The organism is Thalassotalea sp. ND16A, from assembly GCF_000764205.1.
In the GTDB taxonomy this organism is placed as follows: Bacteria; Pseudomonadota; Gammaproteobacteria; order Enterobacterales; family Alteromonadaceae; genus Thalassotalea_A.
In genome coordinates this window covers 57672-115342 of sequence record NZ_JQDZ01000085.1, presented here as the reverse complement: position 1 = coordinate 115342, position 57671 = coordinate 57672, and the positions used below count along the sequence as shown (strand labels likewise).

Annotated in this window: 50 protein-coding genes (2 of these 50 cut by a window edge); 37 read left to right on the top strand and 13 right to left on the bottom strand. The window is 42.9% G+C overall.

What is annotated here, in order from left to right; genetic code table 11:
• Positions 1 to 757 carry the 5' portion of a universal stress protein gene (locus ND16A_RS06270; RefSeq protein ID WP_033078221.1) on the bottom strand. It extends 104 nt beyond the left edge of the window, so 757 of the gene's 861 nt are visible here — the first part of the coding sequence; its start codon is at positions 755 to 757; the stop codon falls past the left edge of the window.
• A gap of 170 nt (positions 758 to 927) precedes the next feature.
• Positions 928 to 2472 (bottom strand): MBL fold metallo-hydrolase RNA specificity domain-containing protein, encoded by a 1545-nt coding sequence (locus ND16A_RS06275; RefSeq protein ID WP_033078220.1) that lies wholly within the window; start codon positions 2470 to 2472, stop codon positions 928 to 930.
• 253 nt (positions 2473 to 2725) lie between these two features.
• Here ND16A_RS06275 and galU point away from each other — a divergent pair, with 253 nt between their 5' ends.
• Entirely contained in the window at positions 2726 to 3637 is a 912-nt protein-coding gene (galU, locus tag ND16A_RS06280) for a UTP--glucose-1-phosphate uridylyltransferase GalU (protein ID WP_268746318.1), read from the top strand.
• Here galU and ND16A_RS06285 read toward each other — a convergent pair whose 3' ends face one another.
• Positions 3638 to 4366 (bottom strand): transposase, encoded by a 729-nt coding sequence (locus ND16A_RS06285; RefSeq protein WP_033078244.1) that lies wholly within the window; start codon positions 4364 to 4366, stop codon positions 3638 to 3640. It lies immediately after the preceding gene.
• A 1887-nt stretch (positions 4367 to 6253) separates the two neighbouring features.
• Here ND16A_RS06285 and ND16A_RS21360 point away from each other — a divergent pair.
• From ND16A_RS21360 to ND16A_RS06300, 5 genes are all read left to right on the top strand, one after another.
• Entirely contained in the window at positions 6254 to 6397 is a 144-nt protein-coding gene (locus ND16A_RS21360; RefSeq protein ID WP_160173527.1) for a hypothetical protein, read from the top strand.
• 89 nt (positions 6398 to 6486) lie between these two features.
• Positions 6487 to 6663: a hypothetical protein gene (locus ND16A_RS21355; RefSeq protein WP_160173526.1), complete on the top strand. Its 177-nt coding sequence runs from the start codon at positions 6487 to 6489 to the stop codon at positions 6661 to 6663.
• A 234-nt stretch (positions 6664 to 6897) separates the two neighbouring features.
• Positions 6898 to 8247 carry an HlyD family secretion protein gene (locus ND16A_RS06290; protein WP_033078219.1) on the top strand — a complete coding sequence of 450 codons (1350 nt, stop codon included), beginning with the start codon at positions 6898 to 6900 and terminating at the stop codon, positions 8245 to 8247.
• Positions 8247 to 10478 carry a peptidase domain-containing ABC transporter gene (locus tag ND16A_RS06295; RefSeq protein ID WP_081945611.1) on the top strand — a complete coding sequence of 744 codons (2232 nt, stop codon included), beginning with the start codon at positions 8247 to 8249 and terminating at the stop codon, positions 10476 to 10478. Before ND16A_RS06290 ends, ND16A_RS06295 begins: the two co-directional genes overlap by 1 nt.
• 371 nt (positions 10479 to 10849) lie before the next feature.
• A complete protein-coding gene (locus ND16A_RS06300) occupies positions 10850 to 11374 on the top strand; it encodes an HvfA family oxazolone/thioamide-modified RiPP metallophore (RefSeq protein ID WP_052073170.1) in 525 nt (174 codons plus the stop codon).
• A gap of 203 nt (positions 11375 to 11577) precedes the next feature.
• On the opposite strand, the gene ND16A_RS21350 is transcribed toward ND16A_RS06300, so the two are convergent.
• On the bottom strand, positions 11578 to 11754 hold the full coding sequence (locus ND16A_RS21350) for a hypothetical protein (RefSeq protein WP_160173525.1): 177 nt from the start codon (positions 11752 to 11754) through the stop codon (positions 11578 to 11580).
• A 533-nt stretch (positions 11755 to 12287) separates the two neighbouring features.
• On the bottom strand, positions 12288 to 13259 hold the full coding sequence (locus ND16A_RS06305) for a PstS family phosphate ABC transporter substrate-binding protein (RefSeq protein WP_033078218.1): 972 nt from the start codon (positions 13257 to 13259) through the stop codon (positions 12288 to 12290).
• A gap of 264 nt (positions 13260 to 13523) precedes the next feature.
• Here ND16A_RS06305 and ND16A_RS06310 point away from each other — a divergent pair, with 264 nt between their 5' ends.
• The 3 genes from ND16A_RS06310 (at position 13524) to phoR (ending at position 16913) form a co-directional block, all read left to right on the top strand.
• The gene (locus tag ND16A_RS06310; RefSeq protein ID WP_033078217.1) at positions 13524 to 14483 is read left to right on the top strand and encodes a porin; all 960 of its coding nucleotides are present in this window, start codon (positions 13524 to 13526) and stop codon (positions 14481 to 14483) included.
• A gap of 326 nt (positions 14484 to 14809) precedes the next feature.
• On the top strand, positions 14810 to 15505 hold the full coding sequence (gene phoB / locus ND16A_RS06315; RefSeq protein ID WP_033078216.1) for a phosphate regulon transcriptional regulator PhoB: 696 nt from the start codon (positions 14810 to 14812) through the stop codon (positions 15503 to 15505).
• A 106-nt stretch (positions 15506 to 15611) separates the two neighbouring features.
• A complete protein-coding gene (phoR, locus tag ND16A_RS06320; RefSeq protein WP_033078215.1) occupies positions 15612 to 16913 on the top strand; it encodes a phosphate regulon sensor histidine kinase PhoR in 1302 nt (433 codons plus the stop codon).
• 8 nt (positions 16914 to 16921) lie between these two features.
• Here phoR and ND16A_RS06325 read toward each other — a convergent pair whose 3' ends face one another.
• Entirely contained in the window at positions 16922 to 17251 is a 330-nt protein-coding gene (locus ND16A_RS06325) for a phage holin family protein (RefSeq protein ID WP_033078214.1), read from the bottom strand.
• A 71-nt stretch (positions 17252 to 17322) separates the two neighbouring features.
• Between ND16A_RS06325 and rdgC the strand changes: the two genes are divergently transcribed.
• The 12 genes from rdgC to ND16A_RS06385 all read left to right on the top strand — a co-directional run bounded on the left by rdgC (position 17323) and on the right by ND16A_RS06385 (position 32073).
• Positions 17323 to 18240 carry a recombination-associated protein RdgC gene (rdgC, locus tag ND16A_RS06330; protein ID WP_033078213.1) on the top strand — a complete coding sequence of 306 codons (918 nt, stop codon included), beginning with the start codon at positions 17323 to 17325 and terminating at the stop codon, positions 18238 to 18240.
• Between the two features lie 169 nt (positions 18241 to 18409).
• Positions 18410 to 19852, top strand: a complete 1443-nt coding sequence (trhP, locus tag ND16A_RS06335; RefSeq protein ID WP_033078212.1) for a prephenate-dependent tRNA uridine(34) hydroxylase TrhP — start codon at positions 18410 to 18412, stop codon at positions 19850 to 19852.
• 32 nt (positions 19853 to 19884) lie between these two features.
• On the top strand, positions 19885 to 20139 hold the full coding sequence (locus ND16A_RS06340; RefSeq protein WP_033078211.1) for a YfhL family 4Fe-4S dicluster ferredoxin: 255 nt from the start codon (positions 19885 to 19887) through the stop codon (positions 20137 to 20139).
• 161 nt (positions 20140 to 20300) lie between these two features.
• Positions 20301 to 20672 carry a ribosome recycling factor family protein gene (locus tag ND16A_RS06345; RefSeq protein ID WP_033078210.1) on the top strand — a complete coding sequence of 124 codons (372 nt, stop codon included), beginning with the start codon at positions 20301 to 20303 and terminating at the stop codon, positions 20670 to 20672.
• A 183-nt stretch (positions 20673 to 20855) separates the two neighbouring features.
• Positions 20856 to 23657 carry a hypothetical protein gene (locus ND16A_RS06350; RefSeq protein WP_052073168.1) on the top strand — a complete coding sequence of 934 codons (2802 nt, stop codon included), beginning with the start codon at positions 20856 to 20858 and terminating at the stop codon, positions 23655 to 23657.
• Between the two features lie 175 nt (positions 23658 to 23832).
• Positions 23833 to 26511, top strand: coding sequence for a TonB-dependent receptor domain-containing protein (locus ND16A_RS06355; protein ID WP_033078209.1), 2679 nt, complete (start codon positions 23833 to 23835; stop codon positions 26509 to 26511).
• A 337-nt stretch (positions 26512 to 26848) separates the two neighbouring features.
• Complete coding sequence (locus ND16A_RS06360; RefSeq protein ID WP_033078208.1) at positions 26849 to 27613, top strand: DUF3450 domain-containing protein; 765 nt, start codon at positions 26849 to 26851, stop codon at positions 27611 to 27613.
• Between the two features lie 16 nt (positions 27614 to 27629).
• On the top strand, positions 27630 to 29060 hold the full coding sequence (locus ND16A_RS06365; RefSeq protein WP_443080364.1) for a MotA/TolQ/ExbB proton channel family protein: 1431 nt from the start codon (positions 27630 to 27632) through the stop codon (positions 29058 to 29060).
• Between the two features lie 3 nt (positions 29061 to 29063).
• Entirely contained in the window at positions 29064 to 29633 is a 570-nt protein-coding gene (locus ND16A_RS06370) for a MotA/TolQ/ExbB proton channel family protein (protein WP_033078207.1), read from the top strand.
• Between the two features lie 18 nt (positions 29634 to 29651).
• Entirely contained in the window at positions 29652 to 30065 is a 414-nt protein-coding gene (locus tag ND16A_RS06375) for an ExbD/TolR family protein (protein WP_033078206.1), read from the top strand.
• 16 nt (positions 30066 to 30081) lie between these two features.
• Entirely contained in the window at positions 30082 to 30687 is a 606-nt protein-coding gene (locus ND16A_RS06380) for an energy transducer TonB (protein ID WP_033078205.1), read from the top strand.
• A gap of 9 nt (positions 30688 to 30696) precedes the next feature.
• The gene (locus tag ND16A_RS06385) at positions 30697 to 32073 is read left to right on the top strand and encodes a tetratricopeptide repeat protein (protein ID WP_052073167.1); all 1377 of its coding nucleotides are present in this window, start codon (positions 30697 to 30699) and stop codon (positions 32071 to 32073) included.
• A 121-nt stretch (positions 32074 to 32194) separates the two neighbouring features.
• Here ND16A_RS06385 and ND16A_RS06390 read toward each other — a convergent pair whose 3' ends face one another.
• Positions 32195 to 34255 (bottom strand): M13 family metallopeptidase, encoded by a 2061-nt coding sequence (locus ND16A_RS06390; RefSeq protein ID WP_033078204.1) that lies wholly within the window; start codon positions 34253 to 34255, stop codon positions 32195 to 32197.
• Positions 34256 to 34401: 146 nt separating this feature from the next.
• Between ND16A_RS06390 and ND16A_RS06395 the strand changes: the two genes are divergently transcribed.
• Positions 34402 to 35226, top strand: a complete 825-nt coding sequence (locus ND16A_RS06395; protein WP_235282142.1) for an enoyl-CoA hydratase-related protein — start codon at positions 34402 to 34404, stop codon at positions 35224 to 35226.
• 165 nt (positions 35227 to 35391) lie between these two features.
• Here the strand turns inward: ND16A_RS06395 and ettA are convergent, their stop codons facing one another.
• From ettA to ND16A_RS06415, 4 genes are all read right to left on the bottom strand, one after another.
• Positions 35392 to 37068: an energy-dependent translational throttle protein EttA gene (gene ettA / locus ND16A_RS06400; protein ID WP_033078203.1), complete on the bottom strand. Its 1677-nt coding sequence runs from the start codon at positions 37066 to 37068 to the stop codon at positions 35392 to 35394.
• Positions 37069 to 37152: 84 nt separating this feature from the next.
• Positions 37153 to 37497 (bottom strand): type II toxin-antitoxin system RelE/ParE family toxin, encoded by a 345-nt coding sequence (locus ND16A_RS06405; RefSeq protein ID WP_033078202.1) that lies wholly within the window; start codon positions 37495 to 37497, stop codon positions 37153 to 37155.
• Positions 37497 to 37745 (bottom strand): type II toxin-antitoxin system prevent-host-death family antitoxin, encoded by a 249-nt coding sequence (locus ND16A_RS06410; RefSeq protein ID WP_033078201.1) that lies wholly within the window; start codon positions 37743 to 37745, stop codon positions 37497 to 37499. The genes ND16A_RS06405 and ND16A_RS06410 overlap by 1 nt, the downstream gene beginning before the upstream one ends.
• Positions 37746 to 37884: 139 nt before the next feature.
• A complete protein-coding gene (locus tag ND16A_RS06415) occupies positions 37885 to 38529 on the bottom strand; it encodes a glutathione S-transferase (protein ID WP_052073166.1) in 645 nt (214 codons plus the stop codon).
• A gap of 241 nt (positions 38530 to 38770) precedes the next feature.
• Between ND16A_RS06415 and ND16A_RS06420 the strand changes: the two genes are divergently transcribed.
• Both ND16A_RS06420 and ND16A_RS21345 read left to right on the top strand, forming a co-directional pair.
• Complete coding sequence (locus ND16A_RS06420; protein WP_033078199.1) at positions 38771 to 41122, top strand: peptidase U32 family protein; 2352 nt, start codon at positions 38771 to 38773, stop codon at positions 41120 to 41122.
• 129 nt (positions 41123 to 41251) lie between these two features.
• Complete coding sequence (locus ND16A_RS21345) at positions 41252 to 41416, top strand: hypothetical protein (RefSeq protein ID WP_160173524.1); 165 nt, start codon at positions 41252 to 41254, stop codon at positions 41414 to 41416.
• Here ND16A_RS21345 and ND16A_RS06425 read toward each other — a convergent pair.
• Positions 41397 to 42419, bottom strand: coding sequence for a LacI family DNA-binding transcriptional regulator (locus tag ND16A_RS06425; protein WP_033078198.1), 1023 nt, complete (start codon positions 42417 to 42419; stop codon positions 41397 to 41399). The genes ND16A_RS21345 and ND16A_RS06425 overlap by 20 nt on opposite strands.
• A gap of 164 nt (positions 42420 to 42583) precedes the next feature.
• Between ND16A_RS06425 and ND16A_RS06430 the strand changes: the two genes are divergently transcribed.
• The 11 genes from ND16A_RS06430 (at position 42584) to ND16A_RS06480 (ending at position 55859) form a co-directional block, all read left to right on the top strand.
• Entirely contained in the window at positions 42584 to 43660 is a 1077-nt protein-coding gene (locus tag ND16A_RS06430; RefSeq protein ID WP_033078197.1) for a UDP-glucose--hexose-1-phosphate uridylyltransferase, read from the top strand.
• Positions 43660 to 44862: a galactokinase gene (gene galK / locus ND16A_RS06435; RefSeq protein ID WP_081945610.1), complete on the top strand. Its 1203-nt coding sequence runs from the start codon at positions 43660 to 43662 to the stop codon at positions 44860 to 44862. Before ND16A_RS06430 ends, galK begins: the two co-directional genes overlap by 1 nt.
• Positions 44863 to 44959: 97 nt before the next feature.
• Positions 44960 to 46534, top strand: a complete 1575-nt coding sequence (locus tag ND16A_RS06440) for a sodium/sugar symporter (RefSeq protein ID WP_033078196.1) — start codon at positions 44960 to 44962, stop codon at positions 46532 to 46534.
• 113 nt (positions 46535 to 46647) lie between these two features.
• Positions 46648 to 47673, top strand: coding sequence for a UDP-glucose 4-epimerase GalE (gene galE / locus ND16A_RS06445; protein WP_033078195.1), 1026 nt, complete (start codon positions 46648 to 46650; stop codon positions 47671 to 47673).
• Positions 47673 to 48686, top strand: a complete 1014-nt coding sequence (locus ND16A_RS06450; RefSeq protein ID WP_052073165.1) for an aldose epimerase family protein — start codon at positions 47673 to 47675, stop codon at positions 48684 to 48686. The genes galE and ND16A_RS06450 overlap by 1 nt, the downstream gene beginning before the upstream one ends.
• A 165-nt stretch (positions 48687 to 48851) precedes the next feature.
• Positions 48852 to 50027 (top strand): serine hydrolase domain-containing protein, encoded by a 1176-nt coding sequence (locus ND16A_RS06455; protein ID WP_033078194.1) that lies wholly within the window; start codon positions 48852 to 48854, stop codon positions 50025 to 50027.
• 416 nt (positions 50028 to 50443) lie between these two features.
• Entirely contained in the window at positions 50444 to 51328 is an 885-nt protein-coding gene (locus tag ND16A_RS06460) for a MipA/OmpV family protein (protein WP_033078193.1), read from the top strand.
• 12 nt (positions 51329 to 51340) lie between these two features.
• Positions 51341 to 51775 carry a DUF3019 domain-containing protein gene (locus ND16A_RS06465; protein WP_052073164.1) on the top strand — a complete coding sequence of 145 codons (435 nt, stop codon included), beginning with the start codon at positions 51341 to 51343 and terminating at the stop codon, positions 51773 to 51775.
• 8 nt (positions 51776 to 51783) lie between these two features.
• A complete protein-coding gene (locus ND16A_RS06470; protein ID WP_152593887.1) occupies positions 51784 to 52509 on the top strand; it encodes a response regulator transcription factor in 726 nt (241 codons plus the stop codon).
• A gap of 64 nt (positions 52510 to 52573) precedes the next feature.
• Positions 52574 to 53860 (top strand): sensor histidine kinase, encoded by a 1287-nt coding sequence (locus ND16A_RS06475; RefSeq protein ID WP_033078191.1) that lies wholly within the window; start codon positions 52574 to 52576, stop codon positions 53858 to 53860.
• A gap of 202 nt (positions 53861 to 54062) precedes the next feature.
• Positions 54063 to 55859, top strand: coding sequence for a thiamine pyrophosphate-dependent enzyme (locus ND16A_RS06480; protein ID WP_033078190.1), 1797 nt, complete (start codon positions 54063 to 54065; stop codon positions 55857 to 55859).
• 281 nt (positions 55860 to 56140) lie between these two features.
• On the opposite strand, the gene ND16A_RS06485 is transcribed toward ND16A_RS06480, so the two are convergent.
• A complete protein-coding gene (locus ND16A_RS06485) occupies positions 56141 to 56734 on the bottom strand; it encodes a LysE family translocator (RefSeq protein WP_033078189.1) in 594 nt (197 codons plus the stop codon).
• 107 nt (positions 56735 to 56841) lie between these two features.
• On the opposite strand from ND16A_RS06485, the gene ND16A_RS06490 reads away from it, so the two are divergent.
• Together ND16A_RS06490 and ND16A_RS06495 are read left to right on the top strand one after the other, a co-directional pair.
• Positions 56842 to 57291: an Lrp/AsnC family transcriptional regulator gene (locus ND16A_RS06490; RefSeq protein ID WP_033078234.1), complete on the top strand. Its 450-nt coding sequence runs from the start codon at positions 56842 to 56844 to the stop codon at positions 57289 to 57291.
• Positions 57292 to 57492: 201 nt separating this feature from the next.
• Positions 57493 to 57671 carry the start of an ATP-binding protein gene (locus ND16A_RS06495; protein WP_033078188.1) on the top strand. The gene runs 2650 nt beyond the window's last position, so only the first 179 of its 2829 coding nucleotides appear in the window; the start codon lies at positions 57493 to 57495; its stop codon lies off the right edge, out of view.

Genomic DNA, 57671 nt, shown 5'->3' with positions numbered 1-57671 from the left:
TAACCACAACCCCGGCATGATATTTCGCAGCCATTGATGGGATCACTTGCTCTGGTTTACCGGCATGGATATGGAAATTTTGCGGATCTATATCGTATTGCAGCGCCAGTTTACTGATCACCGCCGCCAGGTTTTTTTCTGCCTGAAGTTCTATTTCGTCTTTGAATTGTACGCCCAGATCACGCAACAGTTTTGAAAATAGCGGGGTGTAACAAACGTGAACTTTGGCATTGAGTTTGTTGGCTATCGATGTCGCTTGCGCCAGGATTTTGTGGTTTAACGCTTGTTTATCGGCAAGTTCGGTTTGTAAATCGACTGCGGCTAGAATGTTTGGGGTTTTATGCCACTTATCTTCGGCAACAATTAACACGGGGGTTGGGCATTCGCGAATAAGGTGCCAGTCGGTAGGCGTATAAAACATGGTTTCGCTGCGATTACCGGTTTTAATGACCATTAACGGTTGCTCTTTGTCGGCGTAGTCACATATCCAATTTTGAATGTTTTTCTGCCAAACAACTTCATAGGTGCAATTATTATTGGAACACACCTCGGCGAGTTGATCGTTTGCTTTCTCTTCCATTTTATCGAGAATTGTTTGCTTAAAAGCCGTACCTTTTTCTCCTAAGCCACGTAAGTCTTCATAATAAAAATAGACAACATGTAACGTGGCGTCGTAGGCTTTAGCCAATTTATCGGCTTGTTTTATGGCGACTGATTTGTCAAAGTCAGCATCGGCGATTACTAGAATTTTATCCATGTGAGTACCTTATAATTATTCGATTAATTTGCCCTGTTATTACCTTAATCGCTTTTTATTTGCGCGGTTTGATCTGAATCAGGGAAGTAGCCTAATAATGTTGTTTTAACTAAAACCGGAGTGCGTTTAGACTTGGCACTAGGAACATTCAGCAAGGTTTAAGTAAGGATTTAGTGTGGTATTAGTACTTTAATATGTGGGTATAATTGCTTTATTTTAAGTTGTAATGCCATTTTAGCCTCACTGTCACCATGAACAATACGGATATTATTGGGCTTTTTGCGCATGCCTTTGATAAAACCAAGCAGATCGCTTTGATCGGCATGGGCGCTATAACCACTTAGGGTGTGGATACCGGCATTGATGGCGACTTTGATGTGGTTGATAAACACATAAGGGCTGTTATAGCGCGACTTGTTCTGCTGTATTTGCCGACCTAAGGTGCCTTTCGCTTGATAGCCGACAAATAGCACGTCTGTTGTTTTATCGGATAAAAAGCTTTGTAAGTAATTTACCATTCTGCCCCCCGTGCACATACCGCTTGCGGCAATGATGATTGCCGGTTTTTGTTTTTGTTTTAAATAGGAGATGACACTTTGGTGTTCTTGGTGACTCCCTACGGTGTAAAGCTGTTCAAACGATAATGGGTGGCGATTATTGGCTAATTTACAGCGCGCCTCGGCGTCCCAGTGTTGCTTTAACTCTCGATAGTGTTCGGTAAATTCACTGGCCAGTGGCGAGTCTACGATAACATCAATGTTGTTAAGCATTTGTTCGCTGTCAATGGTGTTTGTCGAGTTGTGTTTTTTATGCAAGCGATGCAAGATCTCTTCAATTTCATAGAGCAACTCCTGAGTACGGCCAATACTGAACGCCGGAATTAATACTACGCCATTATCATCGACACAACGTTTTAGCACTTGCTCAAGATTTTTCCGACGCTGCTTTCTGCCATGATGGTTTTTATCACCATAGGTGGATTCTATGATTAAAGTATCACATGAATAGGGCGATTTCGGTTTTGGCAATAGCGGTGTATAACTTGCTCCTAAATCGCCGGAAAATACCACCTTGTGTTTGCACTTAGTGATTTTGCTGGCAATAGCCAGCTCAATATAGGCAGAGCCTAATATATGGCCCGCGGCTTTAAATTTCACCTTAACTTCAACGCCCTGTTTACTTTGTTCTTGGCTAACCGGCAGCATTTGCCAGTGATTATAGTTAACGGCTACCAATTGTTGCTTTAACCGTTTAACTACGGCATTAATGATTTGTTTATTTCTGCTGACGCCAACTTTTACCGCATCGGATATTACCAGAGGCAATAACTTTGCTGTTGCCGCACTGCAGTAGATTGGCCCGGTAAATCCGGCTGCCAACAAATAGGGGATCCGACCAACGTGATCGATATGACAATGAGTCACTAATAACGCACAAATATTGTCTAAGGGAAAGTTAATACTGTGCTGATTGTTTGCACTATTGTTTATCTTGCCGTTTGCTTTGTGGTGTTGTTGAGCGGAGCCATCATTATTATCGGTTGCGGCAGTCATTTCTGCGCCTTGAAACAGTCCACAATCGATTAAATAGCTCGTTGTTGGCCAATTTTCGGCATTGTCACTGGTTTTGTGGTTTTTATTTAACTTAATGTTTATTTGATGACAAGACCCGGTTACGCCATTTACTGCACCGTGGTGGTTAAAACTGATATCCATATCAACAGGCCTTAAGTATTTATTATCATGAACATTTTTCTCTGTAATAAGTTTATATCAATTTCACAATGTTGCAGGGTTAAATGAATTCAAACAAAGTTGCCATCTTTTTCAAATTGATTGCCGGGTATTTAAATTTACTTAATTTGGCTAAATCAATTAATGCCACTTAATTTCAATTTTTTATTCGCGTATACTACGGCCAATAACGGTATAGATTTACCGCAATAATTATTTAAAGGACCTACTTGTTTTGACTTCAACAAAAATAAACTCAATCATCAAAAAAGCGGTTATCCCGGTTGCTGGCTTAGGTACTCGGATGTTACCCGCAACCAAAGCCATTCCAAAAGAAATGTTGCCGGTGGTGGATAAGCCACTGATCCAGTACATAGTCAATGAATGTATATTGGCGGGCATTAACGAGATTGTGCTGGTAACCCACTCTTCCAAAAACGCCATCGAAAATCATTTTGATAAATCGTTTGAGTTGGAAACTACGTTAGAGAAGCGAGTAAAACGCCAGATATTAGATGAAATTCAAGCCATTTGCCCAAAACATGTCACTATTATGCACGTACGCCAGGGCGAAGCGAAAGGCTTAGGGCATGCCGTATTAAAAGCCAAGCCTATTGTTGGTGATGAACCTTTTGTCGTGGTATTACCGGATGTACTCATTGACGATGCCGCGTCGGATTTAAAAACTGAAAACCTGGCCGCCATGATCACCCGCTTTGGTGAAACCCAAGCGAGCCAAATTATGGTTGAACCGGTGCCAATGGATTTAGTAAGCAGTTACGGGGTTGTTGATTGTGGCGGCACGGCCGTGTCACCGGGTGAATCTTGTGCAATGACGGCAATTGTGGAAAAACCAGAGTTGGAAGACGCACCCTCTAATCTGGCCGTTGTTGGCCGTTACGTATTGGCAAAAGAAATTTGGCCATTATTAGAAATGACGCCTCCAGGGGCCGGTGATGAAATTCAATTAACCGATGCGATTGCCATGTTAATGAATGAGCAAACTGTGGAAGCCTTTAATATGACCGGTAAATCACACGATTGTGGTTCGAAACTTGGCTATATGAAGGCGAATATTGAATACGGTTTGCGTCATCCAGATCTTAATGGTGAATTTTCAGCGTATTTAAAAAGCTTATCATTGTAATTAACAAAAAATGATCGGCAAAGTTACTTGCAATGGTTTTGCCGGGCGACCCGGTTTCATGTGTTTTAAAATTAAATGATGATTGTTTTCCAGCTCAGCAATAAACAGTTTATTACCAATGGGATAATTATGTTGCAGCCGTTCGCTAATTAACTGGCTGGCGGCGTTATTGCCGGCATTGCTAAAAAGCTTTTGATAATTACTTTTTCTGCTGATCAAATTATCGCCCAGCGTTAAGTATTGCATAGGCTTGCACAGTTCTATTGGATAGGTTGCCGACGTTTGGTGTTGGCCATTTTGTTTGTTGCTTGAATAGGGATATTCACACGGGTGAGAGACAACACCTGCTCTTACGGGCTCAAACTCTATGTGTCGCATGCAGGCGAGTAAGTAATTGTTGGCATCGACAACACTGGCTTTGTGCCGGCCCTGAAATAATGAACCACTACGCTGATACCTTTTATTTATATACCTTACATAACTGCTGCAAAGGTATTGCATTAATCGGGAAATTCCGTGTTTGCTGCTGGGGGTGAGCAATAACTGAATGTGTTTATCCATTAAGACATAAGCGTGCAGAGCAATGTTGTATTTATTGGCCGCTTTGGCAAGTAAGCGCAAAAAATATTGATAGTCAGCGTCACAATAAAAACAATGTTGTTGATTATTGCCACATAGATAGATAAGACACGGCATATCGGGAATATAAATTCTAGGTTTTCTAGCCATTTGCAACTCCTTTGCAACGGTATAATTTGCCGGTAAATATAAGGCTAAGGCGAAAAGCCAATGCACCCTGCCTGATATATCTTATATTTACAGCAAAACAAATGATTAATACCAAGTTGATTAAATATCTGCTCATTTTTAATGGTTAAAACGAATAACTACGGCTTTATAAAATTGATAAGTACGAATAACTACTTACTAAATTTTATGCATTGTATTTATCCGTTTTACCTCATGAAAAAGTAGACCACATACTTATTCAAATTGGTATCAGGAATAAGCAGGAACAACATAAAAATATCGAAAAGCCGAGTTACTCCTGTAAAACTGCCAATGTAATTTAAATGTTGTACAGCTCCTTTTTATCCTTTTTACCAGCCTTGTTCCTTCAAAGCTGTTGTCTCCCTGACAAAACTATTGCTGTTCAGTGCGATTTTACCAACACTTTGCAATAGCCTATTGGGTAAGGACTCTGCTCATCCTAAGCGGTAGCCCTGCGGTCATCCTTGACCTACTTCTTCCATATTGCTTCCTGCAAAAACCAATCCATTGGTTCGCCATCCTGGCAATACATGTTAATCCATCAACATGTAATATTTACACACAGGTAAATAATCTGGTTGTGAGTGAAATGTAGCCTATCAACAAATAAAGTATTTGCATTAAACAAAAGTTATCTGTGATGTTGTGGGCCGGAGTTAATGTTTATTGCAAAAGAGCACCGGAGTGGTTTTGCTGTGCATTATTGACTCAACGGCTTAGCCAGGCTGTCGGAAGATAAAGGGATAAGGTGTTAGGGCTTGCCAGTGCTTTACGTTCTGCAAAATAATGCGATAAGCTGGTGCAAGTTCAACTGAGGACCTTGTTGTCATTAAAATAACATTCATTAAACTTTTCATGTTGCCATCCTTAACTGAAAAATTATTATGTCATTGAGTAAAAAGGTAAAACTCAACAAATTTTGTTTGTAATCACCTGTGGTTAAAAGAACCACAAATATCGGGTTATCGTAACTGTGTTATTTAAATTTCCATGTTTTTGATAGCCATTTGCTGCTAGTGCAATGTAACCGTACTTCAATGAAATAAATACGATAAATATTAAACTAACGATCTACAGAATAGGCAGAATTTTTACATCATGCAAATTAAAAATTCATTTAATAAATAACGAAAAACAAACAGATTTCGCCGCAAAAAAAGCTATTTTTATCATAAATGATTGACTATTAATAATTTTTTAAAGTGACCAGAGAAAATTAGCATTTACTTGAAATATCCGGAGCAAATTTTAATACAAAATAAATTTCTTTCTAATTCAAATGATTGTGTTTTGTAAGCGCTTTATTTGATTTTTTTTCATTTTTATTGTTTGACCAAACATTAATCTCAACCTAAATTTAATGGTGTGATGAAAGGAAATTACAACACAAATCTCAGATAAATGGAATTTAGGGGATGCCTGTTTTCTCTGTTTTTCTCTGTTAATATCTAAGATATTCAGTTGGTTAATAAAATACCCTAGAAAGCTTTAGCTATTTTAGGCCGATGAATAATCGGCAATGCTTAGATAGTAACAACACTCTTGCTAATTATTTTTAATGGCAAAAATCGGTATCGCTATTGATAACTTGGCTAATCTGGCTACTTGCTAGATTTGTACAACCAGAGAGAATAGCGAATCATACCAATTTGATTAAGTATGTGATCTACTTTTTCATGAGGGAAAATGGATAAATACAATTTATAAAATTTAGTAAGTAGTTATTCTACTTTTCAATTTTATAAAGCCGTAGTTATTCGTTTTAACCATTTAAAATGAGCAGATATTTAATCAACTTGGTATCAATTATCTTCAGGATGAATAATGAATAATGAATAATGAATAATGAATATCGCAAGCTACAACAAGGCCGTAAAAGGAAAGTACAGAAGCAAGTTTTTACTCAGAATTGCAGCGAAAGGGTTTGTTGCCGGCTTAACGGTTGGTTTGTTGGTGTATGGCGCCTTGTTTTATGTTGTTGCTAGCTGATATGACCCTTAATGCTCAACTATAAACAGGTAAATTTAGAAACAATAAACGGGACTAGCCATGCGCAGCCTATTTAGGAAGATTATGTTATGCAAATATCTAAACTCGCTCAGAAAAAACTGCAATACAGTTTGGCAATCGGCTTTTTAATTATTTTGGCGATAAGTGTTTTTTTATCGGTTGATGAAACCACTTTGGTTAACCTGTTAATGATGACATTAAGCGCCGTACTGTTTTTAACTGCGGTCTTGTTTCATCGAGATTAGCAGCACAACAGTATGTTTTATTGCAAGATAAAGACACCATTAAGATTAAAGCTAAAGGATTGGCTTTGTTTGACCGGACATACCAGGTTGACTAAATATCTGCTCATTTTTAATGGTTAAAACGAATAACTGCTTACTAAATTTTATGCATTGTATTTATCCATTTGTCCTCGTGAAAAAGTAGAGCAGATAGTTAATTAACTTGCTAAGAGAAATGCACATTGGAGGTGCTTTATGTCGAAACTAACTATATCTGGAGAGACCTCTTCAGCAACGTCTAAACCTAGTGGTACTAAAGCGACGGCAAGCTCTCAACCGGCCGAACAATCCAGGCCCAATGGGGCTGGCTTATTTCGGCAAGAGGCCTTAGTCCACAAATCGAATAAACTCACCGGTGTTGTTACTCTTGCCCAGCCTGTTGCCTTTAGTTTGTTGATAAGTTTCATTATTTTAATTGTTGCCATTGCAATATTTTATCTCACTCATCATGACTATACTCGCAAAGAGTCGGTAAAAGGCTATTTGCAACCGACCAGAGGTTTGGTGAAAGCTGTTATTCAAAGCCCTGGGGTTCTGGCCAATTTGCTGGTGCAAGAAGGTGATGAGGTAGTTAAAGGCGAGGTAATTGCGCAAATTGAAATTGCCAGCGAGTTGGTCAATGGTGAAGATATTAATCAACAAATGCTCAATGATCTCAGTTTGCAACAATATCGATTGTCTGAAGAAATAAACGATGAACGAATACTGAGTGAGTTAGGCACCGATAAACTGAATGCCAAGCTTGAGCATTTAAAGGCAATGCGCAACCAGAAACAGCATCAGCAGGGCACCTTAAGTAAACATTTAACCCTTAGCCAAAAACAGCTAAGCAATGGCAAAAAACTATATGTTGATGGCCATTTATCTGAACAACAAGTAAGCCAGCTAGAAGAGCAGTATTTAACCTTAAGCCAACAACATGATGAATTCAGCCAAAACCTGCTTAGTGTTGACTCTGAGTTAAAACAAACGCGTTTTGAAATTGTGCAAAAGCCGCTATTGCTGGCGAAAAAACAAGCCAGCCTGAAAGATCGTATTGTGGCGGTTAAACAACGCATTTATCAACTGCAATTTAAGCAAAGTTATCAAATAAAAGCGTCACGCAGTGGTCGTGTTACCAACGTATTGGCAAAAATAGGGCAAACGGTGCAAGCCCATAAATCTTTGCTTACCATCTTGCCCAGACAAGCCAAGCTGCAGGCCATTTTATTAGTGCCAACCCATTCTTTTGGCTTTGTTAATGAAGGCCAGCAAGCGTTAATGCGTTATCAGGCATTTCCCTATCAACGTTTCGGGCTATTCGCCGGAAAAATTAGCCAGGTATCGAAAGCGGTGTTAATGCCGGAAGATTTATCTTTGCCGATAGGAGTAAGCGAGCCGGTTTATAAGGTTACCGTAGATTTGGAACAGCAGCATGTTTTCGCTTATGGTAATAATTTGGCCTTGCATCCGGGGATGTTGTTAGAAGCCGATATCGTGATTGATAAACGCAGTTTATGGCAGTGGTTGTTAGAGCCTTTATATAGCTTGCGGGGGAGAATTTAATGGATAGCTCAGCCCTGATATCTAACCCGGTTTCCTTATTACGCTTTAAGGGATTCAGCCGTTTGCCGTTGATATTACAAACCGAAGCGGCAGAATGTGGCTTGGCAGCGATTGCCATGGTTGCTAATTTTTATGGGTTAAAAACCGATCTTAACTGGCTTAGGCAACATTTTTCAATTTCGTTAAAAGGGGCAAGCTTACAGCAGTTGATGAACATTTGTGCCGCGTTAAACTTTTCATCACGGGCACTGCGGCTTGAACTTAATGATTTAAAGAAATTAACCACTCCTTGCGTGTTGCATTGGGATTTAAATCATTTTGTCGTACTGAAAAAGGTAACTGGCAGTTATATTGTCATCCATGATCCTGCCTTTGGTGAGAAAAAACTGAAATTAACTCAAGTGAGCAAACATTTCACTGGCGTGGCACTGGAAATGAGCCCGAACAAAGATTTTAAAAAATCGAAGCAAACGGTGCGGATGAAATTAAGCGATTTTTATTCAAAAATGACCGGCTTAATTCCATCCTTACTGAAAGTGTTTTTATTATCGGTGTTGCTGCAAATGTTTGCCCTGACGAGTCCATACTATATGCAGCTAGTGGTAGACGAGGTGATTCTGAGTCAGGACAGCAATTTGTTGCTGGTACTGGCGCTGGGCTTTGCCCTGCTGGGCATCATTGAACTTGCGACTAAGGCATTGAGATCTACTGTCATTTTACATTTTTCCAATGTGTTAAATATTCAAATGGCGGCGAATTTATTTCAGCATTTGTTGCGTTTGCCTTTAAGTTTTTTTGAGAAACGCCATATTGGCGATGTGGTGGCCCGGTTTTCATCATTACAACAAGTAAAAGATATGCTAACCACTGGCATTATTGAAGCCGTAGTGGATGGCTTAATGGCCATAGCGACCTTAGTGATGATCTTTTTATATAGTCCAACGCTGGCGGCTATTGTATGTATTGCCATTGGCAGCTACGCCATAGTACGTGCCATGCTATTTAAACCGCTTAAACAGTTAAGTGAAGAAACCATAGTCGCGCGAGCCAAAGAGCAAAGTAATTTTATGGAAAGTGTGCGCGGCATACAAAGTATTAAACTGTTTGGTGGTGAATCTCAGCGACAAAACTTGTGGCATAACGCCTATGCCGAGCAGGTAAATTGCAGCATTCAACTGGGAAAATTTCAGATCCACTTTGGCTGGCTTAACGATGGCATCTTTGTGGTTGAAAACGTATTGGTCGTGTATTTTGCTGCTACTTTGGTGATTTCAGGAGAGTTAACCGTTGGCATGCTGTTTGCGTTTATGAGTTATAAACGGCAGTTTATTGCCAAGATGGTCAATTTAATTGAAAAGTTGATCGAATTTAACATGTTATCGCTGCATTTAAACCGGCTTGCCGATATTGCTCAGTGTAAACAAGAAGCAAACTTGCGTACCACGGCAGGGGTAAAGACCGGCGATAACCATACTGATGCCGTTGCGGTAACGGTAAATAACAGCCATTTTACTGCGCCAGCCAATGCACAGCTTAGCGGCGAAATTTCACTCGTTAATGTCGGTTTTCAGTATTGTGCGCATGAGCCGTTATTGTTTCAACAGATAAACCTTAACATTGCCCAAGGTGAGTCGGTGGCCATTATTGGACCTTCGGGTTGTGGCAAAACTACGTTGTTAAAACTGATGCTGGGGTTATTCACCCCAAGTTATGGAAAAGTGTGTGTGTCTGATGTAGATATTAAACATTTGGGTTTAAGCCATTATCGCAGTCAAATATCTGCGGTAATGCAGGACGATCAGCTTTTGAGTGGCTCTATTGTTGATAATATTTGTTTTTTTGCCGAACAGGTCGACTTTGCCAGAGTGACTTTTGTGGCGCAACTTGCTGCTATAGATAAGGATATTGCTGCCATGCCGATGGGCTATAACAGCCTGGTAGGCGATATGGGAAATACTTTGTCGGGTGGCCAAAAGCAACGCTTGCTGCTGGCGCGGGCGTTATATAAACAGCCTAAAATTTTATTTTTGGATGAAGCGACTTCGCATTTAGATAGTGAGGTAGAGTCGCTGGTAAACCATGCGGTAAAGCAGCTTAATATTACTCGTATCATTATCGCTCATCGTCTTGATACCATTTTATCGGCAGACAAAATATACAGCTTTCAACAGGGCCAGTTAATTGAAGTCACCGAAAAAATTCGTGCACAGCAGCAACAAGCAACTGGCTAACGGCAGACAAAACCGCGGCTGGCTATAGGTCGTTAACCGATACCATTAACAGCCCACTTGCTCCGCAGGCTGTTATTAAACGCGTTGATTTTATTGCTAAAAAAATTACAGTCTGCGGACGCCGAGTGTAATTTCAATTCCTGCACATAAGCCGTCAGGCCCGCCACCGGATTATTTGATTGAATTTTACACAAGTGTACTGATTAATTTCACAAATAAAAATTATTAGTTATTGTTTTTTAATAAAAACTTGCTAAATTTTAGAACAAGTGAAATTATTTAAATACTCCCTTGGTCTGTATCTGTAGCCTTAGACTTGGGTGTTTTAGGTAACTCTAATAAAATTATGACATAAACGTAGGAAGAAAATTATGAAAATCTTTAAGAACTATTTATTAACAGCAGCCTTAAGTGCCCTGATGCTAACGTTATTTGCTAGCTTACCGGCAAAAGCAGAAGCCAACCCTTTTGAAGCACAGAGTGTCGTTTCCTCTGCCGATTTTGGTGATGAAAAAGCCAAAGAAAAAGGCAAGTGCGGCGAAGGAAAATGTGGCGAAGGCAAATGCGGCGAAGGAAAAAAAGCTAAGAAAGGCAAGTGCGGCGAAGGTAAATGTGGCGAAGGCAAAAAAGCGATGAAAGGCAAGTGCGGCGAAGGCAAAGCTAAAGGTAAATGTGGTGAAGGCAAATGTGGCGAAGGTAAATGCGGTGAAGGCAAAAAAGCGATGAAGGGCAAATGCGGTGAAGGCAAATGCGGCGAAGGCAAATGCGGCGAAGGCAAAAAAGCGATGAAAGGCAAATGCGGCGAAGGCAAAGCTAAAGCTAAAGGTAAATGTGGTGAAGGCAAATGTGGCGAAGGTAAAAAAGATAAAAAAAGTAAGTGTGGCGAAAATAAATAGATAATATCTTTTATACCCTGAACAAAAAAGCCGACGAAAGTCGGCTTTTTTGTATCTGAATGCTTATAATCCCGAGCCATAGCAGGTGGACAGGGAATGTTTACTTCATGGATGAGGGAATGCAAACCACCAGGGGGGTATTAGGTTTGTACCAGGAAATAAAACTGCGGTCAGATCCGTCTGACCACTCAGGGAAGGCTGAATTAGTTATAACCAAGGACATAATTTTCAGTCACATCATCTAAAAGCGCATAATGCTTAGATGTCGTACGGTTCTGCTCAGTTCTAAGGGTATCATTGGCGCCGTGTTTTTTCGGGGAGTAATATTTATTCAATAACTCTAAAATTGAATAGTTTTCTTCGTTTTTAACTTCACTCATGACATCACCTTAATTGAACAAATTCATAGCTAGTGGTTAACTTAACTTACACATTCAGAATAAAGGAACTTTTAACAATTGAAAATTGATAAAGTTTTTGCAGCCTATAAAGAAAGGTTATGGCGAAAAGCGAAAAGCTACGGGCAAAAAGAAGCTAGGGGCTACGAGCAGAGAGTGTTGGCTTTGAGTTAAAAGGTACAGGGTACAAGGTACAGGGTACAGGGTACAAGGTACAAGGTACAAGCAGATTGTGTTGGCTGTGAGCGATATTGGAATGAATGCAATCTGCCTGAAGCTCGTGGCTAAAAGCATGGCAGCCGGCTACGAGCGATTGGCATATCGTGTTAGTTTCATAGGATATTTAAATCAACACAATCTGATTGAAGCTCATTGCTGCGCCTGCGGCAATTACGCGAGGTTGAAACCCCGCCAACCAAGCTGCTCGTAGCTCGTAGCCAATCGCTCGTAGCCTTCTCTACCAAAAAAAACGGCCAATTAAGGCCGCTTGTTAAATGAATCGTTGGGCGATTTGTTTATAAATTAATGCCTAGTTTTTTCAATTCTTTCATTACAACTTTTGCTGGCAGTGGAATGTAACCATCTTTTTCAACAATCTTTTGGCCAGACTTAGAAAGTATCATTTTTAAGAACTCAGCTTCTTTAGGTGCAAGCGCCTTGTTCGGGTGCTTATTCACATACACATATAAGTAGCGAGATAATGGATAAGTGCCCGAAATGGCGTTGTCCATATTGGCTTCTACGTAGTTTTCACCTTTTTTGCTCAACGGTAATGCGCGAACACCTGAGGTTTTATAACCAATACCTGAGTAGCCAATACCGTTTAATGAGGCTGAAACTGACTGGACCACAGAAGCAGAACCTGGTTGCTCATTTACCGTATTTTTAAAGTCGCCTTTACAAAGAGCTTTCTTTTTAAAGTAACCATAAGTGCCTGATACTGAGTTTCGGCCGTAAAGTTGAATGTCTTTACCGGTCCAATCGCCTTGTAAGCCTAATGCACCCCAACGGTCAACATCGGCTTCGCCACGACACTTGCGGTTGCTAGAGAAAATCGCATCCACTTGCTGAATGCTCATGCCTTTAATCGGGTTATCTTTATGAACAAATACGGCTAAAGCATCAATGGCAACACGAACCGCCGTTGGTTTGTAACCGAATTTTTTTTCAAACGACTGAATTTCTTTTGATTTCATTTTACGGCTCATTGGCCCTAAGTTTGAAGTTGATTCGGTTAACGCCGGAGGAGCCGTTGAAGAGCCAGCTGCTTGAATTTGAATGTTTACGCTTGGGTAAGTGCGTTTAAATTCTTCTGCCCAAAAGGTCATCATGTTGGCTAGTGTATCGGAGCCAACTGAAGATAAGTTACCAGAAATACCACTTGCTTTGGTATAGGCCGGTAAATTGCTATCGATTGCTAAGGCGTTTTGGCTGGTTAGTGTTACAACCGCTAGGCCAATCCCGGTTAATAGGCTTTTCAGTTTCATCGTGTTCTCCTAAGAGTGTATTTAATGTTAAAAAATAAATGTTTGTAAAGTTGATGATGCTATCTTAGAAAAAATATATTACGGTTTTATGACAATGATAAAAAAATCTTTTATGTAGCTTGTCATTGACATTTCATTAACATTTCATCTTAATGTCAAAAAAAATACACATTGTCACAAAAGTGTAATATACGCATGGCAAACTAGCGTCAATTTAAAAACTTAATATATCCACTTATTTAAAATTACTCACAGGGTAACCTTATGAACTTAGTAAAAACTTCAACGGCATTGGCACTAGTCGCAGCATTAGCAGCACCAGCAATGGCCGCAGACGAAATTAACTTTTACGGAAAAGCGAACCTTGGTTTGCAAGTATCTGATGAAGGTGGTGAATCAGAAACCGAAGTAAAATCAAATGCTTCACGTGTTGGTGTAACCGGAAATTTAAAGGTAAGTGATAGCTTATCTGTTGTTTATAAGGCTGAAGTTCAAGTTGAAATGACTGATGATGATAAAGATAACATTAAGGGTCGTAACCAATACATTGGCTTAAAAGGTAACTTTGGTACTGTTCTAGTGGGTCGCAACGATACTATGCTTAAGCAGTCACAAGGTAAAATTGATTTATTCAGCGATTACGAAGCGGATATTAAAAACCTTTGGAAAGGTGAAAACCGTATGGGCGAAGCGGTAACATACGTATCACCTAAGTTTGCTAACTTCTCTGCAGGCTTAACCTATGTTGCTGAAGGTGATAAGGATCAAAACGCTAAAAACGATGGCGATGCCGGGGTTTCTGCCGCGGTATTTTACGGCGACAAAAAACTTAAAAAATCTCAATGGTATGCTTCTGTAGCGATGGATAGCGAAGTAGAAGGTATTGATGCCATGCGTTTTAATGTAGCGACTAAGTTAGGCGGATTCAAACTAGGTGCAATTGTACATTCACAAGAAGTTGTAGCATCAGGTGAAGAAACCACCGGCTTTCTATTTTCTGCCGCATATAAAGTGAACGATTTTACTTTAAAAGGTCAGCTGCAAACCTCAGAAGAAGATTACGGCGATAAAGCTGAGAAATCTGCATTTACTGCTGGTGTAGATTACGCATTAGCGAAAAATGCTAAAATCTTCGCCTTCTACACGGCATTTGATTTAGATGAAGATGTCAGCGGTGATGAAGATGCGAGTTATCTAGCAACAGGTTTTGAATACAAATTCTAAACAATTTGTTGTCTTCGTGAAAGCCGCTATATGCGGCTTTTTTGTTCTAAGCTGCGAGCAACGAGCTACTGGCGACGGGCTGTGCATTTGATGAATTCACCTATCGTGTAACAAAATCAACTACTGCCAGTAGCCAGTAGCCAGAAGCGATTAATATTTTGTGCATTAATTGAAAAAATTATGATATTTTTCATAAAAGTGTCATATTTACAAGGCAAAATAACTACTTACTAAATTTTATGCCTTGTATTTATCCGTTTTACCGCATAAAAAAGTAGAACACTTAATTAATCAAATTGGTATAATGTGTAATCAATGGAACAAATATGAACAGACAAATACTCGTGGTAGAAGACGAAAAGCCAATCAGAGAAATGATCACTTTCGTATTGGAACAAAATGGATTTAACGCACTTGCAGCTGAAGATTATGAGCAAGCAAAGTTGTTGCTAAACGATCCTTTGCCTGATCTGGTATTATTAGACTGGATGCTACCCGGAGGCAGTGGAATTCAAATAGCCAAAGAAATTAAGCAAAACGATTATACCGCTAAAATTCCTATCATCATGCTCACCGCTCGCTCCGATGAGGATGATAAAGTAAAAGGCTTTGAAGTGGGGGTTGATGATTATGTGACCAAACCCTTTTCACCAAAAGAGTTAATTGCCCGCATCAAAGCGGTTATTCGCCGTGTCGCACCTACCGCCTTAGAAGAGGTGATCAATTTCAAAGGCATGGCTCTTGACCCGGTTTCTCATCGGGTAAACATTGACGAACAGCCGGTTGAACTTGGGCCTACTGAATTCAAAATGCTACATTTTTTTATGACCCATCCAGAAAGAGTATATTCTCGAGAACAATTATTAGATAATGTTTGGGGTACCAATGTTTATGTTGAAGATAGAACCGTGGATGTCCATATAAGGCGCTTACGCAAGTCTATTTCCGGTAAAGGTCATGAAGAGTTCATACAAACCGTACGTGGTGCTGGTTATCGCTTCTCTTCTAACGTTGGCTTATAAATAACTGTTATACCGCGTTGATTAAATATCTGCTCTTTGTTAATGATTAATCAAATTGGTATGATTCACCACAGCTTGAATGATCAATACTGAGTTATAACCTTATATGATATTTCGCTTTTCTTTGCAGCAATTTCTGTTACAACAATGCTTTGTCTTCGCGGTAATTGCCTTGCTAGGTTACTGGTTCAGCAACCTTGGTTTATTTATACTGGCGGCGGTGATAGTGTCATTGGCATGGAATTATCGGCACTTAACCCGTTTAATTGACTGGCTTTGGCAAAAAAACTTGTTGCATCCTCCTGAATCCAATGGCATTTGGGGCCATGTTTACGATGGCATTTATCGACGCATCAGAAATTATCGTAATAAGCAAAAAGAGTTAAACTTTCGCATTCGACAATTTCGCGATGGTGCCGAAGCGCTGCCTGATGCGGCCATAGTGTTAGGTTTAGACTATTCTATTCGTTGGTCAAACAAAAAAGCCAACCGACTATTAGGCATACGTTGGCCGCTTGATGCCGGACAAGTAATTACCAACCTGGTACGTTCACCACAATTGACAAAATACTTAAAATCCGGCGATTTCAGCGAGCCGTGTTCCATTACTTCGCCAAGAGATTCGGCCAAACAAATAGAGTTTCGTTTTATGACCTACGGCGATCAGCAATATTTATTATTAGCTCGCGATGTCAGCCAGCTGATCTTACTCGAAAAAATGCGCCGAGATTTTGTTGCCAATGTCTCGCATGAATTGAAAACGCCGTTAACTGTGATGCGTGGCTACGTCGAAATAATCCAGGATGATGATAGCTTACCGGCGCATTGGAGCAAATCGTTTGATACCATCGAGCAACAAGTGACCCGCATGGACCGGCTAGTGCAACAACTGTTGGTGTTATCGAAAGTTGAAGTGCATCAAGATGATGACATTCGCATGCAAGTGCAAATGCCAAAACTCATCGAACAGGTAATTGAAGATATTAGCTGGCTCAATAAAACCAAGCAGCACCAGATCAGTTTTGAAATCGATCCGCGGTTGGGTATTTTAGGGGTTGAATCTGAGCTGAAAAGTGCCTGTTCTAACTTAATTGTCAATGCGATGAATTACACCGCCAAAAGTGGCAAGATTAATATTTGCTGGAAGAAACAAGAGGGTTATTGCCTGTTCAAAGTTACAGACAATGGCTGTGGCATCATGCCCGATGATTTAGGGCGCTTAAGTGAACGCTTTTACCGGGTGGATAAATCACGTTCGCGTGACACCGGCGGTACGGGTTTAGGCTTATCTATCGTTAAGCATGTCGCTAATCATCATAAAGGCCAGTTAATCATTGAAAGTGAATTTGGCCAGGGCAGCAGCTTCAGCATTAAATTCCCGGTCGATGAAAGCTATCAGATTCGTTAGCAAGCAAACTAATAAAAAATCACGGTTAACACTAAATTTATCGCCGAAATAATTAATGAGGCGATGAAGGTGGTTTGCAGATCTTTGATCTCAAAATCGTCAACGATTTGATCGGTGAGCCACAACAAAATGGCGTTGAGTACAAACACAAATAAACCAAAAGTTAATATAATTAACGGCATAGTGAAGAATACCATCAACCACCACAAAAATAAGTCGGCAACCGAGTACACCACGGCAACAACCACTGCCGTAAAAAAGCCCTTCAAGCGTATCCCGTCCATCAATCTCGAAACTAAAAAAATAGATATACTTAACAGTAATAGTTTGGTTATCATGCTTGTCCTAGAAAAAATTATTATCAGATTATTAAGACCCCACTTTAATATGTTGGGCAAGGAATTTCACCATGTGGTTTAAAAATTTATACATTTTCGCCTTCACTAAACCGTTTACCCATAGCGAAGAAGACTTAGAAAAGGCGTTGCATGAGCATGTATTTGCTCGTTGTGGCGCAACGGAATTATCCCGTTTTGGTTGGTCCAATGCCTTAGGCAAACATGGTGAGCGTTTATTGCATCACACCAATGGCTGTTTTTTATTGAACGCCCGTAAAGAAGAAAAAATGCTACCGGCATCGGTGGTTAAAGAAAGACTCGATGAAAAGGTCGAGCAACTGCAACACGAACACAGCCGCAAAGCGACGAAAAAAGAAAAAGAACAGTTTAAAGAAGATATCACCTTTGAATTACTGCCGCGTGCGTTTTCCCGCATCAGCGATACTCAAGGCTATGTTTGCCCAGAAAAAAATATCATCGTCATTAATACCAGTTCCCGCGCGAAAGCCGAAGATTTCTTAGCATTGTTACGTAAATGTTTAGGCTCATTGCCGGTCACCAGTTTTGTACCCGATGCTGGCGCGGAAATCACCATGACCAGCTGGTTGTTAGAGCAAACACTGCCAGAGCGTTTCACCATAGGTTTTGAAGGGGAACTGAAAGCCATGGGCGACGATGCCGCGGTATTAAAATGTAAAAACCAGGACTTGTTATCGGATGAGATTCTCGCCCATTTAGGCGAAAAACAAGTGGTTAAAATTGCCTTCGACTGGGATCAAACCCTATCTTGCATGTTGTGCGATGATTTAAGTGTAAAGCGGGTGAAGTTTCATGACAGTTTATATGAGCAAAACGAAGACATTCCAAGCGATGACATGATGGTAAAAATTGATGCCGACTTTACCTTGATGACCGGCGAAGTGAACCGCTTTATTGAGGATATGTTAGCGCAATTTGAATTAGCGACGAATTCATATCTGGAAAACTAGAAATTCTACTTTCCTAACATCAACATAATGCTCAGATTATATTGATATAACGCAAGGGGATGACAATTAATTACAGTTGTTCGCTGTATGTGTATTGAACCTTGCGCCATAGCCCTTTAAAATACCGCTCTTTTTAATATCCTTACTATTAATAGGGTTGGTATCATTTATGTTTACCCCAGAATTATTATCCCCAGCTGGTAGCCTTAAGAACATGCGTTATGCATTCGCCTACGGGGCTGATGCCGTTTACGCTGGCCAACCTCGTTATAGCCTGCGCGTACGAAACAACGAATTTAATTTAGCCAACCTGGAAATTGGTATCAATGAAGCGCACGCCTTAGGCAAAAAACTGTATGTGGTCAGTAATATTGCCCCCCATAACTCAAAACTTAAGACCTATTTAAAAGATATTGAACCGGTGATTGCGATGCAGCCGGATGCGCTGATCATGAGTGATCCGGGTCTTATCATGATGATCCGTGAAGCCTATCCCGATATGCCAATCCACTTGTCAGTACAAGCCAATGCGGTAAATTGGGCAACGGTGAAATTCTGGCATCAACAAGGGGTTGAACGAGTGATTTTGTCACGTGAGTTATCGCTCGATGAAATTGAAGAAATTCGTCTGCGGGTGCCGGAAATGGAAATTGAAGTGTTCGTCCATGGCGCCTTGTGTATGGCTTACTCGGGCCGCTGTTTACTGTCGGGCTATATCAACAAACGTGATCCGAACCAGGGCACCTGTACTAACTCATGTCGCTGGTCGTATAACGCCCACGATGCCAAAGAAAATGAGCATGGCGATATTATTGCCGTGGCGCCTCAAACCCCGATAGCAGAACAGCAGCAAGCAATTGTTGGCAGCGAAGCGCCTGAAGTTTGGCTGCCAGAGCATGCTGCTAATGTTACCAGTGCGGAGCAAAAACCTACCGATGAAGTGTTCTTATTACAAGAACAGGGGCGCCCAGGGGAATACATGCCGGCGTTTGAAGATGAGCACGGTACCTACATCATGAATTCAAAAGATTTACGCGCCATTGAACACGTAGAACGTTTAGTGAAAATGGGTGTACATTCGTTGAAAATTGAAGGTCGAACGAAATCCTTCTATTACTGTGCCCGTACCGCGCAAATATATAAGCAGGCAATGAATGACGCGGTCGCCGGCAAAAGCTTTAACGAAGGGTTAAAAGATAATCTCGAACACCTTGCCAGTCGCGGTTATACCGAAGGCTTCCTCGCTCGTCACCGTCATGATCAATTACAAAATTATGAATATGGCTATTCCAAATCTGACAGCCAACAATTTGTCGGGGAAGTACTCGGCCGAACCGAAGATGGTTTGATTGAAATTGAGGTGAAAAATAAGTTCTTAACCGGCGATTCCATCGAATTGATGACGCCACAGGGCAATGTCAGTTTTGTGCTTGAGTATATGCAAAATCGCAAAGGTGAAGAAGTCAGCGATGCCAAAGGCTCAGGCCATTTTGTCCAAATCAAACTCGATACAGACTATGATTTGGAATACGGCATTATCATGCGCTACTTAAATGCTGGCGAAAATACCCGTCACCCGTTTGCCCAAAATCAAAGCCCGGCAAAAGTCTAAGCTCGGTGAGTAGAGTAAGGCAAGGATAAGGCATGGCATTAAAAATTTTAGATAGCTGCATCAATTGCGATATGTGCGATCCTGAATGTCCGAACGAGGCGATAACCCTTGGCGCAGAGATTTATGAAATCGATCCGCATAAATGCACCGAGTGTGTTGGCCATTACGAAAAAGCACAATGTGTGATTGCTTGCCCGATTGACTGCATAAAGAGTGATCCTGAGCATGTCGAGTCGGAAGAAGATTTACTGGTGAAGTGTTTTGAAATGCATGGCATACCTGAGTAGCTGAAGAACGATAGAAAATGCGACCTAAGGTCGCATTTTTTTTAGGACGAAAATAACCAGGGCTGGTATTCATTCTATTTAATAACTGAAGGGGGTGAGTAAATCAAAAATGCTTGATATACTCACCTTTTTGCTGTTATTTAACCGTTGAGAATAATCACTTGTCTGCAGTCTGCCACATTTTATTACCTTCGTTTTTACGCCGCGCAATGCGCGCGTTTGAGCTAAAGGCATTGGTGCGAACATCGGGCTGTGAATTAACTCGCATTGGTCGCTCTCGCAATTGGCGCCTAACCGCGAGCCGTGAGCAAATGACCACCATTATTGAATTGGTGCGAGATTCTGAAGAAGAAACCTGGCAGTGGTTAATCAAGGTGTTAGAACAGCATCGTGGTAGCTTTACCCAACAGGAATTACAAAACCTGGTGCAACGAAACCCTGAGATCACGGTGAATGAATTGGTTAACCTTGCCAACTGTACCCTCGCAGAAGCTCGCAATGCTATCGATGCCCATGAATGGGCCGACGACTAGGCCAGCGCCCTTAAACTACCTACCCCCGGTGTAACATTGCTGTAATATTTGCGTAACAAACTGGTAAATATCTATACATAAAACTACAACATTTGTGTAACAAAACTGTCATTTAAGCGCCGTAAACTAGCCCCGATTATTAATTTATTAACACATATTTAATTTCTGCGGAGCAGTAAACTAATGCAAATCTCTAAGACAATAAAAACAAAGCAAAACATAAAACAACTTTTTAAAGTGAGTGCAATAGCCGCCGGCTTATTGTTAGCCGGTTGTGACGGCGACATTAATCTAGAATCAAACGTTGATAATTCAGTGGGGGATTCAATCATTAACAACCCAGCGCCAACCACCCCAACAACACCAGGCGATGTGGTATTACCAGGCAAAGCGAATACTGCATTATCAACAACGATATCGATACAAATGGGTTTTGATGTACAGGTGCAAATACTCGATGGCAGCATCAGTGAAGATACGACTCTGGTAGCAGACAATAATGGCGTGCCAGTGTTTTACGCCATCAGTGGTTCTTTGCAAGTTGGCTCTGGAGCGAGTTTAGCCAATAAATCACAAGCCGCAAAAGTTGCATTAACGATTGAGCCGGGCACGGTACTTTTTGGTCAGTCGGGTAGCGATTATGTGTTAGTGCACCGCGATGCCCAAATTATTGCCGAAGGAACGGAAAGTCAGCCGATCATCTTCACCTCTTTACAAGATGTGAATGGCGAAGACACTGCTGCAGGTCAATGGGGTGGTTTAGTTATTTTAGGAAACGCACCTTCAAATAAGTGTCCTAGCGATGGCAGTGATTGTGCTCTACAGGTTGAAGGGGTAGAGGAAGGCGGCGTATTTGGTGGCACTGACTGGCAAGACAATTCAGGCATCTTAAAATACGTCGTGGTGAAATACGCCGGTTATGAAATTGCCCCGGATAACGAATTAAACGGCATTACTTTTGGCGGTGTTGGCTCAGGCACAATCGTTGATTACATTCAAGTTCATGCCAATGCCGATGACGGTGTTGAGTTCTTTGGTGGCGCGGTAAATGTGAAACATTTAGTGCTTACCGGTAACAAAGATGATTCCATCGATTGGGATAACGGCTATAAAGGCAAACTGCAACACGTGTTTGTTAAACATGCTCAAAATGCTGGTGAAGCAAACCGGGCGATCGAAGCCGATAACGACGGTACAACGCCTGAAAAAGAGCCGCAATCTAATCCAACCATTTCAAACCTGACTATCATTGGTAATAACTTTGATACCGCCGATAAAGATTCAGAAGGTATTTACCTGCGCGAAGGCACCGCCGCGACCATAGTCAATACGGTGATCACCGGGCCTGCTGAAATGGGGGAGTGTCTAGAGTTTGAAGCCGGCAGCACAGTGTCAAATGCCGAAGACGGTAAAATTGTAATGCAAAACATGGTGATGGCTTGTACGAACGATGAAAACTTTAAAAATGCCGGTGAGTTTGATTTACCAGCCTGGTTTACTGCCGAGAGTTCTAACTCAATTTCTAGTTCTATTTTAGTCAGCGATTCGGGCGTACCTGATGCGCAATCGGTATTATTAGGGGCGGGTCAAGATGCCTCGAATACACTCGATGCTTTCTTTGATTCAACAGCACACATTGGTGCGTTCGACGGCACTAATGATTGGCGCGATGGCTGGGCATTTGGTTTTGGTGGCGGCGAAGTAACCGCCCGTGCCGAAGTTCAAGGTTGTCCATCGGGCACCACATCGATCACCCCGGTAGATGGGGTAACCACTACCTGTGAAATTTCGGGTCGTATTAGCGCTGATTTAACGTTAACCAGTAACAACATGTACGCCTTAAGCGGTGCGGTTTTTGTTGGTGGCGATAACAGCGATAGCGCGGCACTCACCATTGAAGCGGGTACGACTATCTTTGGCCGTAGCGGTAGTGATTACCTGGTGGTAAGCCGAGGTTCAACCATTGAAGCAAACGGCAGTGCTATCGCCCCCATCACCTTTACCTCAAATCAAGATGTCACAGGAAGCGACACGGCATCTGGCCAATGGGGTGGGATCGTGCTGTTAGGTAACGCACCATCAAACAAGTGTCCGACCGATGGCAGTGATTGTGCACTGCAAGTTGAAGGTGTTGAAGAAGGTGGCGTGTTTGGCGGCACAGACTGGGAAGATCACTCAGGTACCTTGCGTTATGTTGTGGTTAAGCACGCCGGTTATGAAATTGCCCCGGATAACGAATTAAACGGCATCACTTTCGCTGGCATTGGTTCAAAAACCAAAGTGGAATACATTCAGGTGCATGATAATGCCGACGATGGTGTCGAGTTCTTCGGTGGTGCGGTCAATGCTAAATATGTGGTATTAACCGGCAACAAAGATGACTCGGTCGACTGGGATAATGGTTTCCGTGGCAACATGCAGTATGTATTGGTCAAACATGGTGCCAATAATGGTGAAGCGAACCGGGCGATTGAAGCGGATAACGACGGCAATTCACCGGCGAAAGATCCACAATCTAACCCTACGATTGCCAATATGACCATCATCGGCAACGACTTTGACAGTGCCGATAAAGACTCTGAAGGTATTTACCTGCGTGAAGGTACTCGCGCGCAATTGCATAACTTTGTGGTAACGGGTTCTTCCGGCATGGGCGAATGTTTTGAGATGGAAGCTGGTGTTACGGTCGATCAGGCGATTACCGGTGATAGCACTATCACTCATTCGGTATTTGCCTGTGGCGAGAATTTCAAAAATACAGCGGATTCAATGGAAACCAGTTTTGACTTAGCTGCCTGGGTTCTGGCATTAACCAACAACTCAACCGCAGATGCGCAAGTAGATGTATTAGATGGAATTTACACCATAGATACGACGACAGCAAAAGTTTTTGCCGATACCAACTTCTTCGATAATGCCAGCCACATTGGTGCGGTAAGCGCGACTAACGATTGGACTGCGGGTTGGACGGTAGGTTTAGAATAAACTAACAACTGGCTTGGTTATGACGACGGGGGCTGATCCTAAGTTGTAACCAGGCTTTTTTATTCTAGCAATTGTAATCCTTACAAAAAATTTATCCATTGCAACTTTTCCAACTATTTAGATCACCTATTGGCTTTCTACCCACGGGTTTTAAGCCAATCGAATGAGGTTGAACATGAACAACAATACAAATACGTTTCGTTTAACACACTTGAGTATCGCGTTATTAACTGCACTGTCAGTTAACAGCGTTTTTGCCCAGGAAAATGAAACCACAGCAAACGATGCAGCCATTGAAGAAGTGGTGGTTAAAGCCAGTCGTTTGAAGGGCACGGCGAGTGCCGTTCTCGAAGAACGTAAAAATCAGGCTTTTGTTGCTGACATCTTGGGGGCAGAACAAATTGCCCGTACCGGCGATAGCGATGCGGCATCGGCACTGAAACGGGTAACGGGCTTAACTCTGGTAGATGGCAAATACATCTATGTACGGGGTTTAGGCGAACGTTACTCAAGTACGCTATTAAATGGCGCGCAAGTGCCAAGCCCAGATCCAACGCGTACCGTATTGCCTTTGGATTTATTCCCAGCATCGATCATCGAGTCTTTGTCGGTACAAAAATCTTACTCGGCATCTATGCCGGCGCATTTTGGTGGCGGTAATGTGGATATTCGCATTAAAACCATACCAACAGATTTTACCTTGCAATTAGCGGCAAACCTTGGTGGTAATCTTGATAATGTTGGCGAAGGCATGAGTTATCACGGTGGTGACGACGATTGGTACGGCCGTGATGATGGTACCCGCGGAGCGCCGCCATCATTAAAGCAAGTTTGGCATAATTATCAGCAAGTTGAAGATTTAAGCCAAAGCCAAAACCGTCAAATTGCCGCTGACCTAAACCGCGATTACGATCCCCGCAAGGATGACGTAAGCCCCGATTTTGGTTTGGATTTTACCATCGGCGATCGTTTTGCCAGCGCTGCCGGCTTATGGAATTACGGTTATCTGGTGGCTACCTCTTTTGATGATGAATACCTGGTGTCAGAGCAATTTGCCGGTCAGGATTTTACTAAAAAACCGGATGGCAGTTACTTTTTACGTCGAGGGTTCGATGACATCAAGTCGACAGAGCATACGGTGAAATGGTCTGCTATGGTTAACTTTGGTGTTGAATATGATCACAATCACCGCTTAGATGTTAGTTCCATGCTACTCAATGACACGGTGGATGAAGTCAAAGTAAAACTGGGTAACACCAACAACGTGTTATTAACTGATGGTCTTCGTATTCGTGACAACCAAGTGTCATACGAGGAACGCGAACTTATTAGCAACCAAATTCGCGGCAGCCACAATTTTCCAGAATTAATGTTGCTGGGCGCGGATTGGTTTTATTCCGACTCTCGGTCAAACCGTTATGCACCGGGTAATGTGTCGACCCGATTTATTCTGGCTGACGAAGATATGGATGGTGAATTTGATTTTGACGATGAAAGTAGCTTACGCCGAGCAACCACGGCGTCTCGTTATACCTTTCAGGATCTTAACGACGATGTCGAAAACTGGGGGGCTAATGTTTCATTACCGCTAACCTGGGACAAGAGTGAGATTGAATTAAAGGCGGGCGCTAACTTTGTTGATAAAACCCGTGATGCCATGGCAAGGCGCATCGATGTCAATACTCTGGCCTTTGATGATGCCGATTTAACGGGTTCAGTGGTGAATGATATCTTAACCGATGAGCTGATCTTGAACTGGCCATTGGTTGGTAATGAGCAAATCATCCGCGACACTACGGTCGATGGTGATGATTATTTCTCGGCGCAAAAAATTGATGCCTATTACGCTGAAGTCGATTGGTTTTATGATAACACCTGGCGTATTACTGCCGGGCTGCGCTGGGAAGATTTTCGTCAGGTCGTTGCTCCGCTGAAAACCGATGGTCGTTTCGATTTACCCGCTCAGCCCACGGTTGCCGACTTACAAGATTTAGCGCGTAAAGAGGATGACTTTTATCCGGCATTGGCGCTCACTTATGTAGTGAATGAGCAAATGCAATGGCGTGCTTCTTACGGTGAAACCGTGGTACGCCCGGATATTCGCGAGATTGCTCCGGCAACCTACCTCGACCCGCTCACCGAACAGCCTATCGGTGGTACCCCAGGCGTACGTTCAACGATGATCAAAAATTATGATTTACGTTGGGAGTGGTACCTGGATACCGGAGAAAACCTCTCGATAGGGCTATTTTATAAGGACATGATCGACCCTATCGAATCGGTACAGTCACCTGCGCAAGATGGTCCTGCATTGATCCGAATTGCCAATGCAGAAACTGGCGAAGTGTATGGTATTGAAGCTGAATTTTTAAAGGATTTCACCTTTATCGGCAATGCTTTCGGCGGTATTGGCAACGATTTGTTTTTATCGGGTAACCTTACCTTGAGTGATTCTGAAGTTGAGATAGATACCCAGAACGTGGTGGAGCAAACCGGTGTGTCGGCGGCAATTACCAACCCGACTCGTCGCTTGAGCGGACATTCAGAGTACGTGATTAACCTGAACTTAGGTTGGGATGCCGCCAATGGCAATCACAGCGCGACCCTTGCTTATAATGTATTTGGCGAGCGGATAATTTTCCCTGGTATTGAAGGTGAAGATGACAAGTTTGAACAACCGTTTCATTCTGTTGATTTGATTTACACTTATTATCCAACGTATTCATCAACGCTGAAGTTGAAAGTGAATAACTTGCTTGATCAGAAAAAGGAAATTGAATTTGACGGTCAATTATTCCGCGCTGAAACGCAAGGCATAGGTTTTGATATCTCGTTCAAATGGGAGTTCGAGTAAGTTCGGTACGCCGTTGGCGGGACTTCAGTCTCGCGTGATGGCGAAGCCAGCTTCACCTTTGCGTTGATTACGGCCAAAATGCGAGGTTGAAACCCCGCCAACCTATAAGTTCTGCTCTCTGGTTGGCGGGACTTCAGTCTCGCGTGATGGCGAAGCCAGCTTCACTTTCACTAAAGTGCAACATTGCCTTAACCAAAATGTCACATTCGAGCGTTACACTTTCTCGCATATCGATAAGCCTTGATAACAACATAATCTTTTTACCGGGCTTATTACCTAACCTAAACATTCACTCATTTAGATGATTAAAGTGAATTAACCAAGCCAAAGGATTGTTATGAAATTTTCCAAGTCGGTACTGGCCAGTGTCATTATCAGCACTTCGTGGATGACCACGGTAAGCTTTGCGGCAGAAGACTTAACCGAAGTGGTTAAAGCGGGCACGCAAATTAACCAATCGGCCACTCAGTCACAACAGCGTATCGATCAATACAATATTGATATTCAAACTAAGCTGCAACAATATAAAGCGGTGAACAAAGAGGTCGCTGGCCTCGATATCTATAACGGCCAGATGCAACGGCAAATTAATAATCAACTGGCGGAATTGGCGCAATTAAAATTATCACAGCAACAGGTTGCGGTGATTGAACGTCAGATCTCGCCATTAATGGCACGCATGATCAGCACTCTTGAACAGTTTGTCGCCCTGGATGTGCCATTTTTGCCAGCAGAGCGCAGCAAGCGCCTTAGCGATTTAACCGAGATGCTTGACCGTGCCGACGTTGCGGTGTCAGAGAAATTCCGTCGCGTGCTAGAAGCGTATCAAGTGGAAACCGACTATGGCCGTACCATTGAAGCTTATACCGGCATGTTAACGGTTGATGGCAGTGAACGTGATGTCGACTTTCTCCGCATTGGTCGGGTAAGCCTGATCTATCAAACCCGCGATGGGGCGAAAATGGGTCTGTGGGATCAACCATCACGCAACTGGGTCACGCTGCCGTCGAGTATGCGCAGTGACATTAACAAAGGGCTGCGTATTGCCCGCAAACAATTGGCACCGGATCTGATTGTTGTACCGTTAAATTCCGCTAAGTAGTAAGGACGTAATAAAAATGAACATGTTAAATATGAAACCAGCAACGCAGCGGTGTATCGCAATGTTAGTGACAAGCATCAGCCAGCCATTGAAAAATTTAGGCTTGCTCTCTATCCTCGGGTTTGTCACTTTTACCATGCACCAGGCCTCTGCTAAAGATGCGGCCAACCTGGATCAACTGCTTAATCAGTTAGCACAAGGTAAAATTACTCAGAGTGCACAAAACCAACAACGCGAAGCCGAGTTTGTGGCGAAAAAATCTGAGCAAAATTCGCTATTGGCGCAAGCTGAAAATGAGCGTAAAACTGCCATAACCTTAAGCACCTCGTTAGAGCAGAATTACCAGGATAATGAAGTCAAACTGGCGAATCAAACCGAGCTGTTAAATAAACGCCTGGGCGAGTTAAAAGAACTATTTGGTGTGCTGCAACAAGTGGCAGGCGATACCAAGAGTAAATTTCAAACTTCAGTCATTTCGGCACAAATCCCTGGTCGTGAAGCATTTTTGGATGAATTTGCGCAATCGATGGGTTCATCAACAAAACTTGCCTCTATCGAAGAAATTGAGCGCGTTTGGTTTGAATTGCAACGAGAAATGACCGAAAGCGGTAAAGTGGTTAAATTTAACCGGGAAGTGGTGCTGGCCAATGGTGAAAAAGTCGCTGCAGACGTTGTCCGTGTCGGTAACTTTAACCTGGTTTCCCGTGGTAAATATTTAGAATACATTTTTGAAACCGGCAGTGTCGCTGAGCTTATCAGGCAACCAACGTCCCGTCATTTAGCAAGTGCGGCGACATTAAGTGCCGCCAATGGCGAGCAAGTATCGTTTTCATTAGACCCAACCGGTGGCTCAATCCTGTCGCTTCTGGTACAAGCGCCAAGCACCCAAGAGCGTATTGATCAAGGTGGCACAGTGGGTTACATCATTTTAGCCATAGGCGCGGTAGGTTTACTCATCGCCCTGGAGCGCTTTGTTACCTTGTTTTTAATCGGCACGAAAGTGAAGCGCCAACAGAAAACTGATGAGGCGAAACGTGATAATCCATTAGGTAAGGTGATGTTAGTACAACAAAACAACCCCGATGCCGACGTCGACACCTTAGAGCTGAAATTAGCAGAAGCCATTTTGGCGGAGTTACCGAAATTAACCAGTAAGTTAACCTTGATTAAAATCATCTCAGTAGTGGCGCCGCTGATCGGGTTATTAGGTACGGTGACCGGGATGATAAATACCTTCCAGGCGATCACCTTGTTTGGTACCGGTGACCCTAAGTTGATGGCCGGTGGCATATCGCAAGCATTGGTGACCACCGTTCTTGGTCTGGTGGTGGCAATACCTATGGTGTTTTTATTCACCTGGTTAAATACCCGCAGTCGCAACATCATCAGCGTATTACAACAACAAAGTGCCGGCATCATGGCTGAACGCTCGGAAAAAGAGGCATAAACCATGCTGTTTTTCCTCGAAATGATCAACGATATCCGCGAATTTATCGAGACTGGCGGACAAGTTCTCAACGTTATCGCCATTGTCGTTTGTTTTATGTGGTTGCTGATTTTTGAACGCTTTATGTTTTTCTTTGTAACCTTTAAAACCCTAAGAGCAAACATGTTGAGCCGTTGGCAGGCACGCCAACAGCAAACGGGCTTTAAGCAGAGTGACAAAGTACGACGCTGGAATAGTGAAGCGATACGACAAGCGATGATTTCTCGTGGCAGTGTCGGCTTGCATCAAAATTTAGCGCTTATTCAGGCATTGGTGGTGCTATGTCCGTTGCTTGGTTTGTTAGGCACGGTAACTGGCATGATAGAAGTGTTTGACGTGATGGCCATTTCCGGCAATGGCAATGCCCGGTCAATGGCATCGGGGGTATCAAAAGCCACCATTCCTACCATGGCGGGTATGGTGGCATCGTTATCGGGAGTATTCGCGGCAACGTTTTTGCAACGCCGGGCCAAACGCGAAACCCAAGTGTTAGCAGACGCCATGACGATGAGCCATTGCAACTCTGTCCGCTAAAGTATCCAAGGAAATATTATGAGAAACCAATTAACGAAAGTGTTACAAGAGCAAGACGAAGCTGAAGAAATCAACATGACGCCGATGCTGGACGTTGTTTTTATTTTATTGATTTTCTTTATTGTCACCGCATCATTTGTCAAAGAATCAGGCATTGAAGTGAACCGTCCAGAGGCGGCAACGGCAGTGAAAAAAGAACGCGCTAATATTTTGGTGGCAATCAGCGATAAGGGCGATATTTGGATCAATAAGCGGCGCATCGATGTACGCGCGGTACAAGCCAATATTGAACGGTTAAAAGCGGAGAATCCACAGGGTACCGTGGTCATTCAGGCCGACAAAAAATCGACCACCGAGGTGCTGATCAAAGTCATGGATTCGGCTCGTGCGGCTGGGGTGTTTGATGTCTCTATCGCCGCACAAGAAGCCTAAAGGGCAGGGAGGATTGATGAGATATGTCATTTCATTTGGCCTGGCAATAGCGATTACCTTTTTGCTGTTGTGGGGCATGCAAACCTTGATCTCAGCTGGTAACGATGCCATGAGTGAACCACCACGCGGTCGGGTGCTTGATTTTATTCGCTTAAAGCAAGACCAAGCGATAGTGAAAAAAGACAGGAAGCCTTTGAGGCCACAAAAGCCGAAGACGCCACCGCCACAAAATATGCAACCGCAAATTGCGAAAGCAAATCCTAATGCTAAGGCTAACAGCAGCAGTTTTGCCGCGGATATTCAAGCCGATGTGTCTTTAGGCAATGGTTTAAGTCTTGGCAGCAGTGACGGTGAGTATTTACCGATTGTTAAGGTTGCCCCTATTTATCCACGTCGAGCGCAATCACGCGGGATCCAGGGCTACGTTATCGTTGAATTTACGGTAACGACTAATGGCTCGGTGCGCGATCCTGTGGTGCTAACGGCAGTGCCGGAGAATATTTTTGATCGCGCGGCAATGGCTGCGGCGTTGAAATTTAAGTACAAGCCCAGAGTTATTGATGGCGTGCCACAAGAAGTGGCCGGCGTACAGAATAAAATCACATTCCAGATTGATGGTTAGGAGCGCGTCATGAGCGAAAAAATGAGCAAAAAAATGAGTGAAAAAACGACACCAAGACGCAACAGCGTAGTGACTAAAGTGCTGGTATTACCTGGCGTAGCGTTAACGTTACTGTTTGCCTCGAATAATATCTTTACTGGCAATTCGTCACTGTTTAACCGTGCTATCAGTGCCGAGCCGGTTACGCAAAAAACCAAAAAAGTGCCAGCGATGCGTGAGCGGGTATATAGCCAATTAGCCCGGGCACAAAAAACTGCGGATGACGGTGACATCAAAGCTGGCCTTGCCATTTTAGATGAAGTGAAAGACCGGCTAACAAGTTTAAACAGTTACGAACGCGCGATGTTATTCAACTTTTACGCTTTCATCCATTATGGCAACGATAATGTCGTTGCCGCAATCGACAATTTTGAACTGGTGGTAAAAGAACAAACAGGGATCAGTGATGCGCTTTATATCTCTACCCAGTTTTCATTGGCGCAGTTATTTATGCAACAACAAGACTATAAAAGATCTGAGCAAGCGTTGCTTGCCTGGCAATCGGCTAACAACAAGGCATTAACCGCCGACCAATACGTGTTATTTGCGCAAGTATATTATCAGCAGCAAGATTTTATTAACTCGTTAATGGCAATCGATAATGCCATTAGAGAGCAACACAAAAATGGCAAAGTCGCAAAAGAAAACTGGCTTATTTTAAAGCGCGCCGCTCATTATGAGTTGCAACAACCCGAACTGGTGACGGCAGTACTCGAAGATATGGTGCGTTTATTCAATAAACCGCAATATTGGTTACAATTATCGGCGATGTATGGCGAAATTGGCGAAGAAGCGAAGCAGTTAGCGGTGATGGAAGCTGCTTTTCAGGCCGGCTTTGTTGAACAGCAAGACGATATCATGACCCTGGCACAATTGTATATTTATCATCAATTGCCTTACAAGAGCGCGGTGTTAATGCAGCAAGCAATGGATGTGGGCAGGTTAACGGTAAACGAACGTCGCCTTGAATTACTTGCCCAGGCCTATATGCTGGCCAAAGAAGAACACAAAGCGTTACCGGTGTTGCAGCAGGCATCACAAATTAGTGAGTCAGGTAAGTTTGATGCGCAATTGGCGCAACTATACGTCAATTTAGAAATGTGGCAAAAAGCCATAGTATCGGCAGAGCAGGCAATAGCGCGAGGCAATATCGACAACCCGGGAGATATGCATTTAGCGCAGGGGATGAGCTACTTTAATTTGCAACAATTTGAGCAATCACTGATCGCTTTCGAACATGCACAATCCATTGATGAATCGGCAAACATGGCCAAACAATGGCGCAGTTATGTGCAGCGTGAGCAAGGTTATCAGCTGCAGCTGGTGCAGTTAACCGACAGTGAATAAATATTGAAAGAATAATATAGCGAGTTGATTAAATATTTTCCAAAAAAGCCGGTAAACACATAATACTTGTTTACCGGCTTTATTAATTTTTTGCTTAGTTAATGTAAATTAACAGTGCGAGTTACCAAATCTTTACTCGTTGTTCCGGAGCAAGATAAAGCTTCCCATCGGTTGCTACATCAAATGCGCTGTAAAATTCAGGCACATTGCGCACCGTACCATTGACTCTAAATTTCGCTGGTGAATGGGGGTTGGTGCCAACCAATTGACGTAGCATCTCTTCACGAAATACGCCACGCCAAACTTGACCAAAGCCGATTAATACCCTTTGCTCGCCAGTAAAACCATCAAGCACGGGCGCTTCTTTGCCTTGTAATGACAATTTATAGGCCTTCATGCCGATACTCAGGCCGCCTAAATCACCGATATTTTCGCCAAGAGTGAAAGTACCATTTACGTTTAAATCCGGAAAAACTTTAAAAGCATCGTATTGGGCTACCAGGGCGTTGGTACGGTTTTTAAACTCGGCTTTGTCTTTGTCGGTCCACCAGTTGCGTAATACCCCGTCACCGTCAAAGGTAGAGCCGGCATCGTCAAAACCATGGCCAATTTCATGGCCGATAACTGCACCAATGGCACCATAATTCACCGCATCTTCGGCATTCATGTCAAAAAATGGCGGTTGTAAAATGCCTGCCGGAAAGACAATTTCATTCAGTGGCGGATTGTAATAAGCGTTAATGGTTTGCGGATTCATGCCCCATTCGGTTTTGTCTACAGGACCTTTTTGGCGATCAAGGTTTTGCTGATAAACCACCAATGCCGCACGTTCGATATTACCGAAGTAATCATCGGCGTTGATCTCTAACTTGGAGTAATCTTTCCATGTATCCGGGTAACCAATTTTCGGGGTAAATTTAGACAGTTTATCTAAGGCTTGCAGTTTGGTTTCTGCTGTCATCCAATCAAGCTGCTTGATGCTTTGCTCATAGGCTTTAAATAAATTATTCACCATGGTTAACATCCGGGCTTTTGCTGCCGGTGGGAAATGACGTTTTACATACACTTTGCCAATGACTTCACCTAAGGTCGCATTAACCACACCCACGCCACGACGCCACATCGGTTGTTGCTCTTTTGCGCCCCATAAGGTCTTGGTCTTAAAATCAAAGTTCTCTTGATCTATTGCTGCGGTTAAACGAGCGCCATTAGCGCTTAAAGCTTGCCATTTTAAATACACTTTCCAACTGTCCAATGGCGTGTTCTTGATCACATTGTTTAAGTTTTTCATGTAATCAAGCTGGGTGATGACAAGGCCATCAATGTCGTTAACGCCGGCGGTCGTTAAGAAACGATGCCAGTCAAAATCTGCCATGATGCTGGTTAGCTCACTGAGTGGAATTTTGTTGTATAGCGCCACCATGTCACGAGTTTTTTCTTTTTCAAGGTGATACCCAGCAAGAGCTGTTTCGATAGCAAGAATGGTGTCTGCCGATTTTTTGCCTTCGTTCAATCCGGCGAGTTTAAACATTTTTTCAATGTGGCTGCGGTATTTGGCGCGAATGCTTAGCGATTTTTCATCGTCTTTGAAGTAGTACTCTTTGTCGGGTAAGCCTAAACCTGCTTGCCAGGTGTAGATCATATACGTGCTGGGATTTTTTAAATCCACGTATTGGCCTAAGGCAAATGGTGGGTTGTAGCCACGCTTATTGGCTTCGGCGAAATAGACCGCAAGTTCAGAATAGTCGCTGATGCCGCTGATCGCAGAGAATTCAAAATCCAGTGGTGTTACCCCTAAGGCATTGCGTTTTTCCATGTCTAAATAGGAATTATATAAATCACCAACTTTTTGCTCGTTGCTGCCTTTAGCAAAGGTTCCGGTAGAAGATTCTTCGATGATTTTTTTGACATTATCTTGTGAGGCGTCTCTAAGTTGCACCCAAACACCAGCACTGGTTTTGTCATCGGCGATGGTGGCGGTAGACATCCATTTACCGTTAACGAATTGGTTAAAATCGTCACCCGGGTTAACACTGGTGTCCATGTTGGCGAGGATCACCCCGGAGTTTTGTTGAGTTTGTTTGACCGCTAAAGTTTCGCTGCTTTGCTCGCTACTTGACTCACCATTAGAACAAGCACAAAGGCCCATTACCAATAGTGATGGTATGAATATTTTTTTCATTGAATTGTCCTGGAATGTTGTTGCACCCGAAAGTACTAATTATTATTTTATTTTGTAACCTATCCAATATAGCGGAAAATTCATTGATATCCAGTCGAAGATATATTTCATTACAATTTTGTTGCCGCTTAGGTAATATTACGATAATGCCAACAACTGTGAGCAAGGCCATGACGCAACTCCCCACTTTAATCGATTCAACTTTTCACCTTGAAAATAACATTATTACCTTAACCTTCAATCGTCACGACGTAAGAAACGCCTTAACCGGTACCCAAATTGCGGATGACATTGTTAACACCATAGACTGGATTAATAAACATAAAGACGTTGCGGTGTTAATTATCACTGCCGCAGGCTCGGCGTTTTCCTCTGGTGGCAATATTAAAGATATGGCAAGTAGAACAGGGGACTTTGCCGGAGATGTTAATGAATTAGAAAGTCGCTACCGCAAGGGCATTCAACGCATCCCGTTAGCGATACAAAAATGTGAAGTACCGGTGATTGCCGCAATTAACGGCCCGGCAATTGGTGCCGGCTTTGATGTCTGCAATATGTGCGATTTACGCATTGCCTCTAGCAAGGCCAAATTTGGTGAAACCTTCGTTAATTTAGGCATTATTCCCGGCGATGGTGGTGCCTGGTTTATGCAACGCATAATTGGCTATCAAAAAGCGGCCGAACTAACCTTTACCGGCAGAGTGATTGATGCCAATGAGGCGAAAGAACTCGGCTTATTGTTAGATGTGGTCGAGCCGGAGGAATTAATGAACCGGGCAAATCAGCTGGCGCAAGAAATTGCCAGCAAACCGACAGCGTCATTGCGCTTAACCAAACGATTAATGAAAATGGCACAACGCACAGAGCTGCCCGATTTCTTAGATATTTGTGCGGTAATGCAGGGCATGTGTCATAACAACCCCGAGCATTTGGATGCGGTAAATGTAATGCTGGAGAAACTGGCAAAATAAAAAATGATAAGGAGCCAACGGCTCCTTATCTTTTTAGGGTACAAGGTACGGGGTACAGGATACGTGCAGCTTGCGGGAAATGAGAGATAAATTACTCGTCTCCAATAAACTAAACGCGAAAACAATATCGATATTGCTTGTACCCTGTACCTTGTATCTCGTACCTTACTTCGCAATACGCTTGTACTTAATACGATGTGGCTCAATCGCCGCTGGCCCTAACGTTTTCTTCAACCACTGTTCGTAATCGGTAAAATTACCTTCATAGAAATTCACTTGCCCTTCATCACGGTAATCGATGATATGGGTGGCAATTCTATCTAAGAACCAACGGTCATGAGAGATAACCATGGCACAACCCGGGAACTCTAAGATGGCTTCTTCAAGCGCACGTAGCGTTTCAATATCCAGGTCGTTGGTTGGTTCATCGAGAAGCAATACGTTACCACCAGTTTTCACTAGCTTGGCCAAATGCACACGGTTACGCTCACCACCCGATAATTGGCCAATGACTTTTTGTTGATCGATACCCTTGAAATTAAAACGACTAACGTAAGCACGCGCCGGAATTTCATAAGTACCAATTTGAATGATTTCGTTACCTTCAGATATTTCCTGATAAACCGTTTTACTCTCATCCATGTCGTCACGAAATTGATCAACGGATGCCAGTTGCACGGTATCACCCACGGTCACTGAACCTGAATCTGGTGTTTCGGCGGCTGAGAGCATTTTAAATAATGTCGATTTACCGGCGCCGTTTGGCCCGATAATGCCAACAATGGCACCTTTGGGAATTGAAAAACTTAAATCATCAATCAACACTCGGTCGCCATAAGATTTCGTTAGGTTTTCAACATCGATAACTTTATCGCCAAGGCGCGGCCCGGGTGGGATGTATAACTCATTAGTCTCATTACGTTTTTGATTTTCATTACTTGATAATTCTTCAAAGCGCGCCATCCGTGCTTTTGATTTGGCCTGACGGCCTTTCGGATTTGAACGAACCCAGTCAAGCTCATGCTTAATGGTTTTTGCCAGGGCATTTTCGGTACGTTTTTCTTGTTCAAGTCGAGCATCTTTTTGCTCAAGCCAATTGGTATAGTTACCTTCATATGGAATACCATGGCCACGGTCTAATTCTAAGATCCAGCCGGCAACATTATCAAGGAAGTACCTATCATGGGTAATTGCCACAACAGTACCCGAGTAGTCATGTAAGAAACGCTCTAACCAGGCTACCGATTCGGCATCCAAATGGTTAGTTGGTTCATCGAGTAATAACATGTCGGGTTTTTCAAGTAATAAACGACATAACGCAACGCGGCGACGTTCACCACCCGATAGTACTTTAATTTGTTGATCCCATTCCGGTAAACGCAGCGCATCGGCAGCACGTTCAAGCACATTGTCAATGTTATGACCGTCTTGGGTTTCGATAATCGCCTCTAATTCGCCTTGCTCTTTCGCCAGCGCATCAAAATCGGCACCTTCTTCGGCGTATTCCATGTACACCGCATCTAAACGGGCAAGGGCGTTTTTTACTTCACTCACCGCTTGTTCAACACATTCGCGTACGGTGGCTTCTTCATCGAGCTTTGGCTCTTGTTCTAAATACCCAATTTTAGTGCCGGCAAGGGCTTTGGCTTCACCTTCAAATTCGGTATCGACACCGGCCATAATGCGCAGCAACGTTGATTTACCGGAACCGTTTAAACCCAAAACACCAATTTTGGCGCCAGGGAAGAAGGATAATGAGATGTCTTTTAAAATGGTACGCTTTGGTGGAACCACTTTCGATACGCGGTTCATCGAGTAGATAAATTTGTCTGGCAATGCCATGGGGAAGCCTTTTTTATTTTAAGGAATAATTAATTGTGGTTATTTTAAGTTAATAGGCGTGGAAAGCAAATTCTTATCTATTACTTAGCCATTTGTTTCATCGATGACATCTTGTTTTCTGCGTAAATGCTTTTCAGGTGACATGCTCGCAGATAAAACACCGACGATAACAATGTCTTTATTTCGTCGTAGATAATAAATAACATGCTCATTTAAAGGAAATTTAAATGCATTTGGGGAGATTTCATCTATTGTGATGCCAATATCAGGATTATTAGCTAAATTTTGAAATTTTTGTAAGAGATATTGCTTATAGATTTGCCACTGAGCATCACCCCAGTTTTTAATAGTGTAACTTCTAATTTGAGCAATGTCTGATCTAGCATGTTTTTTTAGGTAAAATTTAGTGTTGCCATTACTATTGCTCATTAATCATATTTGCCAGAATCAATTTCATCAAAAAAATCTCCACCTTCAACTAAATCATCTGGGTCTATGTTAGCAAACCGAGATTTAACGATTTCCATTTTTAATGCTTCTATTTTTTTATACTCTTTTGAAGAAATAACCACAGCAACTGATGTACCATTTTTAACTATTTCAACTGGCTCTGATTGTACGTTAATCAACATATTACCAAACTTAGTTTTTGCTTCGTTAGCTGTTAGAGATTTCATAATAGGCTCCTGAAAAACAATATTTACCAGTGTAGTCGAATCGTTCGATTTGTTCAATGTGATGTTTTATCCAAAATATAAAATATAAAATATAAAATATAAAATATTTTAAGCATTTACTTGTTGAGCCACTGATATGTTAACGTTTGCCGGTAAAAACAATCATTTCGCTATGTTCTGACCACAGTGGGTATTTGGCCATCACCTTGGTAAACATTGGGCTTTGCAAGTATCGATTTAACCATCGCTTTACATTGGGGTAGGGAGATTGTAGATACCATTGGCGCTCAATTTTGGCAAATTGTCGAATAAAAGGCAGCAGCGCGATATCGGCTAAGCTTTCTTTTTCATCAATAATATAAGCATGTTCGGTTAAGCGTTGCTCCAGGTCTTTTATATACACTTCGCAGGCCTGTCGGCACTCAGTCAGGTTGCTTTCGTGATAGCGTTTGGCGCATTTATATTGTTCTAAACAGGTTTTGAATGGCTCGTCAAATTGCTCAATTAAAGTCAGTATTTCTGCACAGCCGCTATGGAGCAAGTCATCTGGATCACTTTCATTAAGTGCCCACAACATCACCTCTAAACTTTCATCAATCACCTGCTCTGATGCTAATACCAAAATAGGCACTGTGCCTTTCGGGGACGCAGTGAGCATTTGCTGCGGCTTATTGTTCAAAACCACATCGCGTAATTCAATGGGTTGTTTTGATTTGTATATTGCTAACCGGGCCCGCATGGCAAAGGGGCAATTTCTTAAAGAATATAATACGGGTAATGTCATCTGAGCTTCTTGTTTATGAAAAATTGCGAGTATAAATTGCTGCTATAAATAGTTTAGGCAATTTGCTCTGTGTTTTCATTGCTTTACTGTAAATAAGCAATACGGAATAAGTTTTTCGCGAAATAAGCGTACTTTAGCGGTATTCAGCAGAGAAATATACGGGTAAAATCCCCGCATTAAAATAAACGCCCACTACTATTAGCAAAGTTATTGGCTAAATTACTGACCATAAGTTGTATAAATGAATCCTAAAATTGAATTATTAGCGCCAGGTGGCGATGTTGACGCCATTAAAGCCGCCATTATTGCCGGTGCCGATGCGGTATACTGTGGTTTAGATACCTTTAATGCCCGTAACCGTGCATCTAATATTTCTTTTGAGCAACTGCTCGGCATCATTCGTTTAGCCCATCAGTATCAATGCCAAATCTTCTTAACCCTCAATATTGTGATCTTAGAGCGCGAATTTAAGTCACTGGCCAAATTATTAAACAGGCTGGTGAACACCTCGCTAGACGGGGTGATAGTGCAAGATATTGGCATGTTTTATATTCTCAAAAAGCATTTTCCAAGCTTAGATATTCACGCCTCAACGCAGATGACCACCCATAATGTTGGTCAAATACCCTTCTTAAAAAAATTAGGGGCGTCACGGGTTAACTTATCGAGAGAATTAAATTTACGTGAAATTACCACCATGGCCAGCGCGGGTCGTGAGCACAATGTATTAACCGAGGTGTTTGTTCATGGCTCGCTTTGCGTGGCATTTTCAGGGCTATGTTATTCAACCTCTGCCAGTGTTGGTAATTCAGGCAACCGCGGTCGTTGCAGCCAGGCTTGTCGTGAAGAATACGAAACCACACCATCAGGCAATAATTTTCCATTAAACATCAAAGACAACTCGGCGTTTTTTGATTTACCGGCGTTAATCGATGCGGGCGTACATTCATTCAAAATTGAAGGTCGTATTAAGGGCGCAAGTTATGTGCATACCGTGGTGGACAGTTTCCGTAAACAAATTGATGGTTTAGTTAACACCGGTGAGTTAACACAAGACGGTGAACGTCTGTATAAAGTGTTTAATCGTGATTTAACCAATGCCTTTTTACGCGGCGATTTAAATCAGTCGATGTTTATTGAAAATCCACGTGATAATTCAAAAGAGCATGCAATTAAAAACTATGCCAATGACGCCAGCAATGCGATTTCAGTGGTACAAATTCAACAAGTAGAACAAAGCCTTAATAAAGAAAAAGATCAAATAAGCGCCACGGTTTTCGACAAAATAAAGTACCTTAACATTGATAAGTTATTACTAAGCTTAGTGTTCTCTGGCGAAGCAGGGCAACCCTTAACGGTTACCGTCACTACTGAGCCAGGCACTGCACTTAGTTTGTCTGAACAGCGCAACAAAAATACTTTTATTGTCAGCTCAGAGCAGCTGTTAAGACCAAGCGAGCAAGCCGGTATTGATAAAGCGGCGATTGAAAAGCGTTTTAAAAGTTTAGGCAACGCGGAGTTTGATTTAACAACATTGAACATTGACGACTTGGCCAGCAACGTAAGCATTCCATTTAAAGCGCTTACGGGGTTGAAAAACGAAGTTGCGTCAAGACTAAATAATCAACAAGTAATCGCTGAAGTTACCCTGCCCAAACTTGAGCGATGCGCAAAAGCTGGCACCTCAACAGCGATAACAGCAGCTGATCAACAAGAAAAACGGGCGAAGCTCTCGATCCTCATTTGTGATCAAGCCGACTTAGCCTTAGCCGAAGTGACCGATGCCGATATTTACTTTAAATTGCCAGACGCCTATAAACGCGGTTGCAGCAAGTACGTGGCTTTTTTCCAAGAAAACCCACGCTTAATCCCTTGGTTTCCGGCAGTGTTAATCGGCAAAGATTACGATGTGGCGCTAAATATTTTAGAGCAAGTGAAACCTGAACTTATCGTGACTAATAACACCGGCATCGCCTATCGCGCTTATCAACTGGGGATTAAATGGATTGCCGGTCCATTTTTAAATACCACCAATTCTTATGCGCTATTGGCGATGCAAGAAGAGTTTAATTGTAGTGGTGCGTTTATTTCGAACGAAATTAATAACCAGCAAATTAAAACCATTGCCCGTCCGAACAATTTTAAACTGCTGTATAGCATTTATCATCCTATTTTATTGATGGCCAGCAGGCAGTGTTTTTTCCAGCAAAGTGTTGGCTGTGAAAAACCAAGAATCGATAATGGCTGTATGTTGTCTTGCGATAAATCGACCAGTATCACCAACCTTAAAGGGGCGTCATTTGCCATTGACAAACAAAAGGCCGGTTACCCCAGTATTTATAATCAAGATCAGTTTTTAAATACTGAGATCATTGATGATCTTGCCTCACTTTTTGACGGTTTTATGATTGACCTGACGAACATCGGCGCCGGTGATAAAGAATTGCCTGACAAACCACAACTCATTAAACTATTTGAGCAACTGCTTAGCGGCGGCTCAAATCGCAATTCAAGCGATGACTCAACGGTTAAAGAAACCCTAAATACTATGGTGCCAGAGTCAACCAGTATTCAGTATTTTAACGGGTTGTAGCTATTTAATTTTGTCGGCTGATATTTTGCGTTATAAGCCAAGTGTTAGCTGGCGACTCGCCCATTTGTTCGAGGTAGTCTTTTACCAAGTCGATAAAAATTTGGGTGCGTTTGGGCAGAGACTTTCGTTTTGGATAGAGAATCTTTGGCCGGTGGCGGCAGCTTTACCCGGACGTTAAAAGCCGAAAACGGCAACTGGGCAGCTGCCGCCAGAAGGTTATCAACCGACAGGGCAAACCTGAACCGTATTGCCAAAAGGTTGGACATTAAGATAATCAAGAGCGTTGTTGATTAGCACGAACACTGGTGGATTCTCGTTTCACCAGTCTGGGAATGTGTTTTAAGTTTTCATCCATGTTAGTTGGAGAAGTTTTATTGGCTAATTCAACTGCCAAGTTTGCCGCCTGTCTTGCCATTTCTTCAATCGGGTAATTGAGCGTGGTAAGTTTTGGTCGGGAATAGCGCGACAGCAAAACATCATCAAAACCAATCACTGAAATATCGGTCGGTACTCGAAAACCATTATCTTCAAGGGTCGAGATGGCACCGATGGCCATCGCGTCATTGTAAACAAAAAGGGCAGAAAACTTTTTACCACTAGCCAACAACTTTTGCGTGGTAATTTCACCCCCTTGTAAGTTCGGCTCGCCATATTCAATCAAAGTAGGTTCAATCTCAAAGTCTGCTGCATTTAATTCATTTTGAAAGCCTTGCAGTCTCAGGCTGGGATCATCAATTTTGTATTTACTGGAAATGCAGGCAAAGTTTTTATGTTGTAACGCCAGCAGGTGGCGTGCCGCTATTTTTCCACCTTCCAGGTTATCCAGCCATACACAGCGATGGGCAATTTGCTTAATGTATCTATCAATGAGAACCAACCCCGATACTTTTTCGGTTAACGCTATCAGTTCATCGGCAGACAGTTTTTTACTGTGGATCACCATTACATCGCAGCGTTGCTCAATCAGTAAGTTAATCGCCTGTCGCTCCGATTCGGCACTGACTTGGCCGGTACTTAATAGCAATTGCATGTTTTGTTGACGCGCAACTTGCTCGACGCCATTGGCCAGTGAAGCAAAAAACGGATCGGTTAAGTCGGGGATCACCACCCCGATGGTGGTGCTCTTTTGGGTCACCAAAGCACGGGCATTGGCATTTGGCGTGTAGCCTAAGTCATTCATGACTTTGGTCACTTTATCTATGGTTTTTTGACTGACTTTCGGACCGTTGTTTACCACGCGTGACACGGAAGCGACTGAAACACCGGCGATACGAGCGACATCTTTGATGGTTGCCATAAGGGTAAATGTTTACATTTTTTAGTGGGTTAATGGTTGAAGTTAATATACCTTAGTTAGCTGGCGTTGTGCAAGTCCACGTGTTTAAGGGAATTAATGGTTGCATCTTAAAGTGTAAACGTTTACCCTTTGGTGCAGTGATTTACTAAAGATAGCTAAAAATTATGACGATTGAACTCGAAAATATTGAAAATAACCGCGCTGTTGAATTTGATCCGACGGAGCATCCGCATCGCCGCTACAACCCTTTGATTGATGAATGGGTGCTGGTTTCTCCGCACCGGGCGAAGCGTCCCTGGCAGGGGCAGGTGGAAAAGCTGGATGAAGAACAAAAGCCTGCGTTTGATGAAAAATGTTTTCTCTGTGCCGGTAATACCCGAATCAATGGTGAAGTCAATGCCGATTATAAAGACACCTTTGTCTTTACCAATGACTTTGCCGCGATAAAACAAGATACGCCAATGGTTGCAAGTGATGATCCGTTATTTAAAATGGCGACGGAGCAGGGCGAGAGTCGGGTGATCTGTTTTTCCCCTGATCACAGCAAAACCTTGCCGCAGTTATCAATAAACGAAATCTCCAAAGTGGTAGATACCTGGCAAAGTCAGTGTGAACAGTTGGGCAAAACTTACGCCTGGGTGCAGGTATTTGAAAACAAAGGCAGCATCATGGGCTGTTCTAATCCGCATCCGCATGGGCAAATTTGGGCACAGCAGCAATTACCTACCTTAGTGATGAAAAAGCATAAGGCACAACAGGCCTACTTTCAGCAATATGGCAGTAATTTATTGCAAGATTACGTTAGCAAAGAGGTTAACAACGAAGAGCGAGTTGTGGTCATCAATGACGATTGGCTGGTTGTCGTTCCGTATTGGGCCGCCTGGCCGTTTGAAACTTTACTGCTACCACGTTTTGCTGTGTCGCGCATTACCGAGTTAAATGCACAACAAAAGCTCTCTTTAGCGGACATACTCAAACAAATCACCATCAAGTATGACAATTTATTCAATTGTTCTTTTCCATATTCTATGGGCTGGCATGGCGCCCCATTTGATGGCGAAGTTCACGACGCCTGGACCTTGCACGCCAGTTTCTTCCCGCCGTTACTGCGCAGCGCTACGGTACGCAAATTTATGGTGGGTTATGAAATGATGGCGGAAGCGCAACGAGATCTAACCGCCGAACAAGCCGCCGAACGATTACGTAATTTATCTGATATCCATTATAAGGAGCAAAACTAATGACTCATCAATGCTCAGAGAAACAAAGTTCAGAACAACTAGGCTCTGAACAACAAGGCTTGGCGCAACAAGACCTTGTTAAAAGCTTATTTGTACAACAATTTGCAAGCGCTGCCGAATTAGTTTGTCATGCCCCTGGCCGAGTGAATTTAATTGGCGATCATACCGATTATAATGATGGCTTCGTCTTTCCAGCGGCGATAAACTTCGGCACTACCATTGCGGCAGCAAAGCGCGAAGACGCCGTGGTAAACGTGTATGCTCATGATTGTGACCAACAAAGCAATGAATTTAACTTGAGTGAAGTAGCGTTTGATTCACAAATGATGTGGAGTAATTATGTCAAAGGCACATTGCTGGCATTAATGAAAACATACCCTGAAATCAAAGGCGCCAACCTTGTCGTAACCGGCAACGTACCACAGGGCGCAGGGTTAAGCTCTTCCGCCAGTTTTGAAATTGCCATTTTGAAAACCTTTGCTGAGCTTTATCAATTAGACTTAGATGGCATCAAGGCCGCTCTCATGGGGCAGAAAGCGGAAAATAATTTTGTTGGTTGTAATTGTGGCATCATGGATCAACTGATTTCCGCCATGGGCCAGAAAAACCACGCGATGTTGCTAGATTGCAAAGACTTGTCGTTTGAAGATGCACCGATACCTAGCAACTTAGCGCTGTTCATCGTCAATTCAAACGTAAAACGCGGCCTGGTCGATAGTGAATACAACTTGAGACGCGAGCAATGTGAACAAGTTGCCCAGCACTTTGGTAAATCGGCCTTGCGCGAAGTTAGCATAGAGCAGCTTAACGCGGCTAAAGAGCAACTTGAGCCAGTATTGTTCAGGCGTGCCCGCCACGTTATTAGTGAAAATGCTCGAGCAGTTGCTACCTTAACGGCACTAAAAAATAACGATATTGCCAGCATTAGTGTAGCAATGAAGGAGTCTCATAATTCATTGCGTGATGACTTTCAAGTGACGACCAAGGAAATGGATGGTCTGGTCGAGATCATCGACGGGGTTATCGGCAATGCCGGCGGCGTGCGCATGACCGGTGGCGGTTTTGGCGGTTGTGTCGTCGCCTTAGTGCCAAGGGCTATGGTTGAAGAATTAACGGATGTGGTGAATACCGCCTATCCACAACAATTTGGTTTAGAGCCAAGCATTTATTTATGTACCGCCACCCAAGGCGCATTTAGATAACTGATTGAAGCAATCTACTAGCCATTATGAAAACTGGCTAAAATGAACAATTAGCTAATAAAAAAAATTATAACTAAAACGAAAAGGTGAACAAGTTATGGAATTTGCAAACAAATTGGGGACGATAGACAGCACGATTTTTATCGTCTACGTCATCGGGCTATTGTGTCTGGCCTTGTGGATTTCTCGTAATGAGAAAAAAGAAGGGGCGAACACCGAAGATTATTTCTTAGCCGGTAAAGCATTGCCCTGGTGGGCTATCGGTGCATCATTAATCGCAGCAAATATTTCTGCTGAACAAATTATCGGTATGTCCGGCTCTGGTTACGCGATTGGTTTAGCCATTGCTTCTTATGAGTGGATGGCGGCGATTACCCTGATCATAGTCGGTAAATATATGCTGCCTATTTTCCTCGAAAATAAAATATTCACCATGCCACAATATCTCGAGCAACGCTTTGACAGCAAAGTAAAAACCACCCTGGCAATTTTCTGGTTAGCGGTATACACCTTTGTTAATTTAACGGCGGTGCTATGGTTAGGAGGTTTGGCCATTGAAACCGTGGCGGGTGTTGACTGGATGTTTGGCATGATATTCTTAGCGGTATTCTCTGTGGCCTACTCGTTATACGGTGGCTTAAAAGCCGTCGCTTATACCGACATATTCCAGGTTGTGCTATTGGTGTTTGGCGGGCTGTTCTTAAGTTATTTAGCCTTAGATGCGGTTTCTGATGGTCAAGGACTGTTAGCCGGATTTGGCGTACTTACCGATAACATGCCAGAGCATTTTGACATGATCTTAAGTCCTGAAAATGAACATTATATGAGTCTGCCAGGTATCTCGGTATTAATTGGCGGCATGTGGATCATGAATTTCAGTTATTGGGGCTTCAACCAGTATATTATTCAACGCGCACTAGCGGCGAAAGACATTAAGGAAGCCCAAAAAGGCATCGCCTTTGCTGCCTACCTGAAACTGTTAATGCCAGTGATTGTGGTGTTACCCGGTATTGCTGCCGTGGTGTTATATCCTACCTTAACCACACCGGATCAAGCTTACCCGTCAATGATGGCATTAATGCCCGTTGGTATCAAAGGCTTAGTCTTTGCCGCATTAGTTGCTGCCATCGTGTCGTCTCTGGCGTCAATGACGAACAGTATTTCAACCATCTTTACCATGGATATTTATTCACGCTTCAAGCCAAACCAAAGCCAACGCCACTATGTGCATATTGGCCGTATAGCCGCGTTAGTATCGCTATGTATCGCCTTACTCGTGGCTGAGCCATTACTGGGCAAGTTTGATCAAGCGTTCCAATACATCCAGGAATTTACCGGTTTCTTTACGCCGGGCATCGTCGTGATCTTTATGATGGGCATGTTCTGGAAACGCGCTACCTCAATGGGCGCATTATCTGCCGCTCTTGGTTCCGCGGTATTTTCGTTAGCGCTTAAATTCCTCTGGCCGGAACTGCCATTTATGGACCGAGTTGGCCTGGTGTTCTTACTGTGTTTAGCGCTCTGTTACTTAGTATCAATGCTGGGTAAACCGACTACCGAAGATAGCAGTGTCAGTTTAGAGAAAGTGAGCTTTGCCACCAACAAATCATTTAACGTCGCTACCGTGGGTGTGGTGCTTATCCTTACTGCTTTATATGCCACTTGGTGGTAATCATGCCAAGTCCGATAATTTATTGACCAATAAATTGGCGGAATAGCTATCCCTAACCGGAACTCACTGTGGTGAGTTCCGGTTAAATTTCACAATCTTTAAAGGCCAAAAACATGCAAGTATTAGTCACTGGTGGTGCTGGATATATCGGCTCTCACACGGTTTTATCGTTATTGGAACATGATCATGACGTAATCGTTTATGACAATTTATCGAACTCAAATGTTGAGTCTATTGCCCGCGTGGAAAAGCTGACGGGCAAGTCCGTGCAGCTTGTTGAAGGTGATATCTGCAACAAAGATAAATTAAGCGAGGTGTTCGGGCAATACCATATTGATGCGGTCATTCATTTTGCCGCATTAAAAGCGGTCGGCGAATCGGCGCAAATTCCGTTAAGTTATTATCAAAACAATGTGCACGGTTCGGTGTGTTTACTGGAAGTGATGCAACAACATAATGTGCGTAACTTTATTTTCAGCTCATCGGCCACCGTCTATGGCGAAGAAAATGACGTGCCGTATGTGGAAACGATGAAGCTAGGCACGCCGTCTAGTCCATACGGTGCCAGCAAAGTGATGGTCGAGCGGGTGCTGGCGGATTTTGCTTCGTCAGATAGCAATTTCAGGGGCGTATCATTGCGTTACTTTAACCCCATCGGTGCCCATGAGAGTGGCGAAATTGGCGAAGATCCAAAAGGTATTCCCAATAATCTGTTGCCTTATGTGGCGCAAGTCGCCGTTGGCAAACGCGATAAACTCAGTATCTTTGGTGATGACTATCCGACTGCTGATGGCAGTTGTGAACGCGATTATTTACACGTTATGGATTTAGCCCAGGGCCATGTGGCGGCATTAGACTGGTTAAATAAGCACAGTGATTTTCGTGGCGTTGAAGCGTTTAACTTAGGCACCGGCAATGGGGTTTCGGTATTTGCCATTGTCAAAGCGTTTGAGCAAGCCATTAATAACACCATTGCCTTTGAGGTATCGCCAAGAAGGGCTGGCGATCTGCCGGCGTTCTGGGCGAATGCGACCAAAGCCAATGAAGAACTTAACTGGCAAGCGAGCAGGTCGTTAGAGCAAATGATGCAGGATACCTGGCGCTGGCAGTTGCACAACCCTGATGGCTATCCAGCGTAATGGTGACAGTGAACCCGGCATTGGCAACGGTGTTACTTAGGTCTTTGGTACTGAGCAACGACAACGGCATGTCAGTGGAAATCATTAACTTTGGTGCACGCATTAAGTCGATTAAATTTCCGCTCAATGGCAAGCCGACAGAAATGACGCTGGGCTACGCCAGCGCCGCAGAATATTTAACCGATGATTTTTATTTAGGCGCAACCTGTGGCCGGGTGTGTAACCGTATCGCTGGCGGCAAGTTTCGACTGGCAGGGCAGCTGTATCAATTACCGTTAAATGATGGCAATAACTGTTTGCATGGTGGCGATAACAATTTCTCTATGCGTTATTGGCAAATCGATAAGCAGTCTCAATCTGCGGTAACGCTCTCGCTTATTTCAACCGATGGCGATCAAGGCTTCCCCGGCACGGTAAAGCTGGCGCTAACCTATCAGTTAAGTGCGGATAATCAGCTCAGCATCCAGTACCTGGCCAATACCGATTTGGCCACACCAGTCAATTTAACCAACCATACGTATTTTAATCTGGGGGAGAGTGATTGTCAGTCATTATCCCTACAAATGCAGTCATCGCAATATGTTGAAAGCGATAGCGACAATATTCCAACGGGTAACATCGTTGCGCTGAAAGACACAGATTATGATTTTAACGAGCCTGCAACTATCGGCCAGCGACAAAGCCATACTGAAGATAAATCATTGCAACACAAGCATGGCTATGATCATTGCTTTGTCTTGGATAAGGTTGCGTATGCACAGCCCAATGCGGTGTTAACTTCCCATAAGAACCAGGTCAAGCTGTCGGTTTATACCGATCAACCGGCAATCCAGCTGTATACCGGTTTCTATTTGTCGAAGCAATTTAACTCCTATCAGGGGGTGTGTCTGGAGGCGCAAAACTACCCGGATGCGATTAACCATGATCATTTTCCCTGCTCGGTGTTAACTCCCGATAAAAGCTATCAGCGCAACATTGTGTTTGCTTTTGAATCGGTAAATTCTGCGAGTTAGCGACAAAATGTGATGCGGGGTTCTTGTTTGAACATAGCCCTTATTTGTCCCGTTTAATGAAAACTGCAATGGCATAAGTATAATTTGTTGCCAACTACAGGGAAAAGTTTGCCGTTTTAATTTATAGTGAATTAAGTCTATTTTTTTACGATAAAACGGTGCCCTATGCCTGAGCTACACCAGCAAGCAAAACGATTACTTTCAGTTTTTATGATTTGTTGTATCGCCAGTTGCGGTGGTAGTGGCTCAGACAGCAACAATAAAGTCTTTACCCCATATCAATACCAAGCACCCGAGCAAACCAATGATGGTTGGCAAAGTGCAGACCTTGCCGAACTTAACATTCAACCCGACTTATTAACGACTTTGGTTGATAATATTAATTCCGATACGAATGGCTTTCGCCACATTGATTCGGTGTTAATCGTAAAAGATAACAAGTTGGTGTTTGAACAGCAGTTTAAACGCGAACTGGATTTTAGCGATGACTGGGCCAATAACAAAGACATCGACTTGCATATTCTTAACTCGGTAACAAAAAGTTTTAACTCCGCGCTTATCGGTATTGCCATTGAGCAAGGGTATATTGCCAGCCCAGAAGTAAAAGTACTGGATTATTTTCAACATAAAAACTTCAATGCGAATTGGGATGTTCGCAAAGCAGATGTCACCTTAAAAAACTGGCTAACCATGCGCCACGGCCTGCAATGGGATGAATGGAATGTTTCCTATTTACTGCCTGAAAACTTAAACTCGCAAATGAATAATGCCGCCGACCCGATACAATTCTTATTAGACCGGCCTATGGCTACCGAACCTGGGGAAACGTTTGCATACTCTACCGGCATTAGCTTTGGCATTGGTCGTCTGCTGCAACATGCCACGGGTCAAAGCGTAAGCCATTTTATGCAACATAACCTGTTTGATCCGCTTAATATCGCAAACTATGACTACTGGTCACTCGATGGTCAACTTCACACCGGCAGTGCCTTGTATTTAAGTTCCAGAGACATGGCTAAATTGGGGCAGTTATATTTGGATAAAGGCAAGTGGCAGGGCCAGCAAGTGATATCGTCTGCGTGGGTTGAAGAGTCTACCGTGCGCCATGTCGATAATGGCAGTTGGGGTTATGGCTATCAATGGTGGATGACAACCTTTACGGTGAATGGCGAACAACTGGATACCTTTTATGCCGATGGTTTTGGTGGCCAGTTTATTTTTGTGTTTCCCAGCATAAATGCGGTGATCGTTTTTACTGGCGATGCCTATGAACCGGAGCAAAAAGAACAACGCAATGTCAGTCAAATTTTAGAGCAATACATCCTACCGGCATTATTATGAAGTAACTCTAACCTTAACCCCAACCATAACTCTGGTCTTTCATTTCGAGTAACGACCTTTATCGCAATGAAAGTAAATTTTTTCGAAGCTCTGAGCTGTTTTATACCAATTCCGACAATTTATTGGCCAATAAATTGTCGGAATTGGTATTATGTTACAAAACGTTAACATCTGACAAAGCGATAGCTATCCCCCTTAAGGTTTCATTATACTGATACCAATTATTAACCTTCAACAATGTTCCCTATGAGATACAAAGTGATACATATCGACAAGCAGTGGTACGACTTTATTTTTATGGCTTAGTTATTATTTACTCATCAACGCAGGCTTTAACAGAGTTTTAACGAAATATTAAAAAAGCATTAGCAGCCGCGTAAATAAAACTTAATATAAAAATATACATAAGGATATCTATGAAAAGGTCAATTAATCAATGTCTTGTCAATCTACTCTGGGGCTCAGCGCTGCTTAGCGCCACACCACTTTTCGCCAACACCGATGGCAATGGTACCGATAGCAACAGTAACGCTGTTATCGCCACCGAAGCCGAGTCGCCCAGCGGTGGCTACCTTAAAATCGGTTACGGTTATAAATCGGAAGTAGGGCCTTACGAAGATGAAGATAAAGGCGGTTCACTGTTTGTCAGTGGTCGTTATCAATTGCAAAGTGGCTTCTTCATTGAAGCGTCTTATGGTGCGAATGAGTTGGAACAGGGGCTTAATCTTGGTTATAACTTTTATAATAGCGAGCATTGGAACTTTGATATTCTCACGGTAGAGGCGCACGGCGATATTGAATATCATATAGTCAATGATGTGACTTCTGTACAAGATTATAAAGATAACACTGGAATGCTCGGCTTTCGCACCACGGGTATCTACGCGCAAACAATGCTGCAATTTACCATCGCGCCGTATTCTTTTAATGATGAGTATGATGATGGCGTTTATGCCTCAATGTGGGCGGCACAAACCTGGCAAATTAAAAATTGGGAGCTGTATGCCTCGGCGGGTATTGAATATCGCTCTGAGAATATATTAGATTACTATTACTCGACCTCGGATGCGTTGGAAGAATTCGGTTTTCCACACTACCAAGCGGATGATGGCTTTAATGTGATTGGCCAGGTAGGCGCCAGCTACCCCATCAGCGAGAATGTATTATTTGAAACCTATTTCAGATATACCGATATTGCTGACAGCATCAGTGATAGCCCTATTATGCAACTAGCTGATCAGCAACCCGGCCGTGATGATAATATCACCGAGTATGGTATTTTGTTTAGTTATGTTTTTTAATGGGAGCATTCGATGAATTTTCTGATTAAAAAATGGTGTTCAATCACCACCAATTGTCCCCTTATACTGCGTATTGTGATTACCATGCTAGGATTGTTGCTTAGTTTCAATAGTAAAGCAGACTCTACTGTGCCAATGTTGAAATTATCACCGAAGCAATGCATCGCTTTGCATCAAGGCAAAAAGTGCTATGTAGATATTGAACTGCAATGGCGAACGCCAGAAATAGGCGACTATTGTTTGTTTTCATCACAACAACGTTCGCCGCTAACGTGTTGGCAACAAGATGATAAAGGCGAATTTAAAAAAGAAATTGTAGCAAATCAAAACGTCATATTTATACTAAAAGCCCACGGCAGTAACAAATCTATCGCAACTGTTGAATTAGAAATGGCCTGGGTATACAAGAAAAACTCTAGATCTCGCTCATCATGGCGGATATTTTAGGAGTGCAAATGGAACAAGACAAAGCAAGAATTCTTATTGTCGAAGACGATCGTGAATTGGCCGAGTGGATGCAAGAATATCTGCAAGCGAAAGACTATCAGGTGAGTGTCTGCCATTGCGGCGTTGAGGCGGTGAAGCTTATTCAACAGCTAAATCCTGATGTTGTCATTTTGGATGGTATGCTGCCTAACTTAGATGGTGTTGATGTTTGTAAAGCGGTTCGCCCCGAGTTTACGAACACCATCATTATGGTAACGGCCCGGGATGAAGAAATTGATGAAGTGTTAGGCCTGGAAATGGGCGCCGACGAGTATCTAACCAAACCGGTAAGGGCCAGAGCTTTGCTGACCAGAGTGCGCAAAAACATTGAACGCCAGCAGGCGAAAGCGGTTACTGGTATTAACAATAACAGTTCGCTAAGCAAACAACACCTGCAGTTTGATAATTTGATCATTGATAAAGCGGCAATGTCGGTTTCGCTTGCCGGCGTGGCAATTAAAATGTCTTCCAATGAATTTGATGTGTTGTGGCTGTTAGCCCAACAAGCCGGGCAAATAGTGTCAAGAGAACAGCTAATCAGCCAATTAAGAGGTTTTGATTATGATGGTTTCGACCGTTCTGTGGATTTGAAAGTGTCGCGGCTGCGCAAAAAACTTGGTGACAATCCGGCAGAGCCAAGCCGCATTAAAACCATTTGGGGTAAAGGTTACTTGTTCGTGAAAGATACCTGGTAATGGCGATTCTTACCTGCATATTTACCACGCACTTGCTTGCTCGAACGATTGAAAAGGAGATCAAATGCGCACCTTAACTTACTCGTTGGTTGTCGTGGTTTTGCTCGCCACCGTTGGTTTGGGCTGGTTGTTTGACCAGCTCTATGAGCAATACTCAGCAAGAGATCAAACTCAGGATGTCGATAAAGTTAAAATTATCGAGCAGTTGGGCGCAGAGCTGGCAATCACGCTTGCGCACTTATCGAATCGGCATGAGTTTGTAAGGCAATGGTCTGAAGGGCAGCAGCAGTACCAGCTTAATTTAACGCCAGTAAAAAGCTTGCCGATGCCATCAGCTTTGCTCAAGCAAGTGAAACAGGGACAACCGTTATTATTAGAAAGCAATGAGCATTTGACCTTTCATTATTATTTGTCGGCAACCGATGAAATTATGACCTTAACAGCGCCACTGCTTAATTTTAAAGTTGCTGACCAAGCGTCAGAATATTTATTTACGATTTTATTTTATCTTGCCCTGTTGTCGATGTTTTTACTTTGGGTATACCCTTTGGTCAAACAATTACTGGCCTTAAGGAAAGCGGCAAAATCCTTTGGTGCAGGAAATCTAGAACAGCGCATTTCTCTTGGTTCTATTTCCTATATCGGTGATATTGAGACTGAATTTAATCACATGGCACAACGCATTGAAGATTTAGTCAGCGATGTAAAATTACTCAGCAGCGCGGTGTCCCACGATTTACGAACGCCTTTAGCGAGAATACGCTTTGGCATAGACACCCTAGCCGAAGAGGAGGATCCAATACTTAGAGAGCGCTACCAACAAAAGCTTAGCAATAACGTCGATGAGATGACCCGATTAGTCGAAACCCTATTAACCTATGCTCGCCTGGATCAGGGCATGCTCGACATTAATAAATCTGCCGTCGATATTGCAACCGTTATGGCTACTTGCATTAATCATGGTTTTTCTGAAATGGCTGACATTCAATTGCAAACCTTGCCGGGTCAATATGCACTTACCAGCGACGAATCGTACATGATTATGCTGTGCAATAATTTGCTACAAAATGCGGTGAAATACGGCAATGGCAAAGTACGGGTGAGGTTAGAGCAAATAAAAAATACTGTCATTATCACCATTGACGATAACGGCGAAGGCATTGACGAAGAGGAGCGAATTGATATCCTCAAACCTTTTGTGCGGGGTAAGAAAAAGCAGCAACAAAGCGGCCATGGCATTGGCTTAGCTATGGTCAAGAGAATCATCGATTGGCATCATGGACAAATCGAAATTAGTGATTCCACGGTGTTGTCAGGCGCCCAATTTAAAATTATCCTGCCAGCCAATTAATAATATTTGCTAATAAGGTTTACAAATGGCGTAACACTTTATTTACGGATAAGTGACTGAATTAACGATAGGCATATTTCTATTGCTGAAATTATTGATACAGCTCAAACTCGCAAACAATTTAACGGTGAAAATGTAACCCATAAATAGCATCCTGCGAACATTTAACTAACCAGAGATGATCGCAAACTTGGGGAAGACAATGACCGATATAAATTCACATTACCAAAATAACTTTGGCGAAAAATACGCGCAAACCTTACCAACACTAGGCGAAGCGATTGTTGAAGTTCTACAATTTTTCCAATGCACACAATTGTACGGCGTAGGAGGCGACTTTGCCGCCAATTTAATTGCCGCCTTTAAAGATGGCTTGCAGCTGTCGCCCTCGAGTAATGAAATGCATGCCGGTTTTAATGCCTGTGGTCACGCTGAAATTAACGGCATTGGCGCCGCGTTAACCACCTACACCGTAGGAAGTTTACCTTGTACCAGTGCTGCGGCCCTGGCGATCACCGAAAAACTACCGGTGATATTCATCTCTGGCGCACCTGGCGAGAGTGAAATATCCACCCATACTATTCATCATACCGTCGCCTCTTCGTCTACCTGGCGGGCAGAATATGATTGTGCCTTGGAGTCGTTTCGTGCCCTGGGGATGAAAGCCGAGCGCTTGCAAGGCGCAAGGGCCGTTGGCCAACCGAATATGGCAGCTGAGCGCTTTTTTCAATTGGTTGTGCATGCTTATTTGAACAAAGAGCCGGTATTTATCGAGATCCCAAGAGATTTGGTCTTCCAAAAAACCCAAGCCCTGGCTTTGCCTGAAAGTGTTGATTTGATCAGCAGAAATACCTTTGTCTTAGAAGGCGAGTCATTCATTGCCGAGCATATTGTTGAGAAGTTAAAGCATGCGCAATATCCGTTAGTGTTTATTGGTGAAAACGTAAAACTGAATCGGCAGTTGCGTGAGCAATTAATGCAATTTTGTCATAAATTTAATATTCCTTATGCCACCACCTGGTTTGCCAAAGGCTTGTTTGATGAATTTGACTCGCTATGTCTTGGTACCTATAACGGCGTATTCAGCAGTAGTGACAATCGACATTACATTGAGCACCAGGCCGATTATATTATTGAAGTAGATACCAGTATCCATGCTCAGGATACCAGTTCGGCGTTTAATACCGGTACCCATGAAATTGACTCATTTAGTAATAAAACCGTGATCAAAGGTACGGTGCAAAATCAACAGGAAATTATCAATATTTTCAGTAGTTTACTCGTTGCGGAAATTGATCGGTGTGAACTGACGTTGCCCGCGAAAAGTTTTGCGAAAATTGATGATTTGGCAAAGTTTGATTTTCATAACCTTTGCTCAGTGCTCAATCATATTCAATCAAATAGCGAAAAGCCTTTTATCTATTTGCCCGAAATTGGTAATTCCTATTTTGCTTCTTATGGTTTGACCACGAAAAAATCCAGCATCGGCCGGAGTTGGCTGACCAACCCCTGGTATGCTGCGATGGGCACGAGTTTGCCTTATGCCAGAACCGTTTGTAAGACGTTAAAGCAGCAACAATCTGACGATGTGGCCGTACTGATCACCGGTGATGGTGGTTTTCATTTTCAACTGAATGAACTGATCCACTTCCAAAAAGAACAGCTCAACCTGATAGTTCTCTATATGCGCAATGATATCTATCATTTAGGCAAAAGTGGCGAAGGCGAAATTTATCATTGTTCAACCCCTGAGTTTGATGTGTTGCAACTGATCAGCGCTTATGGCGGCAAAGGCCATCATTGCGAAACCGTAGGGCAATTTACTCAAATCTTTGAGCAAGCGGTGACGGAAAGTCAAGGCATAACGCTAATCGAAGTGCCGGCAGATCTCGACCCGCAATATCAATGCGATGAAATTCAAATGTTGAATTTATACATTCAAGCGCAAAATGGCAACCCTGAAGCGATGCAAAGGTGGCAGAAGCTGAAAGCAATTTAAACTTAAGCTTCTGGCAACGAGCTACTGGCAACTGGCTGTATGTTTGATGAATTTACTTATCGTGTAACAATTCGAATGCTGCCCGAAGCTCGAAGCCCGTAGCCAGAAGCTATTAATATTTTGTACTTAGATGTACTTATACCGGACCGGCAGGGCGCCTGGGGGGAAGCTTCTAGCAATGAGCTACTGGCAACTGGCTGTATGTTTGATGAGTTTACTTATCGTGTAACAATACTAATGCTGCCCGAAGCCTTTAGCCCTTAGCCCTTAGCCTTTAGCCTTTAGCCAACAAGTGGATACAGCGAAGCCAGCAACAAACTTGCCATGGTTATGTTGAAAATGCGTAACTGCCGGCTATTACTGAGTAAACGCCTGAGTTGCTGGCCCAAAATGGTCCACACGCTCACCGACGGTAAATTGATGGCACCAAAAATGGCAGCGACTATGGCAATCGATTCAAAGCTACGTTCTGGTGAGTAAACACTTATCGCGGTTAACGCCATAGTCCAGGCTTTTGGGTTCACCCATTGAAATAGCACCGCTTGGATGAAGGTTATTGGTGTCGCGTTATTTTCATGGTTTGCGTCTGGCGATGTTGCTGTGGCTATTTTATAGGCGAGATATAACAAATATACGACGCTAAAAATTTGCAATGCCGTATAACTTATTGGATAAAGATCAAATAGTTGGATTAAACCAATGCCCACTAACACCACCATTAAGGTAAAACCCAGACCAACGCCTAACATATGCGGTATGGTGCGTTGAAAGCCAAAATTTGCACCTGAAGACATTAACATCAAATTATTCGGGCCGGGCGTAATGGATGATACAAAGGCAAAAGCCGCAAGCGCCATGAGTAATTCTAACTGCATAGAGTAATTCCTTAAAGACTTAATCAAATTGGTATGTTGCAATTATAAGGCCTTATCGACGAAATTATCTTGCGTTGTTTGTGAAATTATTGCTATATATGCAACATATGATTGAATTAGATAGCATAAGCAAAAGAATATTGCGTGAGTTGGAAAGTGATGGCCGTATCAGTAATGCCGAGCTTGCCACTCGTGTTGGACTTTCGGCCTCTGCCTGTTTACGCCGGGTACAAGAATTAGAGCGTTCAGGTATCATAGTTGGCTATCGGGCCGTGATAAACCACAAAGCATTAGGTATTGGTTGTATTGCCTACGTTGGTGTCGGCTTGTCGGATCATACCAAACATTCGCAAGAAGCGTTTGAGCAAGCGATCACTCGCTCCGTTGAAGTGCGGGAATGCCATAACATTACCGGTTCTTACGAATACCTGTTAAGAGTGGAAACCACCGATTTAATTGCCTATAAAAAATTTCATACCGATGTGCTGGGCGTGTTACCACAAGTGCACGCAATCACAACTTTTGTGGTGATGGATTCGGCCAAAGATGACCGCTAATTTACCCAGAGCACATCGCTATAATGACGAAATTTTTAAAGTAAACAGGGTAAATCATTTCAATAAATCAAAATTTTAGCCTGCAAATGTTTGTTTCTGATCGGTTTTTTCCCTACTATTAGTCGACTTCAATTTATCTGAGCAATTTGCTCTTATTCATTTGTGATTAAAGATTAAAATAAAAGGCTGTTAGGTAGGGTTATGTTTAGCTTTGTACGAATACTCTTGATATCGATGATATTTTATATCTCCCTAGCCAACGCGGTCTCTGCACAACTTGACAGTGTTCAGCAACGATTGGCAGATATTGAAACCATAGAAGATAAGTCTGTTGTTATCGAGCAAGCCCTGCAATTAATCGCTGATTCATTTCTCACTAG

Bases quoted from the DNA above. Each gene is read 5' to 3' on its own strand.
- ND16A_RS06275 (WP_033078220.1), bottom strand. From the start codon at position 2,472: ATGGATATCAGTTTTAACCACCACGGTGCAGTAAATGGCGTAACCGGG.
- ND16A_RS06285 (WP_033078244.1), bottom strand. From the start codon at position 4,366: ATGGCTAGAAAACCTAGAATTTATATTCCCGATATGCCGTGTCTTATC.
- ND16A_RS21360 (WP_160173527.1), top strand. From the start codon at position 6,254: ATGAATATCGCAAGCTACAACAAGGCCGTAAAAGGAAAGTACAGAAGC.
- ND16A_RS21355 (WP_160173526.1), top strand. From the start codon at position 6,487: ATGCAAATATCTAAACTCGCTCAGAAAAAACTGCAATACAGTTTGGCA.
- ND16A_RS06290 (WP_033078219.1), top strand. From the start codon at position 6,898: ATGTCGAAACTAACTATATCTGGAGAGACCTCTTCAGCAACGTCTAAA.
- ND16A_RS06295 (WP_081945611.1), top strand. From the start codon at position 8,247: ATGGATAGCTCAGCCCTGATATCTAACCCGGTTTCCTTATTACGCTTT.
- ND16A_RS06300 (WP_052073170.1), top strand. From the start codon at position 10,850: ATGAAAATCTTTAAGAACTATTTATTAACAGCAGCCTTAAGTGCCCTG.
- ND16A_RS21350 (WP_160173525.1), bottom strand. From the start codon at position 11,754: ATGAGTGAAGTTAAAAACGAAGAAAACTATTCAATTTTAGAGTTATTG.
- ND16A_RS06305 (WP_033078218.1), bottom strand. From the start codon at position 13,259: ATGAAACTGAAAAGCCTATTAACCGGGATTGGCCTAGCGGTTGTAACA.
- ND16A_RS06310 (WP_033078217.1), top strand. From the start codon at position 13,524: ATGAACTTAGTAAAAACTTCAACGGCATTGGCACTAGTCGCAGCATTA.
- phoB (WP_033078216.1), top strand. From the start codon at position 14,810: ATGAACAGACAAATACTCGTGGTAGAAGACGAAAAGCCAATCAGAGAA.
- phoR (WP_033078215.1), top strand. From the start codon at position 15,612: ATGATATTTCGCTTTTCTTTGCAGCAATTTCTGTTACAACAATGCTTT.
- ND16A_RS06325 (WP_033078214.1), bottom strand. From the start codon at position 17,251: ATGATAACCAAACTATTACTGTTAAGTATATCTATTTTTTTAGTTTCG.
- rdgC (WP_033078213.1), top strand. From the start codon at position 17,323: ATGTGGTTTAAAAATTTATACATTTTCGCCTTCACTAAACCGTTTACC.
- trhP (WP_033078212.1), top strand. From the start codon at position 18,410: ATGTTTACCCCAGAATTATTATCCCCAGCTGGTAGCCTTAAGAACATG.
- ND16A_RS06340 (WP_033078211.1), top strand. From the start codon at position 19,885: ATGGCATTAAAAATTTTAGATAGCTGCATCAATTGCGATATGTGCGAT.
- ND16A_RS06350 (WP_052073168.1), top strand. From the start codon at position 20,856: ATGCAAATCTCTAAGACAATAAAAACAAAGCAAAACATAAAACAACTT.
- ND16A_RS06355 (WP_033078209.1), top strand. From the start codon at position 23,833: ATGAACAACAATACAAATACGTTTCGTTTAACACACTTGAGTATCGCG.
- ND16A_RS06360 (WP_033078208.1), top strand. From the start codon at position 26,849: ATGAAATTTTCCAAGTCGGTACTGGCCAGTGTCATTATCAGCACTTCG.
- ND16A_RS06365 (WP_443080364.1), top strand. From the start codon at position 27,630: ATGAACATGTTAAATATGAAACCAGCAACGCAGCGGTGTATCGCAATG.
- ND16A_RS06370 (WP_033078207.1), top strand. From the start codon at position 29,064: ATGCTGTTTTTCCTCGAAATGATCAACGATATCCGCGAATTTATCGAG.
- ND16A_RS06375 (WP_033078206.1), top strand. From the start codon at position 29,652: ATGAGAAACCAATTAACGAAAGTGTTACAAGAGCAAGACGAAGCTGAA.
- ND16A_RS06380 (WP_033078205.1), top strand. From the start codon at position 30,082: ATGAGATATGTCATTTCATTTGGCCTGGCAATAGCGATTACCTTTTTG.
- ND16A_RS06385 (WP_052073167.1), top strand. From the start codon at position 30,697: ATGAGCGAAAAAATGAGCAAAAAAATGAGTGAAAAAACGACACCAAGA.
- ND16A_RS06390 (WP_033078204.1), bottom strand. From the start codon at position 34,255: ATGAAAAAAATATTCATACCATCACTATTGGTAATGGGCCTTTGTGCT.
- ND16A_RS06395 (WP_235282142.1), top strand. From the start codon at position 34,402: ATGCCAACAACTGTGAGCAAGGCCATGACGCAACTCCCCACTTTAATC.
- ettA (WP_033078203.1), bottom strand. From the start codon at position 37,068: ATGGCATTGCCAGACAAATTTATCTACTCGATGAACCGCGTATCGAAA.
- ND16A_RS06405 (WP_033078202.1), bottom strand. From the start codon at position 37,497: ATGAGCAATAGTAATGGCAACACTAAATTTTACCTAAAAAAACATGCT.
- ND16A_RS06410 (WP_033078201.1), bottom strand. From the start codon at position 37,745: ATGAAATCTCTAACAGCTAACGAAGCAAAAACTAAGTTTGGTAATATG.
- ND16A_RS06415 (WP_052073166.1), bottom strand. From the start codon at position 38,529: ATGACATTACCCGTATTATATTCTTTAAGAAATTGCCCCTTTGCCATG.
- ND16A_RS06420 (WP_033078199.1), top strand. From the start codon at position 38,771: ATGAATCCTAAAATTGAATTATTAGCGCCAGGTGGCGATGTTGACGCC.
- ND16A_RS06425 (WP_033078198.1), bottom strand. From the start codon at position 42,419: ATGGCAACCATCAAAGATGTCGCTCGTATCGCCGGTGTTTCAGTCGCT.
- ND16A_RS06430 (WP_033078197.1), top strand. From the start codon at position 42,584: ATGACGATTGAACTCGAAAATATTGAAAATAACCGCGCTGTTGAATTT.
- galK (WP_081945610.1), top strand. From the start codon at position 43,660: ATGACTCATCAATGCTCAGAGAAACAAAGTTCAGAACAACTAGGCTCT.
- ND16A_RS06440 (WP_033078196.1), top strand. From the start codon at position 44,960: ATGGAATTTGCAAACAAATTGGGGACGATAGACAGCACGATTTTTATC.
- galE (WP_033078195.1), top strand. From the start codon at position 46,648: ATGCAAGTATTAGTCACTGGTGGTGCTGGATATATCGGCTCTCACACG.
- ND16A_RS06450 (WP_052073165.1), top strand. From the start codon at position 47,673: ATGGTGACAGTGAACCCGGCATTGGCAACGGTGTTACTTAGGTCTTTG.
- ND16A_RS06455 (WP_033078194.1), top strand. From the start codon at position 48,852: ATGCCTGAGCTACACCAGCAAGCAAAACGATTACTTTCAGTTTTTATG.
- ND16A_RS06460 (WP_033078193.1), top strand. From the start codon at position 50,444: ATGAAAAGGTCAATTAATCAATGTCTTGTCAATCTACTCTGGGGCTCA.
- ND16A_RS06465 (WP_052073164.1), top strand. From the start codon at position 51,341: ATGAATTTTCTGATTAAAAAATGGTGTTCAATCACCACCAATTGTCCC.
- ND16A_RS06470 (WP_152593887.1), top strand. From the start codon at position 51,784: ATGGAACAAGACAAAGCAAGAATTCTTATTGTCGAAGACGATCGTGAA.
- ND16A_RS06475 (WP_033078191.1), top strand. From the start codon at position 52,574: ATGCGCACCTTAACTTACTCGTTGGTTGTCGTGGTTTTGCTCGCCACC.
- ND16A_RS06480 (WP_033078190.1), top strand. From the start codon at position 54,063: ATGACCGATATAAATTCACATTACCAAAATAACTTTGGCGAAAAATAC.
- ND16A_RS06485 (WP_033078189.1), bottom strand. From the start codon at position 56,734: ATGCAGTTAGAATTACTCATGGCGCTTGCGGCTTTTGCCTTTGTATCA.
- ND16A_RS06490 (WP_033078234.1), top strand. From the start codon at position 56,842: ATGATTGAATTAGATAGCATAAGCAAAAGAATATTGCGTGAGTTGGAA.